A 57,671-nucleotide genomic window follows, 5' to 3' on the forward strand; every position below is an offset into this window, starting at 1 on the left:
AACATTCACCGCAAGAGAGAATTTCATAAAACTGTCGTTTTTCTTATTCCGCCCAAAGAATCGGCATGGGCGCGCAATATTGATGCGCGACCAGCCCCCTTGGGGTATTAAAATGATCGCCACCCATTTTGTGCTTTGCAGCGACGGGTGGTTTCCGGATCGTTTATCCCCCGAAAACGGCGGAAATGGGGCTTCGTTCCAGAATCACCACAGAATCGCGCCAGAATCACCTCAGAGTCTGACGCAGTCCACGATCGCCACTGGACCTTGCCCCGGGCGCGCGGCACTCTCGTCTGTGACTCCGCCAGTGCGAGTGGCCCGCGATGCGTTTGCTGATCTCCTTTGCCGCCCTGTTCCTGTCCGTGGTGCTGTTGCAACTTGGGCTTGGCGGGGTCGTCCCGCTGGATGCGCTGTCCGGTGTCGAGCTGGGCTTTAGCGCGGGCGAAATCGGGCTGTTAGGCTCGGCGCATTTCATTGGCTTTTTCATCGGCTGTTGGTGGGCACCCCGCCTGATGGGACAGGTCGGCCATTCGCGCGCTTTCGCGGCCCTGACGGCGGCAGGCACAATCGGCATTCTGGCGCATATGCTGGTGATCCATCCGCTGGCATGGGCAGTGTTGCGCATGGCCTCGGGGCTGGCGGTGGCGGGCTGCTACACAATAATCGAGGCATGGTTGCAGGCGAAACTGACCAACGAGACGCGGGGCCGCGCGATGGGCGTCTACCGTGTGGTCGATATTGTCGGCAGTCTGGGCGCGCAATTGCTGATCGGGGTGCTGACGCCCGCCTCCTATGTGTCTTACAACCTGCTGGCGCTGCTGTGCTGCGCGGCCCTGTTCCCGCTGGTGCTGACACGGGCCGAAGCCCCGCCAGTGGCCGGTGCGCCGCGCCTGCGCCCGGGCTTTGCATGGAACCGCTCGCCCCTTGCTGCTGCCGGTGTGGTGGTATCGGGGATCACGGGGGCGGCGTTTCGCATGGTGGGGCCGCTTTATGCGCTGTCAGTGGGGCTGAAGGCCGAAGTCATCGCGCTGTTTCTGGCGGCCTATGTGCTGGGGGGCGCACTGGTGCAGATACCAGTGGGCTGGCTGGCCGATAAATATGACCGGCGCATTGTGCTGATCTGGTTATCGGTGGCCTCGGTTCTGGCCTGCGCCGCGACAGTGGCCAGTGCCGATCGCGGTGTGGTTGCGGTGTTTGTGGCCGCCGGTTTCTTCGGGATGACCACCTTTCCGATCTATTCCATATCAGCCGCACATGCCCATGATTTCACCGACCCGTCCGAGGCGGTAGAGCTGTCAGCCGCGCTGATGTTCCTTTATGCGGTGGGCGCGATTGCCAGCCCGCTGATCGCGTCTGTGCTGATCGACAAGCAGGGACCGGCGGCGATGTTCGTCTTCATCTCTGTGGCGCATATCGTGCTGGTGGTGTTCGGGCTGTTCCGCATGCGCATGCGCGCAGCCCCACAAGACCGCACGCGCTATGAATATGTGCCGCGCACGTCCTTCTTGATCGGGCGGTTGCTGCGGCGCGGGCGCAAGCGGGATTAGCGTATGTGTTGACGCGCAGGCGGGCAGATGTCCTGATCTGGCATGTGTCACCCGAGAGAAGATACATAATGAGGGTTATGGGGGCTTTTCAGACATACCCTGCGCGGAATCAAGGGCTGCAGGCCCGCCGCGCCTCAAAGGGCCGCACCCACGGCACGGCGAGTTGGCTTGGCTATGCGCATAGCCTTGATCTTACGCGGATTTGGCCAGCATAAAGCGCAATAGCACAGGGCGGGGATCGCAGCACCGCGGCCCGACGCTGCGCGGCTTAGCACCCAGAACTGCCATGTCCGCAAAGTCCCGCTAAGCTACCGCTCAACCTTGCACGAACGAAGCGCGACGCGGTGAATCATTCACAATTCTGAAGTACACAACTCCCCCCCCCCGGCGACATAATCGTGGCAGGCACTCTGCCCCAAACCAAAACCCCGCCGGCACAAGCATGTGCGGCGGGGGATGGCGGCATAGGTTAGGCGAAATCGCGTGGTCTTAGTTGGTTCGGCTTGCGTTCAGGAAACCCAGAACGTCGATCCGGTCCTGTTCATTGCGCAGCCCGCGAAAGGCCATCTGGTTGCCGGGAATATAGGTGTCGGGGTTTTCCAGCCATGCCAGCAGGGCCTCGACCGTCCAGACGCCGCCATGTTCGGACAGGGCGCGCGAGTAGCGCCAGCCTTCGGCCACGCCAATCTCGCGCCCGATGATGTTCAGCAGATAGGGGCCGCCGCGATTTTGCTCGGCGTCATGGACATGGCAGGCGCGGCATTGACGCCAGACATTTTCACCATTGGCGATATCCGCACTGGCGAGAAGTGCCAGCGCGTCATCATCCATCGCCGCATCTTCGGCCACATCCTGTGGCGCGTCTTCAGTGGCTTCTGCCTCTGCAACTTCTGGCGCAGTGGTATCTTCAACAGCCTCTTCAGCGGCCATATCCTGTGTCGCGTCCTCAGTGGCCTCTGTCTGTGCAACCTCTGACGCGGCTGCATGCTCTGTGGCCTCTACCTCGGCAACCTCTGGCGCGGCGGCATCTTCAATAACCTCTTCGGTCGCCACGTCCTGCGGGGCTTCCTCAGTGGCCTCTGCCTCTGCTACCTCTGGCGCGGCTGCATCCTCAACCGCCTCTTCGGCTACGACCTGTGTCGGTATCTCTTCAGCAGGGGCAGCGGCGGCAAGTTGGCGCTGCATCGCCGCTTCCGAGGCGAGATCGCGCGGAACGCTGTAGACCGATGGTACACTGGCAGTGCGGATTTCCTCAACAGGGGGCTGGGTGCGGGCGCGTTCCATTGCCGCAACAGCGCGGCTGCGCGCGCCGAAAGCATCGACCAGCACAATCAAAAACAGAAGGATGGTGCCGCCCGTAACCAGCAGCCGCAGACCCCGATCAGCGGGCGTCATGTTCCGAGTTTTTTTCAACCGATCCTCCATGCCGAATTCTCCAAGTGTGATTTCTTACAGACGTTAGGTGGAAGCATATAGGTCCACACAGAAATTTCCATACGCTGATTGTCACCATGCGTACAAGTGATCAGCAAAGGGCATAAGGCATTTTGCCTCAGGTGTCGGGGGCTGGAAAAATGCCTGTTACCCGTCGGAAAACCGGCGCGCCTGTGCCAGCAATGCGGCCAGAACAGGGGTGTGCGGCTCTCTCCACGGGGCGATCAGGCCGACTTGTTTGGCCCCGCCTTCGCCCTGCAAGGGCACCGCGCACATATCCGGTGTGGCGGCAAACAGCGTGGCCGTGTGCGCGTTCACCACACTGACCCATGGCCCCGCTTGCACATGCGCCACCAGCGCCACGACCGAGTTGGACTCCAGCTGCGGCGCGACCGGCACGTCCGCGCGGGAGAGTTCGTTATTGATGATCCGGCGGTTCTGCATGTCTTGCGTCAGCAGGCACAGCGGCAGCGCGGCCAGCTCCGCCCAGTCCAGAGTGGTGCGGCTGGCAAGCGGATGGTCGGCGCGCATCAGCAACAGATAGCGTTCCCGATACAGCGGCTCAGTCACCACACGGCCCAAGGGTTCATTGTCGAGATAGGACACACCTGCATCAAGTTGCAGATTGTCGATTTCCTGCAAGATTTCGATCGAAGAGCGCGAGAGAATCTCGATTTTCACATTCGGGTGGCGGCGCAGATAGGGGCCGGTCAGTTGCGCGATCATGGGCAAGGCCGTGGGCACAACACCAAGGCGCAGATTGCCCGACAGGCCGTGGCGGGCGGCGCGCATCTCTTCGCGGAGCGTGCGCGCATCGCCCACGATGCGGCGCGCCCAGTCCAGCACGCGCGCCCCTTCGGGCGTCAGCCCTTCAAAGCGCGACCCCCGCCAGACAAGTTGCACGCCCAACTCCCCCTCCAACTGCTTGATGGCCGCAGATAGCGAGGGTTGCGTGACGCCGCAGCGTTCGGCCGCGCGGCCAAAATGGCGCTCGGTGGCAAGGGCTATGAACATTTCCAGACGGTCCAGCATGATGATGCGTATCTGACCCAAGTGTGGCCACGGGCGCAAGGCCGCATTCTTCTGCCCCGCCCCTTGTTGCGCCGCCCCAATCGCCTTACATGCAGCGCCATGATCCAGATTTTCCCGTTTATAAAACGCAAACCCTCCGTCGCTGTGATCCGCTTGCAGGGCATGATCGCCAGTGGCAGCAATCCGGGGCGGCTGAATGATGCCAGCCTTGCCCCGCTGATCGAAATGGCCTTCCGGCGCGGTAGGCCCAAAGCGGTGGCGCTGGTGATCAATTCACCCGGCGGCAGCCCTGTACAAAGCGCGCTGATTGCCGCGCGTATCCGGCGGCTGGCGGAAGAGCTGAAAATTCCGGTGCATGCCTTTGTCGAGGATTTGGCCGCTTCGGGCGGCTATTGGCTGGCAACGGCAGCGGATGATATTCATGTCGATGGCAATTCGATTGTCGGCTCGATAGGGGTAATCTCGGCGGGGTTTGGTCTGCATGAATTGCTGAACCGCTACGGTGTGGAGCGGCGCGTCTATACCTCGGGCAAGTCGAAATCGCAGCTGGACCCGTTCAGCCCCGAGAACCCCGAAGATGTGGCGCGGCTGCGCAGCCTTCAGGATCAGGTGCATCAGAATTTCATCGCGCAGGTGAAGGCGCGGCGCGGTGCGAAGCTGGTCGCGGATGAAAGCCTGTTCACGGGAGAGTTCTGGGTGGGCACGCGCGCGGTAGAACTGGGGCTTGCAGACGGGTTGGGCCACTTGGTGCCGATGATGCAGGCCCGCTATGGCGAGAAAGTGCGCTTTCGCACCTATGGCATGCGCCGCCCCTTCCTGTCGCGCTTCGGGTTGTCGCTTTTATCCGATACACTAGCACTGACTGAGGAACGCGCAATGTATGCGCGCTACGGAGTGTAAATTGTGATTATCAAGATCGTTGCCGCATTTCTGGTCTTCATGGTGGTGATGGGCGCGATCCAGAAATTTCTGAACCCAAATCATAAGACACCTTTGGACAAATTAAGGTCCGTCAAATTGCCCAAACCCCGCAAATGCAGCCGCTGTGGCAAATTCCAGCTGCGCGGCGATGCGTGCGATTGCAAGGAAAAGTAATATATGTTGATCGATCTTCTGCTGGTGGCAGGGGGGCTTGTTCTGCTTCTTGTCGCAGGCGATTTTCTGGTGCGCGGTGCTGTCAATCTGTCGCTGCGGCTTGGCATTCCGGCCTTTCTGGTGGGCATGACGGTGGTGGCCTTTGGCACCTCTGCGCCGGAATTGCTGGTCTCGGTGCAAGCCGTGCTGGCGGATGCGGGCGGGCTAGCACTGGGCAATGTCGTGGGCTCGAATATTGCCAATATCCTGCTGGTCATGGGCGCGCCTGCGCTGTTGGCCCCTGTGGTGATAGGGCGCGAAAGCAGGCGCGATTTCGGGATCATGATCGGGGCCACGCTGCTGTTCATCGCGCTGGCCTTTTCAGGCGTGATCGGGATGTGGCAGGCTTTGGTGCTGCTGGCGGCGTTTGCGGTATTCATGGGCGACAGTATTCTGCGCGGCCGCAAAGCGCGGGTCGAGGTGGAAGAGCTGGAAGGCGCAGACCCTGACCTGCAAGGCCCCAAGATTGCGGTCTATCTGGCGCTTGGGCTGATAGGCCTGCCGATTGGGGCGCAACTGCTGGTCACCGGCGCGGTCGATATAGCTGCGGCGCTGGGCGTCTCGGATGTGGTGATCGGATTGACGATTGTGGCCATCGGCACCTCTCTGCCAGAGTTGGCGACAACCCTGATGGCAGCATTGCGCCGCGAGGGGGGGGTGGCGCTAGGCAATATTCTGGGCTCGAACATCTTTAACCTGCTGCTTATCCTTGGGGTGGCGGGGCTTGTCGGGCCGATGACTGTTCCGGCAGAAATGCTGCGGCTGGATCTGTGGGTGATGCTGGGGGCAGCTTTGCTGCTGGCCCCTTTCATCTGGACAGGGCGGCCCATTGGGCGAATGTTCGGGGCTGTGTTGCTTTTGGCATATGGGGGCTATCTGTGGCTTCTGTTTCATAACGGAGTGTAAGTCATGGGCAAAGCTTTGGTCACCGGCGCGGCGCAGCGTCTGGGGCGCGCGATGGCGCTGTATCTGGCACAGCGCGGGTATGATGTGGCGATCCATTACGCAACATCTGCGCAAGCGGCCGAAGACCTGGCCCATGAGATTGAAGGGCTGGGGCGCAAGGCCGTGTGCCTGCGTGCCGATCTGCTGGATGAGGGGGCATTGGCCCCGCTTGTACCGGATGCCGCGCGCGCGCTTGGCGGGCCACTCAGCGTGCTGGTGAACAATGCCTCGATTTTCGAAGAAGACACCATCGCCACGGCCAGCCTCGAAAGCTGGGACAGGCATATGATGTCAAACCTGCGCGCGCCTTTTGTTCTGACACAGGCCTTCGCGGCGCAATGCCCCGCCCCCCTGCGCGACACAGCGGGCGAGCCTGTCGCACAGGGTCTGGTCGTCAATATGATTGACCAGAAGGTGCGCAAGCTGACACCGCAGCATATGACCTATTCGATTGCGAAAATGGGGCTATGGGCCTTTACGCGCATGGCCGCCCAAGAACTGGGGCCTGCGATCCGCGTTAATGCCATTGGCCCCGGTCCCACATTGCAAGCCGCAGACCAGCCCGCGCAAGACTACCTTAACAGCCGCAATGTCACTGTGCTGGGGCGCGGTGCCAACCCTGGCGACATCACCGCCGCGTTGGGATTCTTCCTTGATGCCCCTGCCGTTACAGGCCAGATTTTATGTGTGGATGGCGGCCAGCATCTGATCTGGCAAACCCCCGATGTCATTGGCCCTGATATATGATTGCGCGCATTCGCAGCGATGTTGTGCACTGTTCACAGAGATGTCACAAGAATGAGATAAAAACCTCATGCTTTTCATGGGGTTGCAGAAAGTGAAAATAATATCATTTAATATCAATTGGTTATATAATCGCCTATTTTTTAGGCAGAAGCGGAACAGGCCAGTGAATCAAGGGAAATATGCGCTAATCCAGTTTCCGTCCACAAGGTTATCCACAGCTTCGGTGGACAGGATTCCGGTTGAAGCAGGTGTGAAAACATTGCAGAGCCAGACAGAATCACGCAAGACACTGTGACATGTCAGACAATTCCGAACATAGCGTTAACCCGGCCCCCAAAATACGGGGCCATGCCTGTATTCAGTCCTATCTGAACACGCTGGACAAATCCCCCGGCGTCTACCGGATGCTGAATGAAAAATCCGAAGTGCTCTATGTCGGCAAGGCGCGCAATCTGCGCGCACGCGTGTCGAATTATGCGCGCGCTTCGGGCCATTCGGCGCGGATTGCGCGCATGATCTCTGAGACATGCGAAATGATGTTCCTGACCACGCGCACGGAAACCGAAGCGCTGCTGCTGGAGCAAAACCTGATCAAGCAGTTGAAGCCGCGCTACAATGTGCTGCTGCGCGACGACAAAAGCTTTCCCTATATCCTGCTGCCAAAGGACCACGCCTTTCCGCAACTGCGCAAGCATCGCGGGCGGCGCGCGGTGAAGGGCAGCTATTTCGGCCCCTTTGCATCCGCTGGCGCAGTGAACCGCACGCTGAACCAGTTGCAGCGGGTGTTTTTGTTGCGCAACTGCACGGATTCGGTGTTCAACAGCCGCACACGGCCCTGCCTGCTGTATCAGATCAAACGGTGCTCTGCGCCCTGTGTCGGTCTGGTGTCCGAGCAGGACTATGCCGCATTGGTGGCCGATGCCGAACGCTTCCTGTCAGGCAAAAGCACCAAAATTCAGGGGCAACTGGCGGAAGAGATGGCAAAAGCCTCCGACGCGATGGAGTTCGAGCGCGCGGCCGCCCTGCGCGACCGTATCCGCGCGCTGACCAATGTGCAGCAATCCCAAGGGATCAACCCCAAATCCGTGGCCGAGGCAGATGTGATTGCCGTGCATCTGGAAAAGGGGCAGGCCTGTGTGCAGGTGTTTTTCATCCGCGCCAATCAAAGCTGGGGCAACCGCGATTTCTACCCCGCCACAGGTGCGGGCGCCGAAGAACCAGAGATTCTAGAGGCGTTTCTGGGCCAGTTTTATGACAGCAAAGAGCCGCCGCGCATGGTGCTGCTATCGCATGAAATCGAAAACACCGACCTGATGAGCGCGCTTCTGGCCGAGCGTGCGGGGCGCAAGGTTGAAATTGCTGTACCTCAGCGCGGGGAAAAGGCCGAACTGGTCGAGAATGCCTTGCGCAACGCCCGCGAAAGCCTTGCGCGCCGCATGGCCCAGAATGCCGCCCAAGGCCGGATGCTGGAAGGGCTGGCTGAAGCTTTCGGGCTGGACACCCCGCCCGCGCGGATCGAAGTCTATGACAACAGCCATATTCAGGGCACCGATGCGGTAGGCGCGATGATCGTCGCAGGCGCGGACGGGTTTTTAAAAAGCCAGTATCGCAAATACAACATTCGCGGCGACGGGATCACGCCCGGCGATGATTTCGGCATGATGAAAGAAGTTCTGACCCGCCGCTTTGAACGCCTGCTGAAAGAAGACCCCGACCGGATGGGCGAGACATGGCCCGACCTGTTGTTAATCGACGGGGGCGCAGGCCAGGTCAGTGCCGTGGCAGGGATCATGGCCGATCTGGGGGTTGATGACATTCCGGTGGTGGGTGTGGCCAAGGGCATTGACCGCGACGCGGGCAAGGAAGAATTCTACCGCCCCGGTGGCCGCCCCTTCGCGCTGCGCCACAATGATCCGGTGCTGTATTTCGTCCAGCGCCTGCGCGACGAGGCGCACCGCTTTGCCATTGGCACGCATCGGGCAAAGCGGGCGAAATCGGTCAGCGCCTCGCCGCTCGACGGGATTGCAGGCGTGGGGCCGGGGCGCAAGCGCGCGCTGCTGGCGCATTTCGGATCGGCCAAGGCGGTGGCGCGGGCGGGCCTGTCGGATTTGCAGGCCGTCGATGGAATATCCGAAGCCTTGGCGCAAGTCATCCATGACCACCTGAACGAGCGGTGAGCGGATGCAGCGTATCGTCATCCTGACCGGCGCGGGCCTGTCTGCCGAAAGCGGGCTTGGCACCTTCCGCGACAAGGGCGGGTTGTGGACGAAATATGATCTGGAAGATGTCGCCACCCCGCAAGGCTTTGCCCGCAACCCCACGCTGGTACATGAATTCTACAACGCGCGGCGTGCAAATTGTCTGGGCGCACAGCCCAACCCCGGGCATGACGCGCTTGCACGTCTACAGCGTGCCGCCCCCGACCGCGTCACACTGGTGACACAGAATGTCGATGACCTGCTGGAACGCGCGGGCGCGCCCTCGGTCATCCATATGCACGGTGAACTGACCCGCGCGCTCTGTGCGGCCTGCACCCATCGCTGGGACGCCCCCTACCAAATGGCCCCGACAGACCCCTGCCCCGCCTGCGCAGCACCCGCCACGCGCCCTGATATCGTGTGGTTCGGGGAAATGCCCTATTACATGGAACAGATCGACGCGGCCTTGCAGCGGGCCGATCTGTTCGTGGCCATCGGCACATCCGGCAATGTCTACCCGGCGGCGGGGTTTGTGCAGGAAGCTGCCTTCGCAGGGGCACGGACGCTGGAGTTGAATCTGGAGCCTTCGGCCACTGTGTCCCTGTTCGACGACGCCCGGTTCGGGTTGGCGAGCACGGTGGTGCCGGAATGGGTGGCGGAAGTGTTGGGGGGCGGGTGATTTCATCCGTTGGGGGACATTGTAGAGTTGACCCAAGCCGCGCAGCGTCGGGCCGTGGTGCGGCGACCCTCATCCTCTGCTACAGCACTTTATGCTGGCAAAATCCGCGAAAGATCGAGGCTTTGCGCGTAGCCAAGCCAAATCGCCGTGCCGGGGTACGGCCAGGCGATGCGCGGCGGGCCTGCGGCCCTCGATTCCGCGCGACCGGCTTAAAAGTCCCGCCAAACCGCCACATTTACCCCCCGTCCGGTGCAACCAACCCACGCCCTTATCCCCTTGCCGCCGCGCGCAACCCATTGCACAGTCGCACATATGGGGTTTCGATTCATTCATACAGCCGATCTGCATCTCGACAGCCCGCTGCGCAGCCTTGCGCTGCGTGACCCTGATCTGGCGGAACTGATCGCCGATGCCTCTCGGGCGACCTTTCGCAATATTGTTGACCTGTGCATCAGCGCGCGGGTGGATGCGCTGCTGATTGCGGGCGATCTGTATGATGGCAGCCAGACCAGCATGAAGACCGCGCGTTTTCTGGCGGCGGAACTGGCGCGGCTGGACCGTGCGGGCATTCGCGCTTTCATCATTCGGGGCAATCATGACGCCATGTCCCAGATCAGCCGCGAATTGACACCGCCGCCCAACGCCCATGTATTCGACGGGCGCGCAGGTGTGGAAACCCTGACACAAGGCACCATGCAGGTGGCCATTCACGGCTTGAGCTTCCGCGACCCCCATGCCCCCGACAGCCTGCTGCCAAAATACCGCCCGCCTGTGGCGGATGCTGTCAATATCGGGCTGATGCATACCTCGCTCAACGGCACATCCGGCCATGACCCCTATGCGCCCTGCACGCTGGCCGATTTGCAGGCGCATGGGTTCGACTACTGGGCTTTGGGCCATATCCACAAACGCGCGGAATATCCCGGCCCTGCCCATGTCACCATGCCCGGCATCCCGCAGGGCCGCGACATTGGCGAGGCGGGCGCAGGCAGTGTGACGCTGGTGCATATCGAAGACAGTGGCCACATCACCACCGAGGCGCGCGTCGTGGCGCTCGCGGGCTTTGCGCAGGTCGAGGTGGATGTCACAGGGCTGGACGACTGGCGCGCGCTGCAAACTGCCATTGAGACAAGCTTGGAGGGCGCGCGCCTGCCCTGCCCGCATCTGGTCGCGCGGCTGCGGGTGGTGGGCGACAGCCCCCTAGCACCGCGCCTGCTGCGCGACCGCGATCTGGCGCAGGCAGAGGCACAAGAGCTTGCCAAAGCGCTGCAAGGTGTCTGGGTGGAAAAACTGGTGCTGGATTTGGGCGCGCCTGTGCCGGTGGCGGGGGCGCTGGGGGCGCTTGCGGCGCTGATCGACAGCGATATTCGCCCCAGTGCGGCCTATGCGCAGGCTGTGGACGCGCTGCGCCGCGATCTGGAATCCGCCCTGCCACCAGAGGCGCGCGATGCTGTCGCCACACTCGACCCCGCCGCGATGGATGCGGGCCTTGCAGAAGTGCTTGCGCGGTTGCGGGGTCAGGGCTGATGCGGATCGACAGGTTAGGACTGGTGCGCTACGGGCATTTCACCGATGCCTCGGTCACCTTTGCGCGCCCCAATGCGGGAAAGCCTGACCTGCATGTGGTCTATGGCCCCAATGAAGCGGGCAAATCCACACTGTTTTCGGCATGGCTGGACCTGCTGTTCGGCATCCCTGCGCGCACGGCCTATAATTTCTTGCATGACAACCGCGCCCTGCGGGTGGAAGGGGATATTTCCTCAGCCAGCGGCGCGCTGTCCTTGGTGCGGATCAAGGGCAACACCAACACGCTGCTGGACCGCATGACCGATGCGCCCCTGCCAGAGGCCACTCTCGGGGCAGCACTTGGCGGGCTGGACCGTGATGCCTATACCACCATGTTCTCGCTCGATGACGAGACGCTGGAGACAGGCGGCGAAAGCATTCTTGCCAGCAAGGGCAGTCTGGGCGAATTGCTGTTTGCCGCCAGTGGGGGGCTGACAGAGTTGAGCGAGGCATTGCGCGCCCTGCACGATGACGGGGCCGCATGGTTCAAGCCTGCGGGGCGCAAATACCAGCTGGCCGCGCTTAAAACGCGGCTGAATGAGTTGACAGCGCAGCGCAAGGCCGTGGATTTGCAGGTCAGCGCGTGGCGCAAACTGACGCAGGTGCACACACAGGCCGAAGGCGCATATCATGACGCGGCCCAGCGGCGCGAAACCACGCAGACCAAGCTGGACCAGTTGCGCCGCGATCTGGATGCGCTGCCGATGTTGCAGCGGCTGCGCAAGCTGCAAGCGCGGCTGGCGGAATTGCCCCAGCCCCAAGCCCTGCCCGCCGAATGGCGCCACGCCCTGCCCGACTGGATGCGGCAAGAAGCAGAACTCGCCGCCCTGTTGCCCGAGATCACGCAGGCCCAGACAGACACCGCGCACGCATTGGCACAGTTGCAAGATGACCCTGCCGCGCTGGCAATCTTGCCACGGCTGGAGGGGCTGGAGGGGCAGTTCGGCGCAATCTCGCGCCAGCAGGCGGATTTGCCCAAACGGCGCGATGAGCTGGCAGATATTCAGGCCCAGATGGCACGCCTGACAGGCAGGCTGGCGCGGGCGGATCTGACACCTGCCGCAGCGACCCTTGCGCCACATATCAGCCAGCGCCTGTCGGACCTGATTGAATCGCAGGCTGTGCTGCGCAATGCGCAACAGGCGGCACAGGCAGAGTTGGACAAGGCGCAGCTCGCCTTGCAAGGCGCGCGCGACGGCGCGGCGCTGGATGAAAACGCGCTGGCGCGGCTGGCGCCTTTGGTCGAGGAGTTGCGCCGCGCCGATCTGTTGCGGCTAAGCTCCGAGGCTGTGGCGAATGCACAGACCGCCGCCGCCGCACAGGCGCAAGCCTTTGCCGCGCTGGCACCGTGGCAGGGGGATGCAGCACAGCTTGCCGCGCTGGACCTGCCCTGCCCCGACAGTCTGCGCGCGCAAGAGGCCGCCTTGGCCCAAGCCCAGCGCGACGCGAGAGAAGCTTTGGCCGAATGCACGCGCCTACAGGGCGTGGTTGCGCGGCTGCGCGCCGAGATTGGCGCTGCTTCGGCAGTGACCGCGCAAGATGCCAGCGCCCAGCGCGCGGCGCGCGATGCCGCATGGGCCGCGCATCTGGCCACGCTGGACCGCAACACGGCGGCGACATTCGAGGACGCGATGCGCGCCGATGATGCGATCACCGCCGCGCGGCTGGAACAGGCGCGGGTTGCCGAGCGGCTGGTGGTGCTGCAACAGGAACAGGCCGCTTTGGCGCTGGCGGAACAGCAGCAGGCTGCGGCAGACCAGCAGGTAGCGCGCATGCAAGCCGGGGTTCGCGCGCTTTGGGCCGCGCTTGAGGGGCAGGATGCAGAGCGCAGCCTTGCCGACCTGATCGACTGGCTTGCGCGGCGCGACACGGCACTGGCTGCGGCGGCAAAGTCAGAGGCCGCGCACGCGGCCCAAAGCGCGATGGCCACGCGGCTCTCGGGGGCGGCGGACTCGCTTCACGCCGCATTGAAGGCTTTGGGCCGCGCGCTGGACACGCAAGATTACGCGACCCTACTGGCCGAAGGCGAAGCGGTCCTAGCAGCGGCGGAACGGTTGCGCCACACCGCGCGGCTGCGCCGCGAGTTTGAAGGGCGACAAAGCGCAGTGGAGGCGGCGCAAGCGGCAGTTGCGGATTGGCAGGCGGAATGGGACAGGCTGTGCGCCGCGTCATGGATCGGCACACCGGCCCCCACACCGGCAGAGATGCGCGCGCTTCTGGCGGTGGTCGCGGACCTTGCAGCACTTGCCCCGCAGGCCGAGGCATTGGCGCGCAGGATTGCGCGCATCAGTGAAGATATCACCAGCTTTCACACCGACCTGACCCAGATTGCCGCGCAACTGGATGAGGCGACTTCACCGGATGTGCAGACCCTCTGGCCCCGTCTGCGCGCGCGCTTGAAACAGGCGCAGGACATACAGGCCACCCGCGCGCGGCTGAATGCCGAGGCCACGCGCACGGCATCGCGGCTGGAAGGGCTTTTCGCGCGGCAGGCGCGGCTGCGCGCTGCCATTGCACCGCTACAGGCGCATTTCGGCACCGACTCGCTTGCAGAAATTGACCAGACCCTTGCCGCCATCACCCGCGCGGCAGAGGTCAGCGAAGAAATCACCGGCCTGCGCCATGATCTGGCCGCGCATCTGCGCGTCACAGACCCTGCGCCCGAGATTGCGCGATTGGAGGCACTTGACCCCGATGTTGCCCATGCCGAGGCTGAAACACTGGCCGCCACACTCGCCGCACAGGACGAGGCGTTGCGTAAAACCTATGCCGAACTGGCAGAGGCGGAGAGGGTCTTGGACAGCACCGGCCATGACGGCGCAGCCGCGCGGCTGGAGGCAGAGCGCCAGACTGTGCTGTTGCAAATCACGGATGAAGCCGCGCAATTCATGGCGCGGCAGGCGGGCGTGATTGCGGTGGAACAGGCGCTACGGCTTTACCGTGACACGCACCGATCCGCCATGATGGGGCGCGCGGCGGATGCATTCGCCATGCTGACAGCGGGCCGCTATACCGGGCTTTCGACCCAGCCTGACGGGCGCAACGAGATATTGATCGCGCAGCAGGCGGGAGGGGCGACCAAGCCTGTGGACACTCTGTCCAAGGGCACGCGGTTTCAGTTGTATCTGGCGCTGCGTGCGGCGGGCTATCTGGAACTGGCAGAATCGCGCCCCTGCGTGCCCTTCATTGCCGATGACATTATGGAAACCTTCGACGATACCCGCGCCGAGGCTGCATTTCGCATGCTGGCGCAGATGGCGCAGCATGGGCAGGTGATCTACCTGACCCATCATGCGCATTTATGCGAGATTGCGCAAAAAGCCTGCGCAGATGTGCAGCTGCATGATCTGCGCGCGCTATAGCAACAGGGCGGGCGATTGCCCCATATCCAGCCCCGGAAAGACTGTGCCCGCCACATCCGATGCGCGCAGACCGAACAGATCGCGCATGGCCCAAGCGCAATAGGCGCGGATGTCGCGCAGCGGCATCAGGTCACGGCCTGCGTACAAGTCCGCCTCTGCCAGACCGGGCCAGCCGCCGATCATGCGCCCGCCGCGCATAGCCCCGCCCGCCAGCACCATCGCCCCCCCTGTCCCGTGATCTGTCCCGCGAGAGCCATTCTCGCGCATGGTGCGGCCAAATTCGGTCATGGCCAGAACCGTCGTCTGGCCCCAGACCGGCCCCAAACCCGCGCGCAAGGTCAAAATGGCCGATTGCAGCCGCGCAAGGGCGGGCAGGATCGCGCGGGGTTGTGCATGATGCGTGTCCCAGCCCGAAAGCGAGAAGCTGGCGATGCGTGTCTCGCCCAGCATTTGCTGCGCGACATAGGCGGCCAGAGCATCGGCATCGCGTGCCTGTGGGTTCATGCTGTCCATGTCGCCCGCCAGCGGAGTGCCTGTCATCTCCAGCGCGGTGCGGCCTGCCTTGGCAAATAGCGGGTCGGCATCGAACAGATGCGCCAGCAGCAGGCGGCTTTGCGGGCTAAGGTCAAGGTCGGTGCCCGGTTCCCATTGGGTCATGGGTGCCGCCCCTTCAAGGATCAGCATACGTTGGCGCCCGACCGCAAAGGCGGTGCGGGCATTGGCTGCAGGAAAAAGCGTCAGCAAGCGGTTCAGCCAGCCATCGCGCGCAAGTGCGGGCGGCAACTGGCCTGCGGTGCCTGCTTCCAGATGGTCCTGCCCGTCAAAATGGCTGCGCCGGTCGCGGTAAGGGGTCGAGGTGGCAGGGACAAAGGCCAACTCGCCCGCGTGCCACAGCGGCATCAGCCCGTCCAGCGCGGGGTGCAGCATGAAGAAATCATCCAGCGCCAGACCGGGTGCATCGGCACTTTCCCCGAATACCGCGGGGCGCAGCGCGGCCAGATGCGGGTCGCCCACAGGGCGCAGCACATCCAGCCCATCCATCGCGCCACGCAGGATGATGACAACAAGGCGATTCTCGCCCGGCGCAGCGGCAAGCGCGATGGGCGTGACCAGCGGGCTAGCCGCGACCGAACAGCCCAGCGCGAAGCTGCGCGAAAGAAAGGCACGACGGTGTAGCCTGTGTTGCATATGCGCCCCTTACCTGCGGTTGAATTCTGGCGCGGACAGGATCAGCCCGATACCTTGCGCGCGCGTCTCGGCCCCGCTGGCGGCGCGGCGCAGCGTGTCGCTGGCGGCATCGGCCATGGCAATCTCGACAAAGTCGCGGGGGTCTGGGGCCTGTGGCAGGCGTTGGGCCAGCTCCATCGCCCAGTCGATCCGCGCGGCCAACCCTTGGGGGGTAACCCAATAGGCGGCATCCTCGCCATAGCCTGCGGGGCTTGGCACCTGTTCAAACGGCTCTCCCATCGCCTCTAGCGGGTGGGCAAGGAAAAAGCGGGTCTGGCGCGAGGTCAGGTCGGTCACCATGGCGCGGGGCAGGTCCAGCGCGCGAAGGGCAGCGGCCATCACCTCGAACGGGGCGCGGGTTTTGGACAGGGGGGCACCCCATGCGGCGGGGTGTTCCAGCATCGCGCGGTACAGCGCCATCAATGCGCCACCGCTATGCAGGTAACTGGCCGCCATATGCGCGACAAGCTGCGGATCAGGGGTGTCGGCTACAAAATGTCGTGCAAGCTTCAACGCCAGATGATCCGCCGTTTCAGGACGCAGCGCCAGATCGTCCAGCACGTCATGGATGTGGCCCAGCGTCATGGGTCTGCCGCCATAGCGCTTGCCGAAGATTTCCAGAATGCCCGGCTCTGCGATGCGCGGCTCGAAATGAAACCCCTCTTCCAGCGACACAGCAAGCCCTGTCAGAAGGCGGGCAAACTGGGTGACATCGGCTTGCGTATAGCTGCCCGCGCGGCCCAATGTGTGCAATTCCAGCACTTCGCGGGCCATATTCTCGTTCAGGCCACGGCCCCGCCTGCGGCCCACGCGGCTGAATGGCCCCACAGATACCGTCTGATCCAGATAGACCAGCATAACAGGGTGCAGGATGGCCGCGCGCAGCAAGGCTTGAAATGTGCCGGTCATATTGGGGCGGATCGCGTCTTCGATCATGGCCGCGCGGCCCGCGCGCAACACCCCGCCCCGCGTCTGCGCGGCAAAGTGATTGGACCAGAACCGCACCAGACGTTCGGCAAACCCTGCGGGCGCATAGGCAAGACGCGCCATCATGGCTCGCAATTCGGCAAAGCTGTCGTCACGATCGGCGCGGTTGATCTCTTGCAAGCGCGCCCTCAGGGCCGGGTCTTCACCGTCGCGCAATGCGCGCTGCGCATCGCGCCGTTCCAGCGCACGCGCGCGCCGTGTGTCCCAAGGGGTGATGGCCGCGTCTTGCAGCACCGCTTCGCGCGGCACACTGTCCCAAAGTGCAGCGGCATCCAATCCGGCGGGCGTGTTGGGGCCAAGTCCGGCCCCGAACCGGATGGACGCTAATGTATGTGTTGAAATCATCGCATCTGGCCTGAAATATATGGCGCGATGCTGACATGTCAGGCAGGGCGGTGCAATTCACAATCCCGCTGCGGGGCGGGCAATCTGGCCCGCCGCTGTGCTGGCAATCCGGCAGACCAGATGGGGCAGAGCGATCCCTGCCCCCCAGACGCCGCGTTACGCGGCCAGACCCTTTGACCCCATATCAAGGAATTTCTGACGCCGGTGCTGGCGCAGCGCATCTGGGGCCTTTCCGTCCAGTTCCTTCAGCATTGCACGAATAGCGGCCCCCACGGCCTTGATCATGGCCGCGCGGTCGCGCTGTGCCCCGCCCAAGGGTTCGGGAATGATCCGGTCGATGATATCGAGCTTTTTGAGGTCTTGCGCCGTCAGGCGCAGCGCCTCTGCGGCTTCGCGCATCTTCTCGGCATCCTTCCACAGGATCGAGGCGCAGCCTTCGGGCGAGATGACGGAATACACCGAATGCTCCAGCATGGCGATGCGGTTGGCAGTGGCAAAGGCCACGGCCCCGCCAGACCCCCCCTCGCCAATAATGACCGAGACCAGCGGCACGCCAAGGCTTAGGCATTTCTGGGTGCAGCGTGCAATCGCCTCGGCCTGACCGCGTTCTTCGGCACCTTTGCCCGGATAGGCACCCGGTGTGTCAACCAGCGTGACAACCGGCAGGCGGAAACGATCGGCCAGATCCATCAGCCGGATGGCCTTGCGATACCCCTCGGGGCGGGCCATGCCGAAATTGCGGCGCAGGCGCGATTGGGTGTCATGGCCCTTTTCCTGCCCGATCACGACCACAGCGCGGTCTTTCAGCCGCCCCAAGCCGCCGATCACGGCCTCATCCTCGGCAAAGCCGCGATCCCCGGCCAGAGGGGTGAATTCATCAAACAGCGCCTCGATATAGTCGCGGCAATGGGGCCGGTCGGGGTGGCGCGCGACCTGACATTTGCGCCACGGCGTGAGGTTGCGATACAGGTCGACCAGCATTTTCTGGCCCTTCACATCAAGGGCGGCCGCTTCGCGTTCGACATCCATATCAGGGTTGGCCACGCTCATGGCGCGCAATTCGGCGGCCTTGCCTTCGATTTCGGCCAAGGGTTTTTCAAATTCCAGATAATTCATCGGGGCCTCCGGCACGGTTTCGCGCGGTTATGCGGCAGCGCGCGGAGATTTGCAATCTGGAAGGCGCAGACTCGACTCGGGGGGCGCAGCGGGTTATTTGGAACATAAAGTGAACATATGGGAAAAATATGCCCCGCCGCATCCTGTCGCTCTGGTTGCCCCGTTTCGCGTCCAGCCTGTCGCTGCGCCGCAGGCCAGCGGCAGGCGGATTTGCGCTTGTGGCAAAAGAACGCGGCGCAGACCGGCTGGTATGTCTGAACAGAGACGCCGAGGCGCGCGGATTGCGGCGCGGCATGGGGCTGGCAGATGCCCGAGCGCTGGTGCCTGATTTGCTGACACGCCCCGCCGACCCGATGGGCGAGGCGCAGGCCATGGACGCCCTGCGCCGCTGGGCCACGCGCTATTGCCCTTGGGTCGCGGTCGAGGGGGCGGACGGGTTGGTGCTGGACATCACAGGGGCCGCGCATCTGATCGGGGGCGAGGCGGCACTTTTGGATGATCTGACCGACCGCCTTGCGCGCATGGGCTTTGCAACCCGCGCCGCCATTGCCGACACGCGCGGCGCGGCTTGGGCCGTGGGGCGCTATGGGCAGGGGGGGATTGTGCCGCAAGGGGGCGTGTCGCACCGGCTGATGCCCCTGCCGCTGGCCGCGTTGCGGCTGGATGCCCCCACGCTGGAAGGGTTGGAGCGGCTGGGCCTGCGCATTATCCGCGACCTGACGCAAATCCCGCGCGCGGGGCTGGTGCGCCGCTTTGGCACAGCCCCCCTGCTGCGGCTGGACCAAGCACTTGGCGCTGTGCCCGAACCTGTGGCCCCCGCACAGGAACAGCCGGTTTTTGCCGTGCGCCTGTCCCTGCCCGAACCGATTGGTTTGATGGGCGATATTCAGGCCGGGTTAGAACGGCTGCTAGAGCGGTTATGCAGCCATCTGCGCAGCGCCGAAAAGGGCGCACGGCGGTTGTTGCTGGAACTGTCGCGCGTCGATGGGCAGGCCATCCGGCTGGAAATCGGGCTTGCACGCGCCATGCGCGAACCTGCGCCCATGGCGCAGCTATACGCCCGCGCGCTGGAAGGGATGGATGCCGGTTTCGGAATTGAACGGATGCGGCTGAGTGCCGTCGCCGTGGAAGCGCTGCCCGCCCAGCAGATCACCACCACAGGTGCGAAGGCGCAGGATGATCTGGACGATCTGCTGACACGCCTGTGCAACCGCGTGGGGTTTGACCATGTGTTGCGCTATCTGCCTGCCGACAGCAATATCCCCGAAAAAGCCTTCAGCATCGCGCCTGCGGCCTATAGCGCGCCCGCGCGCGACTGGCACAGCACCGCCCCCCCGCGCCCGCTGGTGATCTTTCCGCCCGAACCGATTGCAGGCACAGGGCGCGCGGTGCCGCGCCGGTTCAAATGGCGGGGGCTGTGGTGGGGGGTGGTCGCGGCCTCTGGCCCCGAACGGATCAGCCCCGAATGGTGGCTGGATGATCCTGCATGGCGCACAGGCTTGCGCGATTACTGGCGGGTGCAGACAGACCGGGGCGCGCGGCTATGGCTGTATCATACCCCACAACGCGACGGCTGGTGTGTTCAGGGCGAATTCGCCTGATCCTGCTGGCCAAATTGCAACGCATACAGCCGCGCATAGACCCCGCCAAGGGCCAGAAGTTCCACATGGGTGCCCTGTTCAACCACGCATCCGCGATCCATGACGATAATCTGATCGGCATTGCGCACTGTGGACAGACGGTGCGCGATCACCAAAGTCGTGCGCCCTGCCGCCAGCTTGTTCAGCGCCTCTTGCACGAAGGCTTCGGATTTCGCGTCCAGCGCGCTTGTCGCCTCGTCCAGCAGCAGGATCGGCGCATCGCGCAACAGCGCGCGCGCAATCGCCACGCGCTGGCGCTGCCCCCCCGACAGGCTAGAGCCGCGCGGGCCGGCCAATGTGTCCAGCCCCTCTGGCAAAAGTGGCAGGAAATCATCGACATGGGCGGCACTTAGCGCGGCGTTCAAGGCGGCCTCGCTCACCCCCTCAACCCCCATCACGATATTGTCGCGGATCGTCTCGTCAAACAGGGCCGTATCCTGACTGACCACCGCAAACAGCGCACGCAGGGGGGCCAGATCCATACGCCGCACATCCTGCCCACCGATCAGCACCTCGCCTTCATTCACATCCACCAGCCGCGTCAGCAACGAGAAAACAGTCGTTTTGCCAGCCCCCGATGGCCCCACAATCGCTGTGGTCTTGCCCGCAGGTGCAATGAAAGACAGGTCTTTCAGGACCAGATCGGTGTCATAGGCGAAATTGACCCCGCGCAACTCCACACTGGCATCGGCGCGGTCTGGCACAGGCAGATGCGGGGGCGGCGGGTTGGTGACCTTGGGTTGGATTTGCAACAGCGCATGCGTCCGTTCCAGCGAGGCAAGAATATTCTGCCATTCCGCTGTCAGGGCTGTAAAGCGGCGCAAAGGGTCGAACAACAGGCCCAGAGCGGTGAAAAAGGACATGAATTGCCCCACTGTGCGCGTGCCTTCGATGATCTGCATACCACCATAGATCAGCACCAGACCAAAGCCTATCGCCGCGCCAAAATCCATGACAGTGGGCACCGCCGCCTGCCCTATGGCCGCGCGGGTGGCCTTGCGCACGAAGCCGCGCATAATCTCGCGGAAGCGGCCCACCTCGCGCGCCTCAGAGCCGGTCAGCTGCAAGGTGGCAATGCCGTGAAACGCCTCGTCCAGACGGTTAGAGCTGTTGGCGGCGGCAAGACGCGCCTCGGTGCTGCGCCGCCGGATCAGACGCTGGATCGCAAGCAGGGGCAAGCCCAGCAAGGGCAGGCCCAACAGCGCAATCAATGTCCATTGCCAATCCGTCCAAAGTGCGACCCCGAACAGAACAATCACCCCTGCCCCGTCGCGGCCAAAGCCGGTGATCAGCGTTTTGAACACACGGCGCAGTGCCTCGGAATCGCCGCGCACACGCTCGATCAGGATGCCGGGCGCGTTGCGCTTGAAAAAGCCTTGGTCCAGCCGCGTCAGATGCGCCAGCAGCATGGTTTGCAACTCGGCAGTGGCCAGTTCTGACTGCCATGTCATCACGGCCTTATGCGCCAATCTGGCCAGACCCCGGCCAAAGAACACACATGCCATTGCCAGCGCCACAAGATACACGCGCCCGCGATCACCCGCGATAAAGACATCATCGAACATGGGCTGCACAAGATAGCTGAACGCCCCCAGTGTCAGCGCTTCCAGCACCATGAACAGCACGGCAAGCCCGATGAAATGCAGCCTGTGCCGGATGAAACTCTCCCAAAGCCAGCGCGCCACAATCCCGTCAGCATGCGCGCGCTGCTGGCGTTTGGTCTGGGGTCGGTCTGACACGGTGTGGCTATCCTGCTTTGCCCATCTTTGCAGGGCATAGCGGCTTTGGCGCGGGGGGAAAAGCCCCGCTGTTTACCAGCCGAACTGGATCAGCACACCCGATTGGCCGCCGGTCTGGTGAATATCGGCCTGCGTGCCGCGCCCGAACTGAAAGATCATCTGGCTGTTATGGCCCCCCTCCTGCACCAGATTGGCGCTATGGCCGCGGCCCCGCTGGTAGAGTTCCGCGTGGTTGTTGGCCCCGCCTTGCTGCACCTGCGCAGAGTGGCGCGCGCCATTTTGCTGCACCATGGCAGAGTTGCCCCGCCCTGTTGCCACGCGCAATGCACCACTGCGATGGGCACAATACACCGACAAGGGCAAGCGCGCCTCTTGCATGCGGGGCAGGTCACGCGCCATGCAGGCCAGATGCCCAAACGAGGGCGATTTGGCCAGCGCATCCGTTGCAGGAACGGCCATGAGACAGGCAAGCGCGGCCATATGGGCCACGCGCGGCGACAAGTGTTTCAAGATTTTGGAAAACATGGCAATTGTCCTTTCAGTTCAAACAGGGGGCGCGGCTTTCAAATTTTGGCAGAGCGGCAGGTTTTGCTTTGGCCATTGGCAGTGACAGTCAGTTCGGCGTGAAACTCACGGGCCTTGCCGCGAAACTGCGCCTCGCTCAACGTGGTCTTTTCGCCTGCCTTCAGGTCAAATTCCCCGCCCTGTCGGATGGTCGCGCGGCCACCGGCGCTGCGCTGGTCAATCTCCAACGTATAGGTGCCGCTTGTGGCCTTTGGCGCGCGGGCGGTGGCGGTGATGGTGACGATCTGCTGGCGCTCTGACACCTCCAGCGCGCAGACCAGCGCCTCGGGGGCTTTTTCGGCCTGAGAGGTTGCCAGAGAAGCTGTGCAGGCAGCACCCGTGATGACCAGTGCGGCAATGGTATAGGGGATCGCAGACATGGAAATTCTCCTTCTGAAAGGCGGGGGGCGCACAGGCCCCCTGCGCGCGGGGTACGGGTCAGTCCTGAATGATCAGCACCACATTGCCTGTGCCGTGCTGGGTTGCGGTGGCCGTGTTGCCGCGCCCTGTCTGGATAATTCCAACTGCGTTGCGATGCCCGCCCTGATGGACCGTCGCATCATTGCGGCAGCCGATCTGGGACACGCCAACAATGTTGCGCCGCCCGCCTTGCGCAGTGTCGGCCACGTTGTTGCAGCCGACCTGCCCCACAACAACACGGTTGCGCGCGCCGTCTTGGGTGTTCAGCGACAGGTTGCTGCGGCCGTTTTGGGTAATGCTTACGCGCTGGCGCACGCCGCTTTGCGAGGTCGCGATCTGGTTCGCGCGGCCCCATTGATCGACACTGACACGGTTCGATCCTGCATCGGCAGGCAGGGCAATCAGGGCAATGGCAACAGCAAGCGCGGAACTGCTCAGTCTGGTGGAAAATGCAAATGTCATATGGGGAACTCCTGTCTTGTGTGTGGCTTGGTGCAGGGGGTGGCCCTGCCAAGGCGGCAAAAAGCGGGTCATCCGCTGGACAAACCCTGCCGCACGGGCCGCAGGCCACACAATAACGCGCGCCTGTCATTCGATAGCAGGCCGTGTGCTATGCGATAACGCAACAAGACGCGCGCCTTCGGAGCGCGCGTCTTGTGTTTGATAATATGGGAATAAATCCGATCCGCCCCAAGTCAGTCGGGCATGCGGGATACTGGCTTATGGCCCGCGAGAGGCGTTGATGCCTTCGCGCGTTTCGGCGGTGGCAAGTTGGGAATGCAGGCGTTCAAACTCGTTGCGGGCCTGCTGTCGCTGGCCAGAGTTCAGATAGGCATAGGCCCGCAGAATCGCAAGATCGCGGCGCAACCCGCCTGTCAGGGTTTCAAGCGCGTTGAACTGCCCGATGGCCTGCCGGAAATCGCCAGAGCGGAAGGCACGCACCCCGCGCTGATCCAGCACGATGGTTTCTAGTTCACGGTGCTGGGTGTCTGACAAGCGCACTTGCGCGGCGGTCTGCGCGGCCTGTTCGGTCATGTTCATCGACAGATAGGACAGCGCCAGCCCGAAATGGGCATCGCGGCGCACATTGGGGCCAAGTGCGTCGCCCGCCCGCGCGGCGGCCTGAAATCCGACCAGCGCCTCGGTCGGGCGATCATGGCTATAGGCACACCAAGAGCGTTCATACAGCACCTCGAGCGAACGCGGCGCAGTCGAGGCGGCAAGACAGCTTGCGAATTGTTCCTGCTCCTTGAAGCGGCGCACTTGGGCAAGCCGGGTGTCGCCGCGCAAAGGCAACGCGCCCTGACTGACCGCAGGTTGTGCGGCAACGGGTGCGGCTGGAACGGCGGGTGCGGCAGCGGCCAGATTTCGCGGCTGTGGGGCTGCGGCGGCTTGCGCCACAGGGGCAGGCGCAGGCGCAGGGGCGGATGCGCCCAGGAGGCGCGCTTCCAACTGGTCAAGCTGTGGTTTCGCGCCCGGATTGAACTGCCGCGCCACGCCAAACAACTCGCGCAATTCGGCACTGGTGGCGATAGCGCTGGATTTCTCCAGCGTGGGTTGCATCTGCGTATAGCCCTGGCACGATTGCAGCGTGTTGCGATAGGTTGCAAGCGCTGCGCTTTTCTGGTCTGCCAGAACATACATCTCTGCCAGCAGCCATGCGTTGTTGATCCGCTCGCAACTCAGCAGGCTGGGCGTGCGGCGGACAATGTCGATGGCCCCGCCCGCGTTGCGCGCGCGCACGGCTGTTTCAAAATCATCTTGCGCCGCGTTGGTTTCCAGCACGCGCAGCATGTCGGCGGGCGGTGTCCAGCCTACCCCGCGCTGGCGTCCCTGTTCGATCAACTGGCGGGCTGCGGCATAGTCGCGCCGTTCGATCTGGCGCCAGATCGCGCCCTCATCGACATTGGCCAATGCGGGCGGCGGGGCCATCACATCATTCAGGTCGGACGGGGGCTGCCAGTCTGGAAAAGCGATGCGCAGCCGGCGCAATTCCGCCTGCGTCGAGGCGCTATCATTTTGTTGCATATAATAGCGCAGAGCGCGCAAATCATCGAAACTGGCGGTTTGGGCCAGCACAGGGCCAGCCCCCAGCACCATAAGCAGCGCAGTCAGCGGCAAGGTTCGGGCAAAAGGGACGTATCGTGTCATAGCGGTACACATTCCGGCATCGTCTCGGTCGCGGCAAACATTGTGAAAAGTTGCAAAGTGGCGGGATAATAGGGTTGATCCGCCGAAAACGGCGGGATCAGCGCGCCCAGACCTTGTCCGGCAGAACAGACAACCAAGCCTGCAAGCGCCTGATATCCGGGGTCGGCGCTGGTTTCGAGCACCACCCCCGACAGCGGCTCTACCACTGTTGGGGCCTCTCGTCCCGGCTGCAGGCTGCGCTCATAGACCGAGGCCATGCGCCGCACGGCCATATGCTGCTGCAAGCGCGACCAGATCAGGAACAATGGCACGCGCATGGCCTCATACCCGGCATTCTGGGACAGTGCCTCTGACACAGTGACGCCGCGCTCGGAGATGTCCACCCAATCCGGAACCAGCCCGTCGCGGGCAATTTCTTCCAACAGCACCTCGCCATGCTGCGCGCAGGCAGCCAGCGCGCTGACGCCCGTGGCTGCGGCCACATCGCGCATGGCCAACGGCATGTAATAGGACGGGTTCACCGACATATGGGTGTCATGCCGGAACCCGAATGCGGCAGGCAGAAACACCAGCTTGTCCGAGGCACCGGGCATTGGAACAATACAGCTGGAGGCAAGCGCTTGCGCAATCTCGGCCGCGCGGGTCAGGTAGCTGCGGTCGTTGAAACGTGCCGCTGCGCGCACCAAGGCCCATGCATAAAACAAATCCCCATCCGAGGCATTGTTGCGGTCCGGCACGGCATTGGCCTGTCCGGGCAACCACCGCCATGCCAGCAAGGCATCAGGGCGCAGGGCAAGCTGTTGTTCGGTCCAGCGATACATCAGGCGAAAGGCGGCCTCATCCTCGAACATGGTGGCGGCAAGCATGCCATAGCCCTGCCCCTCAGAGTGGCTGGCTTCCTGCTGCAAAGTATCGACTACACGGCCATCAGACCTGAGATATGCCGCCATCCAACTGTCCCAGACAGGGCGGGCCTGTTGCGCGATCCGGGCCTGCCCAAGCGCAGGGGCGTGCCCCGCTGCAAGCGCGGCCCCGAAGGTTGCGCCAGATGCCAGAAAACGGCGTCGGTTCATATCTTGTGCTCCCTCGTCGAGATGACCAGCCGCAAAGCGACAACAGCAGAAATGATTGCCAGACCAAGCATCAGAATTGTGTAGAAAATAGGGCGGGCAGAGACGATATTGCCCATTGCGGCGCGAAAATTCTCGCGCGACCATGGTTCAAGCAGGGCGGGTCTGCGGTCAGGGGCAAGCCAGCTTTCCCAGTTTCCGTCGCGGGTCAGGACAGTGACCTGTCCGCGCGGCCCCCCGCCATTGACGCGCGCGCGCGCCACAGCATGCGCAATGGCATGCATGTCACTGTCTGGCCCGCGCAGCATCCAGATTTCATCGGGGCGGGTTGCGTCAAGCTGGAACAAGACCGCCTGCCCGCGCTGTTCGGCCAGCCAGCGGTTCAACTGGTCACCGCTGCTTGGAAACACCCGCTCGAACATCCATCTGCCGCGCTCCATAACGGCATCCCAGCCCGCGCTGAACGCCAACGACATGCTGCGCTGCTCGACCCGGCGCTGAAGGAAAGGGTCATCCAGCCGGTCCATGCCGGGCTGGGGCACCAGCGCATCTGTTGGGGGCGGCAGCAAAACCGCATCTTCCAGCAAGCGGCGGTCTGCGGCGTAATGCCCTGTCGGGATCGAGCCGAGATCGTCCAGCGAAATCAGATGCAATATCGAGGGGCGGATCGCGGCGCGCGTACGCGCCAGCGCGGCCTTGAGGGTAAGAATATCCATCTGCGAATAGGCGCGCCCGCTCATGTCATTCAGGCGCAGGCTGTCGGGGGAGAGCGCGGCAAAGGCAAGGTCCATATCAGGGATAGACATAGACGGGCTATAGGGCACATGCAGGGTCGAGCTGTCAGAGATGTGCAACACGGGCGCATCATTCGCAGCGCAAGGCAGGGTGGGCGGATCGCCCGGAACAAACAGCTCGAACCCCAGAACATTTGTTCCCGGATGCATCAGCCGTGCTTCGAAATCTATGGGAAAGCGCGTAATCGGCGCCCCGCCTTCGCCGCGCAAGGGCAACAGGCGTACCGTTGTCCCGTTGATCTGCAACAGCAGCATAGACCCTGCGGGCAGATTGGTTGCATAGGCGTAATCAAGATATATCCGCGCCTTGGCCGCAGTCAGAACCAGCCAGTCATCAGGCAGGCGGAATGCGTGATTGCGCAGGGCATAGCGTTGCGAGAAGTTTTCGCTTTCAACGCCGAAACTGGAAAATGGAACATCCATTTCAGGCAAAATCAGCGGCGGGCGCTTGTCGTGGTCCTGTACCGAGACGGCGTTGATGCCTGACAACAGTTGCTGCGGGTCGGTGGCCTGCGCCACTTCCAGCACCATGACCACAGCGCCATCCCCTGCGATTACAAACCTGACACGGCTTTCTGCCGCCGGAAGTATGGTTATGCGCGCATGCTCGCGCGTGTCCGCTTGCGTGGTCCAGTAGCTGGTGAAATCGAAAACCAATGGCATGCCAGCCAGTGCCTGATTGAACGTCCCAACCAGAAAATCACGCCAGATCGCAGCCTCGCTGCCCAGCGCGTCTAGCCCGCGGATTGAAACTGCCCGACCGCCAGATGACTGGGCCGCAAGCGCCATCATGAACCCGTCAAGCCCCGTCAGCCTGCCACTGTCAGAGGTGTTGCGGATCACAAGGCCACTGCGTGACAGATCGATATCGGTCCACAGATCATAAGACGCCTCTGGCCCGCAAAATATCCGGTGTTGCTGGCGCAACTCGATCTGCACTTGGTTGCGGCCTGTGCGCAAGACACCCGCAGGAACAAGAAAATCATCTATGCCGACCTGCTCGATATGGGTCAGATTACGGGTGCCCAATTCCTGCCCGTTCACGCTGACGCGCATGCGCGAGCGTTCGGGCAGGTTGTTTATTCCTGCGATGGTTGCGATCTGCACCACCTCTTCGGTGTCATTCGCAAGGGCGTAGACATCGAAATTCACCCATTCCCGCTCGCCGGTGATGCGCGCGGTCCCGTTTTGGACGGGATAATGCAGATCGGTCAAGCGCAGGGCAGATACCCAGCTTTCATCGGGGCGGCGCAGCACGTCTTCATCTGCGCCCGCATGGCGGCGTGCGGGGTCCGCTCTGACGCTGATATCGGGCATGCCCTGCCCCTGCGACAGTCCAAGCCCCTCGATCTGCGGCATGACGATCAGCCCCCCGTCGTCGCTTTGTGCCAGCAGCGGAGACACACCCAACCCATAGGCAAGCAAAAGCGCCGGAACCACCCGCGCAACATGGCGGATGGCGGGTATCACACGGGGGTGCTGTGCGGGGGCGGTCATGGTTGCTGCTCCAGCCCGCGCGCAAGGGTTTGCATATGCCTGTACCCGACACTGCCGCCCGGCATGACAGCCTGCCCCCTGACGCCGGTTTCAGGGTCAAAGCCGGGATTCGTGATTTCAGGGTCAAATGCCTCGCCAAAAGCCAGCATATGCGCCGGTTGCGCCGCCTCGATCTCGCCCAGTCGGGCGCGTTCCATCGCAGCACGCCGCCGCGCCGGTTCTGCAACAAGTGCGCTCATCGTGTGATATACGGAAGAAAATGCCAGAGTGACGATATAACCCATCCCTTTCAGCAAGGGCATCGGCTTGTTTTTGCTGGCGCGTATTGCCTCCCACACGGCACTGTCACCGAAAATCAGATGGGCAATCGTTTCGCGCACAAACATGGGCTGCTCGGGGTCATAGCGCACGCCCAGAACAAGGCCAGAATTGGTGCGCTCTACATTCTTGACCTGCACCCGAATCGCATTCTCCAGATGTGGGGATTTCGGAAATTCCGGCGTGAAATACATGACATAGCCCGGCTTGATTGCCGCCATTTCGCCCAGATCGGTATCTGGCCCCGCAACAAGCCTGATCCCGGCCCCGCTGGTCGAGGAATCGACCACTGTGGCTGCGGCAAAGCTGAATTTTCCATCGCGGCCAAAGGCCGCCACCGCAGGGGCGTGCATCTCAACCCTTGGCACGCCGCGACGCTGCTGGCGCTCGGCAATGGCGCGCAACGATGCGGACAGGATCACGAAATTGAAAATCGCCCAGCCCCCGACAATCGACAGGATGTTGTGATCCCCCGGAAACAGAACCCAGCGCACAGCCGCCGCCAAAACGCCAAGCCCCGCAATCATCCACAGCACCAGCAAAGGCTTGAACAAGGGCGAGATGAAATCTTCTTCCAGCACTTCATCCTTGGCGGTCACGTTGAATTTGGCACCGCGTGGCTTGAACAGGGTCTTGACCACCACGCCGGACAGATAAGGGGCCTGCGCAGTCTCGTAGATTTCAGACAAAAGCGGCCATCTGACACGCGCATAAAGCGCGTTCTGCACCATGAAACTGATCGCCATATAGGCGCCCATATAGACCAGCACTTCCTGAATGGTGGCGACAAAGATTTGCAGACCAAAGAACAGATAGGCCAACGGGGCCAGGATGAAGGTCATCCGCACCAGCGGAAACAGCCAGAACGTCATCGAGTTCAGATAGCATAGCCGCTGCGTCAGGCTCATGCCTTTGCGGCGCAAGGGGTTTTTCAGCATCAATAGCTGCATCATCCCTGCCGCCCAGCGCCCGCGCTGCTGGATGAAACTGACAAAGGTTTCAGGCTGCAAACCCGCAATCATGGCGTGATCGACATACAGGCTTTTCCAGCCGCGTGAATGGATTTCCAGCGCGGTTTCGGCATCTTCCGTGATTGTGTCGCCTGCGAATCCGCCCACATCATCCAACGCCGCGCGCCGAAGCACAGATGCAGAGCCACAAAAGAACGCGCCGCCCCAGCGGTCCAGCCCGCGATGGCCCAGATGGTAGAACATCTCATTCTCTGGCGGGCAGTCAGAGCGCAGGCCGATATTGCGTTCAACCGGATCGGGGTTAAGGAAGAAATGCGGTGTCTGCACCAGAAACAATTTCGGGTCTTCGACAAAATACCCGACAGTGCGCGCCAGAAAATCGCGGCTGGGCACATGGTCTGCATCAAACACCACGACCAGATCGCCATTCAGACGCTCCAGCGCCGCCGACATGTTGCCGGCCTTGGCGTGTTCATTCTTGGGGCGGGTGGAATAGACAATGCCCAACTCGGCGCAGAGTTCCTGCAAATCGGCGCGCCGCTGGCGCGCGATGCGCGCAATCTCGGGGTCTTCGTGGTTGCAGCGCTGGTCGGTGCCGCCATCATCGCACAACACAACAGTGCGTTTCTGGGCCGGGTAATGCATGTTCTTGGCCGCAGACAAGGTGACGGCCAGCATCTCGGTCGGTTCGTTATAGCTGGGAACCAGAATATCGACTGTCGGCAGATTGGCCGCTGCAACCTTGGGGGGAAGCGCGCGGTTGATCGGATCGGCAGTAATGAAAGAGCTGATGAAAAACACAAAAATCGCATAGGTTTCAACAATGAACAGCGCCACTGCGATACCGAATGAGATGGGCATATCCATGGGCGGCAGGGTTTCTGTGACCCGCCAGAACCAATAACGCATGACCACTGCACTGGCGATGGCCAGCAACAAAAACCGCGCGACGATCTTGCTGGATGTGAAGGGCTTCAGCGCGGCCACCGCCAGCACAGCAAACACCCCCAAAGCCCCCTGAACCGCGGTCGAGGTGGGAACACTGGCAAGGATCGCAAGCGGCACCACCAGCGCAACCCACATCAGCACCAATGCAATCTCGGTCAGCCTAAGCTTACGATTCGCAATTAACAAACTCATGCGGAACCCACCATTTTATAGCCCCGCCCGTGGCATACCAAGGCCGAACGCTGTCGGCCCAAGCGGTGCCAAGGCTTGCTCGACCGAGCCAGAGACGCAGTTGCGCATCATCATATCCAATGCCGAAGCCCCGCGCGGCAGGGCACGCCCGCCCGTATGCGCACGCCTGATGGCCAGCACACAGGTAACGTCGCCCCCCGGGCGTGCGACTGTATAGGTCATATCGCCATAGGTGTCGGAACGCGCGGTCAGCGCGCTGTCGGTAATGTTGGAAAACGGCACAGGTGCGCCGCCAAATTGCGCCAGCACCTCTTGCAAAACCAGACGCGTGTTATTTGCGCTGCGGCCCGATTGCGCGCGCAGCAAAATGGTGTTTTCCCCTGACAGCGCGGTTGCGTTTGGCAAGGTGACGCGCTGCTCGGTTGCGCTGCCCAAGTCGCGCTCCATGACGACAAGCGCATTGGGCACGTTGATATAGGCGCGCGCGGCAGGCACGACGCGATACTCGTTCAGCGCCTCTGCCAGTTCTGTCGGGCTGGCGCTGCCCCCCGGAGATGCCATCTGACAGGCGGACAAAACCAGCATCGCCAGCACCGCCGCACAGGACGGCGCCAATTTGCGCGCAATTCCCAGAGGGAAGCATGCCAGCATAGGAAAATGGAACGATGTCTTAAATTCTTTCATGACCTGCCCAAAGAGCTGCGAACCATGTTAAATCGTGCATGCGGGGAAATCGCGCATGTTGCACCCATGGTCGGCGATGGTCGGTTGACCAGCCCGATTTTTGCCTCTGCCTATGTTCTGCGCCCACTCTTTTCGGCGGGTCGCAGTGTTTTGTTACTTAAAAGCCAATTTTTACACTAAGGAGATTACATAACTCCTTAAGATTTTACAATCTTCTTTAGTTAGCGCCCTGTCTGGGCCTGCGACGGCTTCCAGCTGCACAACCCAACCGCGATCTTTGTGAGATAGTTCACGCCTCAGCGCTGTGCCGGGAAAGTCAAATACCCAGATATATGGGCACACCCTGCCCCAGCCACCAGATACCTGTGAAGGTGCTGTGGCAAAGCTCTGTTGCGCATCGGCAACAAAGCTTTGCCGGATGTCCAAAGCTTAGCGGCGCGCGCGCTGTTTGCCCAACTCGCTGTCCAGAATGTTGCGCATTTTGTCCACGGCCCCTGTGACGGCAGACTGAATGTTGTCTGCGGTATTGGTGGCCGTTACGGGCTGTCGCCCTTCAAGACGCGCTTCAACCATGCAGCGCTTGTCGTCGGGGCCGCTTTTATCGGCATTCTGGTCTTGCAGATGCACCTCAATCCGCGTGATCGCAGAGGACACCGCCCCCAATTTGGACTCCAGCACCCCTTCGACAAAGCGCACGACATCTTCGCGTCCTGCAATCGTATTATCTGTATTGACCTGAATCTGCATTGAAACTGTCCTTTCCTGTTGTCTCGTACAAGACTTAGGCATTCAGCGTCAGGGCTGCAATCAGTAGCCGGTCAGTTGCGCAGAAATTCGTGAATGACACAGCGCGGCGCGTCCTGCCGCAGTGGCAATTTGGCATTCAGCCGCCACTGGCTGGCGTCGAAATCCGGAAAGAACGTGTCGGCATCGGGCACGTCCAGATCGACCTCGGTGATCAGCAGCCGGTCAGCAACGGGCAGAAAGGAGCGGTAAATACCTGCGCCGCCAATGGCGTAATGGCGCAGATAGCCGGCTGCGCGCGCCCCCTCTACTGCGCGGTCCAAAGGCAGGAACAAGGCGTCGGCCCCTGCATCCGCAGGGCGCGAGGTGACGACAATGTTCAACCGCCGTGGCAAGGGCCGCTTGGGCAGGCTGTCCCATGTGTTGCGCCCCATAATCACCGCGCCCCCCAAGGTTTCGCGCTGGAACGCGGCCAGATCCTCTGGGGCGTGCCATGGAATGGAGTTGTCTTTGCCTATGGCCGAATGGCGCGCGCGCGCAACGATCAGGGTCATCATGGCGCTACACCGCGACCGGGGCTTTTATGGCGGGGTCGGGGTCATACCCCTCGATGCGGAAATCCTCATAGCGGAAATCGAAAATGCTTTCGACATCGCGCAGGATCTGCATCTGCGGCAGCGGCTTGGGGCTGCGGGCAAGCTGGGTGCGCACCTGCTCCATATGGTTGGAATAGATATGTGCATCGCCCATCGTATGCACGAATGTGCCCGGCACCAGCCCTGTCACCTTGGCCAGCATCATCTGCAACAGCGCGTAAGAGGCAATGTTGAACGGCACCCCAAGGAACATATCGGCAGAGCGCTGATAGAGTTGTAGATGCAGCTTGCCGCCCAAAACGCGCACCTGCCACAACGTATGGCAGGGCGGCAGCGCCATATTGGGCACGTCGGGCGGGTTCCACGCAGACACGATCATCCGGCGGCTGTCGGGGCTGTCGGTGATCTGGCGCACCAGTTCTGAAATCTGGTCAACCCCGCCAAAGTCGCGCCATTGGCGGCCATAAACTGGGCCAAGATCGCCCGCCTCATCAGCCCATTCATTCCAGATCGAGACGCCGTTTTCTTGCAGATACCGGATATTGGTATCGCCTGACAGGAACCACAGCAATTCATGGATAATGGATTTCAGATGCACCCGTTTGGTGGTGACCAGCGGGAAGCCATCTGCCAGATCATAGCGCATCTGCAAGCCGAACACGGACAGGGTGCCGGTGCCGGTGCGGTCATCCGACGGCACGCCGTGATCCAGAATATGTTGCAACCCGTCCAGATACTGTTTCATTGCCCGCCATACCTACCAGATGATGTGGGCGCAGCATATGCCGGATGGGGTTGATTCTAAAACCCCCATTGCACCGCGCCTGTGGCCTGTTATCTTTCCCATAACATAAGGAGAAGTTGCATGCGCTATCTGCACACAATGGTACGGGTCAAGGATCTGGAGGCGTCAATCGCGTTCTACAAGCTTTTGGGCCTGACCGAAACGCGCCGATATGACAATGAGGGGGGCCGGTTCACACTGGTTTTCATGGCCCCGCCAGAGCAGCCGGAATGCCCGGTCGAGCTGACGTATAACTGGGATGGCGATGACGGCCTGCCATCCGACAGCCGCCATTTCGGGCATCTGGCCTATGCGGTAGAAGATATTTACGCCAAATGCGCGCAATTGCAGGCAGCGGGCGTTACCATCAACCGCCCCCCGCGCGATGGGCGCATGGCTTTTGTCCGCTCGCCCGATAATATCTCGATCGAGTTGTTGCAGGCAGGCGACCCCCTGCCCCCGCAAGAACCCTGGTCCAGCATGGACAGCACAGGGCATTGGTAACGGCCACGCGCCGCGCTGGCCAACCGCAAGGACCAAGGCGCGCGAAAGCTATTTGACACAGCGCGTCCATTCGGGCGCGCTGTGAGTCTCTACAGCGCTTGGGATTTGATTTGTTCCTATCCCGCAACAAAACACCCAGCGCGCGCCTTTGTCCCGATTCCATAACCAAAACCCAAGGAACTTAGGCAATTTTACGTCAATTTTTTGACGTTTTTAATGAACTGGGGATCGAATCCGTTTACCATAATTCCATCGGATCAGCTTTGCGCGGCAGTTCAGACTCTGGCTTGTCGCCCGAGATATGCGCAGCTTTGTGGGATGAAAGGACGGCGTGCAGCTTATGAAACTCGTCTTTCGACATGATAGCCAGCGCCGCGACGACCCGAAAGACTTGCATCGGATTGATGAGAGTGTCAAAGCCGCCTTTATGGGGCCACGCAACATCACATTGCCAACACGTGTCAACGCACCTGCCGTGATCTGGCTGGTGGGGCTGACCTGCCTTGCCGAAGTGGTTCTGACGCTGGCGGAAGCTGGCGGGTTGGGCGGGCTTGGATTGCGGCGCTGGCTGGTGCTGCATGGCGCATTCTGGAACGGCCTTCTGGGCGGATGGGAGGCGCTATATCCGTTGCAGCGCGAGTTGATGTTCGTAACCTACGCCCTGCTGCATGGCGGGTTGCTGCACCTGATCGGCAATATGGTCGCGGTTCTGGCGCTGGGTGGCATTGTTGTTGCGCGGATCGGGCAGAAGGGCTTTTTGCTGCTATATCTGGTCACCGCCATCGGCGGGGCCGTCGGGTTTGCGCTGCTGTCCAACAGCGAAGCACCCATGGTTGGTGCGTCCGGGGCTGTGTTTGGCCTGATCGGGGCATGGAAATTCTGGGAATGGCAAATGCGCCAGCACCTGGGAAGCCCCATGCGGCCCCTGTGGCAATTCCTGTTAGGGCTGGTGGTGCTGAATGCTGTCTTGTGGCTGGCGCTGTCGGGGCTTCTGGCATGGGAAGCGCATCTGGGGGGGTTCGTCGCGGGGGTGGTATTTGCCGCGATTGTGACCCCGAACATGCGCTACCGCATATAGCAGGGGCTATGCCCCTTCCAGCGCGGCGATGATGGCCCCGAAATCTTCCGCTTTCAGCGATGCGCCCCCAACCAGCGCGCCATCAACATTGGCAATGGCGAAAATCTCGGCGGCATTGCCGGGCTTGACCGACCCGCCATAGAGCAAAGACATTGCCGCATCCGGCAGTTTGGCGCGCAAGGCATCATGCACTTCGGCAATCTGGTCCAGAGTGGGCGTGCGGCCCGTTCCAATGGCCCAGACAGGTTCATAGGCAATAACAGTATTCGCCGAATTCGCCCCATCCGGCAGTGAGTGCGCCAGTTGTGACAGCACGATTTCCAGCGTCTGGCCCGCGTCGCGTTCGGCCTCTGTCTCGCCCACGCAGATGATGGCAACCAGTCCAGCGGCATGGGCGGCGGCGGCTTTGGCCGCCACTTGCGCAGAAGTCTCGGCATGGTCCGCGCGGCGTTCGGAATGGCCCAGAATAACCTGCCGCGCCCCTGCATCGGCCAGCATATGCGCGGAAATATCGCCCGTATGCGCACCCGCAACTTGCGCGTGGCAGTCCTGCCCGCCCACCATCACGGCACTGCCTGAAACCGCTTCGGCCATTGCAGAGATAAGCGTTGCAGGCGGACACAGCAAAATGCCGCATTTCGGGTCCGGGAAAGCCGCGGCCAAGGCGCGCGCCTGTTCCAGATCGGCGCTCAGGCCGTTCATTTTCCAGTTTCCGGCGGCAAGTTTGCAAGCATGCGACATGGTGAAATCTCCTTTCACTCAGAGATACGCCGCCTGCGCGCGCGATGCAATCAGCCGCTGGCCTTGGCTTGGCCCATGCGGGCGGTCAATGTCTCGACATCGTCAAACTTGATCGACTCGCCGCAACCACAGGCTTCGGTCACATTGGGGTTGCGGAATTTGAAGGCACTTTCAATCAGGCCAATCTCGTAATCAATCTCGGTGCCGAACAGGAACATCTGCGCCATGGGTGCAATGATGACGCATGCGCCCTCTTGCTCGACCAGCTCCTCATGCTCCTGCACATCCTGCGCGGTTTCCATGGTATATTCCATGCCCGCGCAGCCGCCTTTCTTGACACCCACGCGCAGCCCCTTGGCCCCCTCACGCTCCATCAGGCGGCGGATCTGGCGCACGGCAGCGGGCGTCAGCGTCACAGGGGATTTTCCGGGTATTCCAAACATTGTCTTATCCTTGTCCGTCGGTCTTTGGCAGCATGCGGGCAGGATTGCCCACGACTGTCATGCCCGCAGGCACGTTGCGCGTGACCACTGCGCCCGCGCCAATGATCGCGCCATCACCAATGGTCACGCCGGGCAGAATGATCGCCCCGCCCCCGATCCAGACATCAGCCCCGATGGCAATGGGACGGCCCCATTCTTCGGCCACCGCACGGCGGGCAGCGTCACGCGGGTGATCTGCCGTCAATATCTGCACATTCGGCCCGATCTGCGTGCGCGCCCCGATCCGCACTTCGCACACATCAAGGATCACGCAGTTGAAATTGACAAAGCACTCTGGCCCGAAATGGATATGCTGGCCGTAATCCACATGAAACGGCGCGCGAATCGTGGCCCCGTTCCATGTGCCCAGAAGCGCTGGCATCAGATCAGCGCGCGCGCCATCCCCGTCAATCGTCTGGTTATAGGCGCGCATCAGGCTTTGCGCCTTGCGTCTGAGTGCGACCAGTTCCGCCGCGCCCGGATCATAGGGCGCGCCAGCCAGCATCTTGTCGCGTTCAGACACGCCGCCATCCATTACATGAAACCCAGTTCCAGCCGCGCTTCGTCGGACATCATGTCCATGCCCCATTGCGGGTCAAAGGTCATTTCCACATCGACCGACTGCACACCGGGCACCGCACTCATGGCATCCGACACCCAGCCCGGCATCTCGCCCGCGACAGGGCAGCCGGGCGCGGTCAGCGTCATGATCACACCCACCTTGCCTTCATCCGCCACCGTGATCGTATAGATCAACCCCAGATCAAAGATATTGACCGGAATTTCAGGGTCATAGACGGTCTTGCACGCCTCTACCAACGGCTCGTAAAGCGGGTGATCCGTGCTCGAGGGCTTGATCAGCAGATCGCCTTCATTCTGTTGTGTGCTCATGCGCAGCCTTTCCGCATAATTGGGCGCAGACCAGTGCCGCGCTATACCTGACCAGTTATATAAGAAAAGAACTGCGCGCGTCCAGTGCTGTCACCTCTTTACAAGACGTAGCGGCTCAGATCGGCAGAGCGGGACAGATCGCCCAGATTCTTTTCGACATAGGCGGCATCCACCACAACCTGCTCGCCGCTGCGGTCCGGCGCGTGAAAGGACAATTCCTCGAACACCCGCTCCATCACTGTATACAGCCTGCGCGCGCCGATATTCTCGACCGACTGGTTCACATCGGCGGCGATCTTGGCCAATGCCGCGATCCCTTCATCCGAGAAGCTGACATCCAGCCCCTCGGTGCCCATCAGCGCGGTATATTGCCGTGTCAGCGCATTGTCCGTCTCGGTCAGGATGCGCACGAAATCGCCCTCGGTCAGGGCACGCAACTCCACCCGGATCGGCAAACGGCCCTGCAATTCGGGCAACAGGTCAGACGGTTTGGCAATATGGAACGCACCAGAGGCTATGAACAGAATATGATCGGTCTTGACCGGCCCATGCTTGGTGCTGACGGTCGTGCCCTCAATCAGCGGCAGCAAATCGCGCTGCACCCCTTCGCGGCTGACATCGCCACCCCGCACGTCAGAGCGGGCGCAAACCTTGTCGATCTCGTCCAGAAACACGATGCCGTTCTGCTCCACCGCCTCTAGTGCTGCGGCCTTGACGGCCTCATCATCCAGCAGCTTGTCAGCCTCTTCGGCCACCAGCAATTCATGGCTTTCAGAGACAGTGATTTTCTTGCGCGTCTTGCGCCCGCCCATCGCCTTGCCGAACAATTCGCCCAAGTTCATCATCTGCCCGCCTTGCTGGCCCGGCATGTCGAACATGGCCCCCATGGGGTTGGAATTATCCGCAATCTCGATCTCGATCTCGGTATCGTCCAATTCGCCCGCCAGCAATTTGCGCCGGAACATCTCGCGCGTGCCCTCGCGCGCGCCCTCGCCTGCGATCGCATCAATCACGCGGTTCTCGGCAGCGGCTTGTGCGCGGGCCTTCACATCCTCGCGCATCTGCGCGCGGGTCATAACGATAGAACTGTCCACCAGATCGCGGATGATCTGTTCCACATCGCGGCCCACATAGCCCACTTCTGTGAATTTCGTGGCTTCCACCTTCAGAAACGGCGCACGCGCCAGCTTCGCCAGACGCCGGCTGATCTCGGTCTTGCCCACCCCTGTGGGGCCAATCATCAGAATGTTCTTTGGATACACCTCTTCCTGCAAATCGGCAGGCAGTTGCTTGCGCCGCCAGCGGTTGCGCAAGGCCACCGCGACCGCGCGCTTGGCGTCCTTCTGGCCGATGATGAAACGGTCAAGCTCGCTTACAATCTCGCGCGGGGTCAGGTCGGTCATGGGGCATCCTTTTCGTGGTTGTCGCAGAGATATAGGCTTGGCGGGCGGAATTGAAGGGGTTGCATTTTGTGGAGACGAAGTGTATATACACTACAAGCTTCTTCGAGAGGAAACCAAAAGGCTGAATGAAAATGTCATAGTGTACTTTTCAAGAGCGTCAGATGACACGACTGTTCACGTGGGACGAAACAAAACGGCTCAAGACGCTTGAAAAACACGGCCTCGACTTCCTCGATGTCATATCGATTTTTGCGGCAGATCACCTGATCATCCCCGCACGCAGCGACGCCGAAGACCGCTTCGCCGCAATCGCGGACTGGAACGGAATCATGGTGGCCGTATTTTTCACCATCCGCGGGGACACCACCCGCATCATCACAGCCCGGAGGGCGCGGAGACATGAGCGAAACCTCTATCAAACGCTATACACTCGACGAGATCAGGAAAATGGAATCCCGCACTGATTGGGACGCGTTGCGGCGCGCTGAAGCGCTTGGGCTGGAGCCTGAACGGGACGATGACGAGTTCGAACTCGACTGGACGCGCGCCGAACTGGTCACGCCCGAACCCAAGAAAGCGATCTCGCTGCGCGTCGATCCCGATGTTCTGGAATTCTTCAAATCCCAAGGCGCGGGCTATCAGACGCGCATGAACGCCGTCTTGCGCGCATGGATGGATGCGCAACTCAAGCGCTGATCTTTTCCACTGTCAGCTTGCCATTGGTATAAACGCAGATATCCGCCGCAATCGCCATCGCGCGTCGCGCCACATCCTCGGCGCTCATCTCGGTCGCCATCAGCCCGCGCGCGGCGGCCAGCGCGAAATTCCCGCCAGACCCGATGGCGGCGACATCATGTTCCGGCTCCAGCACATCGCCCGCGCCGGTGATCACGAACATGTCGCGCCCGTCACTGACAATCAGCATCGCTTCCAGCTTTTGCAGGTATTTATCCGTGCGCCAGTCCTTCGCCAATTCGACGCTTGCGCGCGCCAACTGGCCCGGTGTCGCTTCCAGCTTCGCCTCCAGCCGCTCCAACAGGGTAAACGCATCGGCGGTCGAGCCTGCAAAGCCCGCCACCACATCATACCCGCCGGGCGAGAGGCGGCGCACCTTGCGGGCAGAGCCTTTTATGACCGTCTGGCCAAGGCTGACCTGACCATCCCCTGCCACCACAACTTCACCACCACGCCGCACTGCCACGATGGTCGTGCCATGCCACCCGGGAAATTCGCTCATCGCGCCCTCATTTTCTTGCTGAAAATACTCCCGCCGGAGGCGCAGCTTTCCGCATGCACCCCCGCAGGGATATCGGGCGCGGCATCAGCCGCGCCCTGTCAGGCTTACACTGCGCTGTCGATCCAGCTTTGCAGGGCCGATTTGGGGGCCGCACCTGTCTTGTTGGACACAACCTGCCCGTCCTTGAACAGGAACAGCGCCGGAATACCGCGAATACCCATCGAGGCTGCGGTGTTCGGGTTCTCGTCCACATTCACCTTGGCGATCTTGACGCGGCCATCATATTCGGCGGCCAGTTCTTCCAATGCGGGGCCGATCTGCTTGCACGGGCCGCACCATTCGGCCCAGAAATCCACGACAACCGGAATGTCGGACTGGCGTACTTCGGCATCAAAGGTGGAATCGGTGACAGCTACTGTGGGCATTGGCCCCTCCAATCTGGGTTTATGTTCCCGCTCTAACTATGCCTCGCGCGCGCCGGATTCAAGCATTGCCCGCGCAAGTGCCGCATCGACCAGCGCGGCGGGCAGGTCCATCAGCGCGCCATCGGCGGTCCATAGCAGCGCCACGCGGATCTCGCGGCCTGAAAACACTTGGGAAAGGGCTTGTCGATACGCGCCCATTTGCCGCAACAGCCCCTCTGGCACCGCATCCGCGCAAGCTGGCACAAGGCGGTTGGACTTGTAATCCACCGCCAGAATATGATCCTCGGCCACGACCAGCCGATCAATCACCCCGAATAGGGGCTGGCCGCCAAGTTCGGCGGTGATTTCAACCTCGGCCAAGGTTCCGGGCGCAAACAGGGCCGCATTGGCGGGGGTCTCCAGCACATGCACAGCTTCCGCCACAAGGGCGGCCAGATCAGCGGGCGCGCCCTCTTCGGTGCTGGCCAGCAGATCGCGCGCGGCCTTATCCAACGTCTCGCGCGGCCAAAGCGGCAGATGTTCCAGCAGCAGATGCAGTTGCGCGCCGCGTGCCAGTGCCAGATCACTTGTCTCGCCCGCCTCGCCGGGCAGCGCCTTGGCCCCGCCAAGGTGTGAGGGGGTCAGCACGCGCGGGCCGGTTGCGGGGTGTTCCGCGCGGTCCCACAAAAGCTGCGGCAAAGCGGGGGTCTGAGCATCAGGCAAATCGCCCATCATGGTCGCGGCAAGCGGCCAGTTCAGATGCTGGTGGCGCAGCCCCGCGCCAGTCGGGAAGTCATGGGCCACGGCCCCCACATGGCCCAACCCTTCGGCAATGCGGTTATACCAGCAATCGGGTGATTTCGCAGTTCCCGCGCCCGCCACGATCAGCCAGCTTTCCGCCCGCGTCATCGCCACATAGAGAAGGCGCGCATCTTCTTGCGCGCGCAGATCACCGGCCCCGTCAATCGCCGCTTGCAGCGCGGGGGGCGTGTCATCCTTGGCCCCTCGCCAGCCCAGTGCCCCGCCCATGTCATAGATCTGGCGCCGCTCGACAGGTGTGTAATCGGCCGTATCGGGCAGGATGACGACAGGCGCTTCCAGTCCTTTCGCGCCATGCACCGTCATCACGCGCAACCGCCCGCCCGCGCCATCAAGTTCGCGCTTGATCTGCACATCGCCATGTTCCAGCCATGCCAGAAAGCCTGTCAGGCTGGGGGTTTCCAGCCGTTCATAGGCCAGCGCCTGCGCCAGAAAGGCATCGATCCCGTCTTCGGCCTCACTCCCCAGACGGGCAATCAGGCGGCGGCGGCCCTCATGGCGGGTCAGCATCCGCTCGATCAGGTCATAGGGGCGCAAAAAATCGGTGTGGCGGCGCATATCGTTCAGCACATCCAGCGTGGCGGCATCACCGCTTTCGCGCAGCCGCGCCCACAGATGCGCCCCCCCGCGCCCCTGCGCCAACCGGAACAGCGCATCTTCGGACCAGCCAAACAGCGGCGCGCGCAGGCAGGCGGCCAGCGACAGGTCATCTTCGGGGGTCGCCAGAAAGGCAAGAAGTGCGGTCAGGTCGCGCACGGCCATCTCGCCCCCCAGACGCAGCCGGTCTGCACCTGCTATCTCCAGCCCTTCGGATTTGCAGGCGGCGATAATCTCGTGAAACAGCGCGTTGCGGCGGCGCACAAGGATCAGCACATCCCCTTCCGAGATCGGGCGCGCCCCGTCCTTATGCGGCAAGGGCAGGCGCGCGTCGATCATCGCGCGCAATTCACCCGCAATCTTGCGGGCAAGCTGGCGGTGGTGGTGCTCTTCGGGCAGCACATCGACAGGGTCGAACCAATCGGGCTTTTCAGGCGTATCCGGCCGCTCGATCACGGGCCACAGGTCCACGCGCCCGGGCAGGCTGGTATTGAAGGCAATATGCTGGGGCGGCCCGCCAAGGCCCGCATCGCGCGGCGGGCGGAACGTGGCATCGACCGTGCGCAAAACCGCGTCCGAGGATCGGAAGGAATGCGCCAACAGCGCTTCATTCAGGCGCAGATCGACATGGGCCAGCTTGTCGCGGAACTGCGCCTGCATCTGGTCGAACACCGCCAGATCGGCCCCTTGGAAAGAATAGATCGACTGTTTCTTGTCGCCCACCACGAACAAGGTGCGGCTGGCATCGCGCGCGCCCATGCCTGCGGTGAATTCCTGCGCCAGTTGTTCGACCACATGCCACTGACCGGGCGAGGTGTCCTGCGCCTCGTCCACCAGAATATGATCTACCCCGCCGTCAAGCTTGAACAGCACCCATTGCGCCACCGATGGGTCTGTCAGCAACTGGCCTGCGCGGGCAATCAGATCATCGAAATCCAGCCATGCGCGCGCCGCTTTGGCCTGTGCATAGGCAGGCAGGAAAACCCGCGCAAAACGATGCAGCGCGATAGCGCGCGTATAGGCCGCCAGCCCAAGGCGGCGGGTGCGCGCGCCCTCAACCCGTGCCATTAGGTGGTTCAGCGGGTCGATCAGCGCGCCCAATGCGATGCGCGTGGCCTTGGTGGGGAAGCTGTCGATCTTGGCCTGAAAGGCCTTGGCCCCGCTTTTGAACAGGAACACCCCTTCCAGCGCTTGCAGCGTGGCCAGATCGGGCGTGCCAAAGGTGATCTGGCGCAGTTGCGCGGCGGCTTTGGTGTCATTCGTGCTGCCCATATCGAGCAAAGGCAGAATATCATCCATCAACGCGGCTTCGCTGCCCAAAAACACCTCGCCCAGCAGATGCGCGCTGTCATAAGCGGGCGGCAGGTCCAGCGATTGGCGCAAGGCGGCCTCTGGCACATCGCCATCAAACCCGCGCGCATTGCTGCACAGCTCGCGCAGCAGATCATCCAGTTCCGCGCCCGTGAACACCGCCGCCAGTTCCGCCAAGGCCGCGCGCCCCGATCCTTCGGCCAGCATGTCCAATATCTCGGCACGCAGCGCATGGGCGGACCGGTCGTCCATTTCCGTGAACGCAGGCGACAGGCCCGCTTCCAGCGGAAAGCGGCGCAGCAGCGCGGCACAAAAGGAATGGATCGTCTGGATTTTCAGCCCGCCGGGGGCTTCGATCGCGCGGGCGAACAGGCGGCGGGCATCGGCCAGACTGTCGCCCGCAGCCTCGTCTATGCGGCCAAGGGCTGCGCGCAACTCCTCCTCTGGCAGCATGGCCCATTTGCCCAGCAGCCCGAACAGGCGGTTTTGCATCTCGGATGCGGCGGCTTTGGTATAGGTCAGGCATAAAATCCGCTGCGGCTCTACCCCGCGCAGCAGCAAGCGCGCGACACGGTCGGTCAGAACCTTGGTTTTGCCCGACCCTGCATTGGCCGAAAGCCATGTCGAGTCCACAGGGCTGGACGCGCGGTTTTGCGCAAGGGTTGCTTCATCAAACTGCATCTTTATCCCCCACCGGCACAACCACAGGCGCGTCCTGCATCACCCATTCGCCAAAGCGCGACAGATGGTCATAATCCGACACGTCGCGTTCATGCAGCAGCATCCGCCGCGCGGGAAAGCCCTTGTCAGGCGAGAGATAGGCGCGGATCAGTTTTTCAAACTGCGCACGTGTCTGTTCAATCATCTGGGGTGTGATCTCGGTCATTTCAGGTTTGGGGCTGGACCCAAGGCCCAGATAGGTGATCTGCGCCACCTCGCGCAGGCCCAATGCCTGAAACGCGCCTGCATCGGCCATCATCGCTTGCAGCAGAAGTTGCTTGTCGAAATGTTCCTGCATCTTCTTTGTGGGGGCCTGCCCTGTCTTGTAGTCGATAATGTGAATGCGCCCATCGGGCCATTCATCGATCCGGTCGGGCTTGGCGGTCAGGGTGAAGGCGGGGTCATTCAGCGCCAGCGCGCCGCCTTCTTCCAGCATCAGTACGCGGCCCGGTTGGGCCAGATGAAATTGCAAAAACGCATCTGCCGCGCGCGTCATGCGCGCCTGCCAAAAAAGGCGCGCAGCAGGCCAAGGGACTTCGCGCGCCAACACCTGTTCTGCCATGCGCATCAGCTGCGCAAACGGGTCGGATTCCAGTTCGGCGCGGGTGAAATCCTCCAGCACCTTATGCAGCACTGTCCCACGCAACAGCGCATCGGGCGAGGGGTGCAGCGGGTTCAGCTTGCGCAAGCCAAGCACATATTTCGCGTATGTCTCGTACGGGTCGCGGATCAGCCGGTTGATGGCCGTGACCGGCAACTGGCGCGGGCGGGCGCTGACAGGGGGCGCAGGCGCGGGGCGCGGGGCGCGCCGCATATCGGGCGGGATGGTGCGGAAATCGGTGTCAAAAGCCTGCGCCATGTCCAGCCATGCCTGACCGCGTGCGCGCATGCCTTTCAGCGCCGCTTTCCCCTCATCCGGCAGCCCGTCCAGCAGGTTGGTCAAGCGGTTCAGCCAGCGCGAAGGCACGGTTTGCGCCTCGGAATTGCGCACGGCGCGGCTTAGGATGACTTCGCGCACGGCGATGGCCTGTTGGAAATCATGCGCCGCAAGGCCGATCTGGCGTTCGGGCAGCAGCAAGCCCGCATCGGCACGCATGCGCCGGTTCAGCCACGGGTCTGGGTCGGGCGCTTTGGGCCAGACCCCTTCGTTCAGCCCCGCCAGAATGACCAGATCAGCCCCTTGAACGCGCGCCTCCAGCGTGCCCCAGATCATGATGCCGGGATGGGCGGTGACGGGTTCGCGCACCTCGAAGCCTTGCAGATAGCTGGTGATGAAGGCGTCGTAATCGGCGGGGTTCAGCGCGCCGCCATGGCTGGCCTCGCGCGCCAGATCATGCATGGCGCGGTGCGCCTGCTCGCCCGCCGCTGCGCGCCACAATTCGCCCGTACCCCCCTGCGGGCCACCGGCCAGCGCCTCGGCCAGTGCCAGATGGGCGGTGACATGGTCGGACAAGGGCTTGGCGGCGGGGTCAGGCATGGGGGGCAGCGTGGTAATCAGCCACTCGGCCCAATCGGGACATTTGGCATAGGCCCCGAAGCCGCGCAGGAAATCGGCATCAGGAAAGGCCACATTCTTGCGCCGGATACGCAATTCCAGATCGCGCGTATGCAGCAAATGCGCGCCCCGTTCGCCCGCGCTATGGGTCAGCGGGTGCTTGAGCAGGGTCAGCAGCGCCTGCCCGTCCAGCTTGTTGCGCATCAGCGCAGCAACATGGCGCAGGAACCGGCCCGGCGCTGACATGGCCAGCGGGCGGCCTGCGCTGTCATCTGGCGTGATGCGCCAGTAATCCAGCGCCGCACTGACCTGCCGTGTCAGGTCGCGGTCAGGGGTAATGAGGGCCGCGCGCTGGCCAGCTTGTGCCGCATGGCGCAGGCGAAGGGCGATGGCTTGCGCTTCCATCCGTGGCGAGGGCGCCTCGATCAGGGTCATGCCTGCGCAGCCTTCGGCGATACCCTGAAGCTGTGGCCCGTCCTGCATCCATTGATCGGTGACAGGTGCGGGGCGCAGCGCCAGCGACACAAGGCGATTGCGCGCGGGTGCTGGCGCGGGCGTGTCATGCCATGCGCGCACCTGAGCAGGCGGCAGGTTCAGCGCGTCGCACAAGGCAAGGAAACGGTATTGCGGGTGATCCTCAGGCGCGGCCCCGCTGGACAGTTCGGCCCAAGTGGCCGCCGACATGTCGAAATCGAACCCCGGCAGCACAACCGCGCCTTGCGGCAGTTGCGCCACGGCTTGCATCAAAAGCGCGGTTGTCCCGCGCGACCCTGTCGAGCCTGCGATGATAACAGGGTCTGCGGGCGGGTGGGCCTGCCAGCGCGCAATCAGCGCCTCTGCCTGCGCGCGGATGCGCCCTTCGGCATCGGGGGCGTCCGATTGCACCACCTGTTCGGCCAAGGTGATAAAGGACAGACTGCGCGCCCAATGGCCGGAATGGCGGCTGACATCCAGATCGCGCAGCGCTTGTGCCGGCACACCTTCGGCCTGCATTTCGGCAAATAGCCGCGCCAGACTGTCGGCCAGATCATAGATCGCGCTGCGCGGGGCCAGATCGGGGGCGCTGCGCAGCAATTTGTCGATCAGTTGCGCCAGCTCCAGCCGCCTGCGCAAGGGCGGCATGGGCGGCGGCAAAAGGCTTGCCCCTTCAAACAGCAAAGGCGCAGTAATCAGGCGGATGCGTGGCAAAAGCCCCGGCCCCTGGGCCACAAACGCATCGCGCACGCGGGTGCGCATGCGGGCGGAATTCACCAGCAGTGTAACGCGGGCGCGGGCCTCTGGTGGCAGGGGGGCCAGCCGCTGGTTCAGCCCTGCGGCAAGGGCTTGCGGAAAATCCACGCCAGAAGGCAGCGCGAACAGATGGGCAGGGCGAGGGTCGTCTTGGAACATGGCCACTCCTGTCAGGCGGGGCGGGTCGGTCAGGCGGGGCGGGTTGGCGCATCTGCCAGCATGCGCAGCACGTCCCCCCAGCGCGGGTCAGTCGCGCTGAAACGCAGGCTGCGGGTGTCCTCATCCGCTGCGGGTTCCAGCGTCACATGCAGCCCCGAGGCGGGGCAGAACGCGCCAAGGCGTTCGGGCCATTCGACAAGGCAGATCGCATCCTCGAACGCCTGATCAAGCCCCAGTTCCAGCGCATCATGCGGGTCTGCCAGCCGGTAGAGGTCTGCATGCCAAATCTCGACCCTGTCCAGATCATAGGTTTGCACCAATGTGAAACTGGGGGATGGCACATCTTCATAGCGGCCCAGCTCAGCAAGCCGCGCCTGTATCAGCGCGCGGGCAAACAGGCTTTTGCCTGCCCCCACAGGGCCGGACAGCAACACCACATCGCCTGCCCCAAGCCCAGCGCCCAGTCGCGCGGCAATGGCGGCGGTGTCTTCAGGCGCGTGGCTGGTCAGGCGAAGGGCATAATCACAGGTCATGGCAGGGTTCTGCCATGTCTGCGGCACCACTGCCAGACCTGAATGCGCAACAGCCCTAATCCTGAATCTCCAACCCGCTTGGCACGGCATCCGGCACGCCAAGCCGCCCTTGCAGCGCGCCTGTATCGTCCAATGCGGCCAAGAAGGCGATCAGCAAGTCAATCTCGTCATCTTGCAAGATCACCAGCGGGCGCTGTGTCATTGCGCGCGCGGCAGCAGCAGAGATTGCGGCGCGCTGATGCGCGTCTTGCGTAACCATGTAATCCCCCGCATCGCGCCCCAATTCCGGCAAAACCGCCTGTGGCTGGTAGGCGGCAAGCCCTGCGACAGGGTCCAGATGGTGACGCAGAAAGGCGCGTATGTCAGAAAACGCCCCTGCATGGCCCCATGGCCCTGTCTGCATCACATTGCGCAACATGGGCGTGCGAAAGGCATAGGCATCTGCTGGGTCCAGCGTCACCGCTGCGCGCCCGATATCGCGGGTATAGCCGTCATCATCCTGTTCCTTGCCCGGCCCGATCGGGGGCTGGCCCATGGCATGGAATTTCTGATCACTCAGCAGGGGGCCGGAATGGCAGGAGGCACAATTTGCACGGCCAAAGAACAGGCGCATCCCCTCGCCCGCCTGTGGTGACATGGCAGCCAACTCGCGCAGATACTGGTCGAAGGGGGTCTGATCGGCGCGAAACTCGAATTCGATGAAGGCGGCAAGCGCATTTGCAATCTCGTCCATTCTGACAGAGGCATCCGCCCCCCGCCATGTGGCGAATGCACGGCGGTAATCCGGCAGCGCATCGACCCGCGCGGCAAGCAGCGCCCATGCGCCATCATCCCCGTGAATACGCTCTGCCGCGATTGCATCGGCAATCGGGTTCTCGCCCGCCTGCCCTGCCATTTCTTCAGCCGAGAGCACCGGAAACAATGCCTGCACCGCCAGAAGTGAATCGAGCGTCATATAGTCCAGCGGGCCTTGCGGGGTCAGAACAGCGCCGGGGGTGTCTGGGTCCGCCTCTATCCGGCCATCATGGAACATGACACGGATATCGCGCGCGCCAAGGTTCCACAACGCAGGCGCGTTGCGCGGAATGCGCCTATGGGCGGCGTGCATGCCATCTGGCCTGCGGTCATGCCCCAAGCCTTGCGCGCCCGTGCCAAGCCCAAGCGAAACACCATCCCCCGCCGCATGGCGCGGATGGTGGCAGGTGGCGCAAGCCACATCCATGTTGCCCGACAGGACGGGGTCAAAAAACAGCAAATGGCCGATGCGGGCAAGCGCTGCGTCACCCGCGCGGAAACTGTCTTCTGACAGGGGCGCAGGCAAGCTGCCATCCAGCGGCGCATGGGGGATAGGCCGCGCGGTGGGGCGCGGGGCGCGTAAGGGCGCAAGATCGGGCGCGGCAACAGGCGGGGCGGCCGCCACTTGCCGTGGCGGGCGCGCATAAGGGGCAGGGCTGGGGGGCGGCGGGCGAACCTGCACAGGCGGGGTCAGAAACAACTCTTGCAGCATCTGGCTGGCTTGCGGGTCGCCTGCCTGTTCCAACCTGCGCAGGGCTGTGAAGGCGGTGAAGAAATCACCCTGCTGCATGGCGGCGAAACCCTGGTTCAAGGTCTGCGCCTGCGCACCGCCCAGTGAGAGCAGCAAAACAGCCCCAGCCACATATGCAGGGCCAAGGCCCTTTGCCCGCACCCAAAAGGCAGGGCTTTGCCACCTGTGCCAAATTTTCTTCATCTTATCAGAATCACTAATCTTGCAAATAACGTCATTTTACCGCGCGCAGGCGAATTGACAAAGCCATTCCACCGCCCCCGCAGTCCGCGCGCGGCCCTATTTGCGCGATCTGCCGCAGGGCGCGCCCCCTCGTCTTTGCGGGCGCGCTGGGGTATGACCCCGGACACCCCCATAAACCGGAGCTGCCCGATGCATATGCCCTTGCCCCTGACCCGCGATCTGGTGCTGATCGGTGGCGGGCATACCCATGCGCTGCTGCTGCACCGCTGGGCGATGCATGCTTTGCCGGGGGTGCGGCTGACCCTCATCAACCCCGACCCTGTCGCACCCTATACGGGCATGTTGCCGGGCTATATTGCAGGCCATTACACACGCGAGGACTTGGACATCGACCTTGTCCGCCTTGCGCGCCGCGCGGGCGCGCGGCTGATACTGGGCAAGGCCACAGGGCTGGACCGCGCGGCACGGCTGGTGCATGTCGCAGGCCGCCCGCCGGTTGCCTATGATCTGGCCGCGATTGACATTGGCATCACGTCAGATTTGCCGATGATCCCCGGATATGCCGATCATGCCGTGTCCGCCAAGCCGCTGGGCGGGTATGCGCAGCGCTGGGAAAACTGGTGCGCGCAGCTGGCGCGGGGCGAGGTTGCGCCAAGCATTGCTGTCATCGGCGGCGGTGTCGCGGGGGTGGAACTGGCGCTGGCAATGGCCTACCGGCTGCGGGGACAGGCGGCGCGGATCACGATTGTGCAATCGGGGGCGCTGTTGCCCAATATCGGCGCACAGGCGCGGGCGCGGCTGATCGGGCATCTGAAACGTGCCGCTGTTACCATTGTGGAACAGGCACAAGTGACCGAGGTCACGCAACAAGGCATCGCGCTGGCAGATGGCACGCAACTACCGGCCAGTCTGGTGCTGGGCGCGGCAGGCTCGCGCCCGCAAGGCTGGCTGCGCAACACAGGGCTGGACCTGACGCAAGGATTCATCACAGTCGATCCTTATCTGCGCTCAATCACAGACCCCGCGATCTTCGCTGTGGGCGATTGCGCGCATATGGCCCATGCGCCGCGCGCGAAAGCGGGGGTCTATGCCGTGCGCCAAGCGCCCTATCTGTTCGACAACTTGCGCGCGGCACTTGGGGTGGGGAATTTGCGCGCCTACCAGCCGCAGCGCGACTACCTGAAGCTTGTCTCGCTGGGTGGCAAGACCGCGCTGGCCGATAAATGGTCCTTGCCGCTGGAAGGAGGGTGGCTTTGGGGGCTGAAAGACCGGATTGACGCCAAATTCATGGGCCAGTTTCGCAACCCCCAGCCCATGCCCCCTGCGCTGCCGCCCGCTTATGCCAATGGGCTTGCCGAAGCTTTGGGCGATAAGCCCCTATGCGGCGGGTGCGGGGCCAAAATGGGTGCGCAAACCCTGCGCGCGGCCCTGCCAGACGTGACTCGCGCGGATATTGAGGCAGGCATTGGCGACGATGCCGCGATCCTGCGCATCGGCGATGCGCGGCAAGTGATTGCGACCGACCATCTGCGCGCGCTGAGTGATGACCCGTGGTTGATGGCGCGCATTGCGGCCACTCATGCGCTTGGTGACATCTGGGCGATGGGCGCGCGCCCGCAAGCCGCGCTGGCGCAGGTGACCTTGCCGCGCATGTCCCCCGATTTGCAGGCCCGCACCCTGCGCGAAGTGATGGCAGGCGCGCAATCGGTGCTGGAACCGGCGGGTGTGGCGCTGGTTGGCGGTCATAGCGCGATGGGGGCCGAGATGCAGTTGGGCTTTACTGTCACTGGCCTGCTGGACGGGCCAGCGCGCACCAAAGCAGGCGCGCAGCCCGGCGATATGTTGGTTCTGACCAAACCCTTGGGGACTGGGGTGATCATGGCGGCAGAGATGCAATGGGCCGCACCCGGCGCAGTGGTAGCGGGTGCGCTGCGGGCGATGGTGCAGGCGCAGGGGCACGCGGCGGAACTGCTGGCCCCCATGGCCCATGCAATGACCGATGTCACGGGCTTCGGGCTGGCAGGGCATCTGGCCGAGATGCTGGCGCAAGACGGGCTGTCAGCGCGGCTGGATTTGGCGGCACTGCCCCTACTGGACGGGGCAGAGGCGTTAGTTGTGGCGGGGCATTATTCCAGCATTGCCGCAGACAACCGCGCAGCACTTGGGGCCATGCTAGAAGCACCCGATACAGCCCGCGCAGCCCTGCTGGTGGACCCGCAGACCGCAGGCGGATTGCTGGCCGCTGTTGCGCCCGCACAGGCCGCGGGTATTTTGGACAGCCTGCAAGCGGCGGGCTATGGGGCGGCGATTATCGGCGAGATTACGGGCCGCGACGGGCCGCGTATTGTTGCGCGATAGCGGACAGATGGTTGCTATTTCGCGCTGAGTGAGAACAAGAGTGTCATTCAGGGGTCGGCTATGGGGGGCTTTGCAAACATAGCGAATATGGGTGCAAAGCCGCGCAGCGTCGGGCCGTGGTACGGCGATGCGGGCTTTGAGCTATAGCACTTTATGCTGGCCAAATCCGCGAAAGACCGGGGCTTTGCGCGTAGCCAAGCCAAATCGCCGTGCCGGGGGACGGCTCGGCGATGCGCGGCGGGCCTGCGGCCCTTGATTCCGCGCGGAGTATGTAAACAACACCTTCTAAGCTGTCCTTGAATATTGCCCGTCAGATGGCCGACACCTTCGGCACACCACCACCATCACGCTTGCAGATTCTCAACTTTTCATATGCTTAAATAGCCTGTCTGCGGCAATTTCCTGCGACATTTCCGATAAATCACCCAACCTGATGTTCAGCACAGCGCATTGCCCCTTGCGCATGCGCTGATAGCTGGGGTCATAATGCGCGGTAATCAGGCTTTCGGCCAATGTTGCAAAATCACAAGTCGCAACCAGCCCATGCCAAGCCTCGATCTGCGCGGCAGGCTGGTAGGGGCGCAAGCCTTCGATCACCGCAATCAGCTTTTCGGGCTGCGCCGCAAAATCGCTATAGGCGTGCAGCGAATAGGCCGCGCGCGCAGCAACGGGCGCGTCGATCTGCACGCGGGGTGCGGCTTGCATCGCGCGCCACAGGGCGGGTGGCAGGCGGATATCGCCAATGCGGTTCGATTCCGCCTCGATCAGCACAGGGCGCATGGGGTCCAGCGCGCAGATCGCCTGCGCCAGCCGCGTCTCGAACAGTTTTTGCGACGGTTGCGGCGCAAGCCCCCCGAACAATGACCCGCGATGCCCCGCCAGCCCTTCCAGATCGATCGCCTGCCCGCCGCGCGCGGCCACACGCGCAAGGATTTCGGTTTTCGCACTGCCGGTGCCGCCATCTATCAGCAGCACAGGGGCGGGAAACTGCCCGTCATATAAAAGCGTCTGAACAAGGCGGCGATAGGATTTATACCCCCCCTCCAACACCTCGACCCGCCAGCCGATCTGGCGCAGGATGGTGGCGAAAGACCCCGACCGCTGCCCGCCGCGCCAGCAATAGACCAGCGGTTGCCAATCGCCTTGCTTGTCGGCCAAAGCGCCCAGCAAATGGCGCGCGGCATTCTGCGCCACCAGCGCGGCCCCCAATTTGCGCGCGGTAAAGGGGCTGTCTTGTTTATAGATCGTGCCCACACGCGCGCGCTCAAGGTCATCCAGCACCGGCAGGTTTATCGCGCCCGGCAGGTGATCTTCGGCAAATTCGGCAGGGGCGCGCGCGTCGATCACGGTATCGAAGCCCGCTGTCAGATCTTGCAGTGATTTCAGAACAAAGCCCATGCGGCACCCCCTGCCGCAGCCATGGCTGCGGCAGGCCAAAAGGTCAATCCTGCGCGCGCAATGTCTGCGCAGGCCGCACCGCCAGCGGGCGCAGCGCAAAGACCAGACCGGCCAGCAGCGTGGCCAGAATGCCGCCCAACACGATAAGAACCGCAGAGACAGGTTCAAACTGGTAGCTGGATTGCATCACAAAGCGCATCACCGCCCAGGATGCCAGCGCCGCCGCCGCCAAAGCCACCAGCCCTGCCGCAGCCCCCATCAGCGCAGAGCGCAGCGCGAAAGACGCCAGTATGCCCGCGCGCGTGGCCCCCAGTGTTTTCATCACTGCTGCCTCATATACACGCGCCCGCTCGCCCGCCGCTGCCGCGCCGATCAGCACCACAAAGCCTGTCAGCAGCGTGGCAAGGGCGGCATAGCTGGTGGCGGTGGCCATGGTGGACAGCGCTTCTGTCACCCGCTCGGCGGCTTCGCGCACGCGGATGGCAGTAATATTGGGGAACATGTTGGACAGATCCCGCAGAATCGCGCCTTCAGCCGCTTCCAGCGCATAGACGGTGGAAATATGCGTATGCGGGGCAGATCGCAGGGGTTCGGGCGACATAAGCATGACAAAACCAATCCCGCCGGTCGAGAAATCAACTTCGCGGAAGCTGGCGATTGTCGCGGTTATGTCGCGGCCCAACACATTCGCGGTAACCGTATCGCCCAAAGATAGCCCCAGTTCCTGTGCTTCCTCGATGGCGAAACTGACCAGCGGCGGGCCGCTATAATCTTCGTCCCACCATTCGCCCCCGACAAGAGTTGTCCCTTCGGGGATGGTTGCGGAATAGGTAATGCCACGATCCCCGCGCAGCACCCAATGGCCCCAAGCAGGATGTTCGCGCGCGGGAATACCGTTGAGTTCTGTCACAACGCCGCGCAGCATGGGGGCTGTATCGACGCGGTCCACATTTTCATCCGCCGCCAGCCGTTCCAAAAACCCCTCTAGCTGGTGGTTCTGGATGTCGAGGAAGAAATAGCTGGGCGCGCGGTCTGGCAGGTCCAGCGCGATGGCGCGGCGCAGGTTGCTATCGATCTGGCCGACAGCGGCCAGCACTGTCAGGCCAAGGCCCAAAGACAGGATCACAGCAGTCGCCCCTTCGCGCGGGTTCGCAATCGCCCCCATTGCCATGCGCAGCGCCGTGCGCCCGCGCAGCGCGCGGGACCGCGCCAGTTTGCGGGCGATGAAACGCACAAGCAATGCGGCCAGCGACAAGACCGCCAAAGCGCCAATCACGCCGCCTGCGGTTGCATAGGCCAGATAGGGCACGGCTGCGAAACCCGCCGCCACCAGCACCAAGCCTACGACCAGCGCCAGAGTGACAAGCAGATAGGGCCAACGCGGCCAGCCTTTCGACGCTTCTGCCACGCCGCGAAAGATGGTGGCGGCGCGCACATGTTCGGTGCGTGCCAGCGGCCATAGGGTGAAGATAAGCGCGGTCAGCGCGCCATAAAGCGCCGCCTCGATCAAGGCGCGCGATTGCACGGTGATTTCCAGCTCGATCGGGATTTGATCGGCCACCAAAGGGGCCACGGCAAAAGGCACCACCGCGCCCAGCGCCAGCCCCAGCGCAAGGCCGATGACTGTGAGCACGCCAATTTGCATCAGATAGACTGCAAAGATCGTGCGGCTTTCTGCGCCAAGGGTCTTGAGCGTGGCAATCACATTGGTCTTGCCATCCAGATAGGTGCGCACAGCGGCAGACACCCCGACCCCGCCCACAGCAAGCCCCGCCAGCCCGACCAGCACTAGGAAGGAAGACACGCGCTCGATCACATTGCGGATCTGGGGGGCTGCGTTGCGGCTGTCGCGCCAGCGCACGCCTGCGCCGTCAAACTGCGCCTGCACAAGTCCGCGCGCCTGATCCAGCGATTGGCCCGGCAAAAGCAGGCGGTAATTCACTTCATACAGCGTGCCCGGTCCCAGCAATTCGGCATTTTCAAGCGCATCGCTGCGCACCAGCGTGCGCGGGCCAAAGCCGAAATTCGCGCCCAGCCCATCGGGTTCGCGGGTGATATGGGCGCGCAAGCTGAATTCCTGCACGCCAAGCCGGAACGTGTCGCCCATCTGTAGCCCCAGCCGTTCGGCAAGGATGCGCTCCATCACAGCGCCGGGCAGCCCGTCTTCTTCGGCCAGCGCCTCATCCAGCGGGATGGGCGGGTCCAGCCCCACACTGCCCACCAGCGGATAGGCCCCGTCGACACCCTTGACCTGCGTGACCGAGCGTTCGGCACTATCGCCCTGCCCTGCCACGGCCATGGACCGGAAATCGACCACCTCGGACACCTGAGCGGCGAAACTGTCGATCCAGTCGCGTTCCTCAGGCGTGGCGAAGCGGTAGGTCATGCGCAATTCGGCATCGCCCCCCAGCAGCGTGGCCCCTTCGCGCGCCAGCCCGTCATCAATCGCGCCGCGCACGGACCCCACCGCCGCAATTGCGCCGACGCCAAGTGCCAAGCAGGCCAGAAACACCCAGAACCCGCGCAAACCGCCGCGCAATTCGCGGCGTGCAATCTTCCATGCGACCGATATCATTCAGCGGCCTCTTGGTTGCGTGTCTCAACCCCCGAGATACGACCATCGGCCAGCGAGATTACCCTGTCGCACCGCGCCGCCAATTCGGGCGCATGCGTCACCAGCACCAGCGTTGCACCGTGGCGGTCGCGCAGGCCGAACAGCAAATCCATAATCGCCTGCCCGTTGGGGCCGTCCAGATTGCCTGTGGGTTCATCCGCCAGCAAGATGTCAGGGCGCGGGGCGGCGGCGCGGGCAAGGGCCACGCGCTGCTGCTCGCCGCCCGACATTTGCGCGGGGTAATGGTCCAGCCGGTGGCCAAGGCCGACCGCGCGCAATTCTTCCTCGGCGCGGTCAAACGCATCGCGCCTGCCTGCCAGTTCCAGCGGTGTTGCGACATTTTCCAGCGCGGTCATTGTCGGAATCAGGTGGAAAGACTGAAAGACCACCCCCATATGTTCCCTGCGAAACCGTGCCAGCGCATCTTCCCCAAGGGCAGTCAGGTCATGGCCAAGCGCCGATACGGCCCCGGATGTGGCGCGTTCCAGCCCGCCCATAAGCATGAGGAGTGACGATTTGCCCGACCCTGACGGCCCGATCAACCCCACGGTTTCACCGCGCGTGACATCCAATGTGATTGACCGCAATATGTTCACTGGCCCCGCATTTCCCTGCAAGGTCAACTCCACATCCCTGAACGAGAGTACCATGTCCTTCATCCAGACTTTCCTTTTAAAAAACCATTCCCCTGAATATGGGGTCGCGTCTGCATTCGGCAACTGCTGCGCTGCGGCAATCTTGTCTTTCACGCTGGTGGCGGGCAGTTCCGTCGCGCTTGCAGCCGAAACACCCATTCGGCTGGTCGCCTTGGGCGACAGCCTGACCCAAGGCTACGGCCTGCCCCAAGACGAAGGCTTTGTCCCCCAGCTGCAAGCATGGCTGGATGCGCAAGGCGTCAAGGTCGAGGTTATCAATGCAGGCGTATCAGGCGACACCACCGCAGGCGGGCTGGCGCGGATGGACTGGACATTGGACGAGCAGGTAGATGCCATGCTGGTCACTTTGGGCGGAAATGACCTGTTGCGCGGCCTGAACCCCGCCACCAGTAAAGAAAACCTCAGCGGCATTTTGGCGCGGCTGGAGCGGGAGGGCATTCCCGCCATGCTGGCCGGTCTGCCTGCGCCGGGCAATTACGGGCCGGAATTTCAACTGGCATTCGAGCGCATGTATATCGACCTTGCGGGTCAGTATGATGTGCCGCTCTACCCCAATTTCATGCAGCCCATGACAGATAAGGCCGATGCAGGGGCCAGCTTTGCCGATCTCATGCAGGACGACCACATCCACCCCAATGCCGAAGGTGTGGCGCTGATTGTCGAAGGCATTGGCCCCGAGGTGCTGGAGTTTTTGCGCGCGCTGGAAGAGCAGCCGTCCTAAGCTGCGGCCTTGCCCGCAGTTGTGGTCCGTGGCGCTTCTTGCTATGGCCCTTCGTTGAAACAACCATAAGTCACGGTTGCTGCGACCACTCACGTCACAGCGGCGCTATCAGGCGGATGCACAATGGCAAGACAAAATTACATTTTCACCTCTGAGTCGGTGTCCGAGGGGCACCCCGACAAGGTTTGTGACCGTATTTCGGATGCAGTGCTGGATGCGCTCTTGGCCGAAGAGGAAACCGCGCGCGTCGCTTGCGAAACCTTCGCCACCTCGTCGCTGGTGGTGATCGGGGGCGAAGTGGGCCTGACAGACCCCGAGCGGTTGAAAGACTACATGGGCCGCATCCCGCAGATCGCGCGCGATTGTATCCGCGATATCGGCTATGAACAGGACAAGTTCCATTGGAACACCTGCCATGTGCTGAACTTTCTGCATGAACAATCCGCGCATATCTGGCAGGGCGTGTCGCAAGATGGTGCGGGCGATCAGGGGATCATGTTCGGCTATGCTGTGGATGAGACGCCGGAACTGATGCCAGCGCCGATTCAGTATTCCCACCAGATCTTGAAGCGGCTGGCAGAGGCGCGCAAATCGGGTGCGGAACCCACCCTGCGCCCCGATGCCAAAACCCAGCTTTCGCTGCGCTATGAAGATGGCAAGCCGGTGGAAGTCACGCAGCTTGTGCTCTCCACCCAGCACGCCAACGCAGACCAGACACCCGACGATATTCGCGCGATCGTGGAACCCTATATCCGCGAGGTTCTGCCCGCCGAATGGTTGACCGAGAAAACCGAATGGTGGGTCAACCCGACAGGCACTTTCGTGATTGGCGGGCCGGATGGCGATGCCGGTCTGACGGGCCGCAAGATCATTGTGGACACCTATGGCGGCTCTGCCCCGCATGGGGGCGGTGCGTTCTCGGGCAAAGACCCGACAAAGGTGGACCGCTCTGCCGCTTATGCCGCGCGCTATCTGGCCAAGAATGTTGTGGCAGCAGGCATGGCAAAACGCTGCACCTTGCAGATTTCCTACGCGATTGGGGTGGCAAAGCCGCTATCGATCTATGTCGATACACATGGCACAGGGCTGGTGGATGATGAAGCGATTGAACGCGCAGTGGCAAAGGCCATGGACCTGACGCCGCGCGGCATCCGGGAACA

General features: G+C 62.6%; 47 protein-coding genes (1 of these 47 running past the window's edge). 16 read left to right on the forward strand and 31 right to left on the reverse strand.

The window, feature by feature from the left end; all coding sequences use genetic code 11:
• Positions 1–323: 323 nt before the first annotated feature.
• Positions 324–1,547: an MFS transporter gene (locus tag BG455_RS02210; protein ID WP_071468337.1), complete on the forward strand. Its 1,224-nt coding sequence runs from the start codon at positions 324–326 to the stop codon at positions 1,545–1,547.
• A gap of 489 nt (positions 1,548–2,036) precedes the next feature.
• Here BG455_RS02210 and BG455_RS02215 read toward each other — a convergent pair whose 3' ends face one another.
• Both BG455_RS02215 and BG455_RS02220 read right to left on the reverse strand, forming a co-directional pair.
• Positions 2,037–2,942, reverse strand: coding sequence for a c-type cytochrome (locus tag BG455_RS02215; RefSeq protein WP_071468338.1), 906 nt, complete (start codon positions 2,940–2,942; stop codon positions 2,037–2,039).
• A gap of 186 nt (positions 2,943–3,128) precedes the next feature.
• Positions 3,129–4,013 (reverse strand): LysR family transcriptional regulator, encoded by an 885-nt coding sequence (locus BG455_RS02220; protein WP_071468474.1) that lies wholly within the window; start codon positions 4,011–4,013, stop codon positions 3,129–3,131.
• Between the two features lie 99 nt (positions 4,014–4,112).
• Here BG455_RS02220 and BG455_RS02225 point away from each other — a divergent pair, with 99 nt between their 5' ends.
• The 7 genes from BG455_RS02225 (at position 4,113) to BG455_RS02265 (ending at position 14,644) form a co-directional block, all read left to right on the forward strand.
• Positions 4,113–4,913 (forward strand): S49 family peptidase, encoded by an 801-nt coding sequence (locus BG455_RS02225; RefSeq protein WP_071468475.1) that lies wholly within the window; start codon positions 4,113–4,115, stop codon positions 4,911–4,913.
• Positions 4,914–5,111: 198 nt separating this feature from the next.
• Positions 5,112–6,053, forward strand: a complete 942-nt coding sequence (locus BG455_RS02235) for a calcium/sodium antiporter (protein WP_071468340.1) — start codon at positions 5,112–5,114, stop codon at positions 6,051–6,053.
• A gap of 3 nt (positions 6,054–6,056) precedes the next feature.
• Positions 6,057–6,839, forward strand: a complete 783-nt coding sequence (locus tag BG455_RS02240) for an SDR family oxidoreductase (RefSeq protein WP_071468341.1) — start codon at positions 6,057–6,059, stop codon at positions 6,837–6,839.
• 296 nt (positions 6,840–7,135) lie between these two features.
• Positions 7,136–9,016, forward strand: coding sequence for an excinuclease ABC subunit UvrC (gene uvrC, locus BG455_RS02250; protein WP_071468343.1), 1,881 nt, complete (start codon positions 7,136–7,138; stop codon positions 9,014–9,016).
• A 4-nt stretch (positions 9,017–9,020) separates the two neighbouring features.
• Positions 9,021–9,716 carry an NAD-dependent deacylase gene (locus BG455_RS02255; protein WP_071468344.1) on the forward strand — a complete coding sequence of 232 codons (696 nt, stop codon included), beginning with the start codon at positions 9,021–9,023 and terminating at the stop codon, positions 9,714–9,716.
• Between the two features lie 312 nt (positions 9,717–10,028).
• A complete protein-coding gene (locus BG455_RS02260) occupies positions 10,029–11,243 on the forward strand; it encodes a metallophosphoesterase family protein (RefSeq protein WP_071468345.1) in 1,215 nt (404 codons plus the stop codon).
• Positions 11,243–14,644 carry an ATP-binding protein gene (locus BG455_RS02265; RefSeq protein ID WP_071468346.1) on the forward strand — a complete coding sequence of 1,134 codons (3,402 nt, stop codon included), beginning with the start codon at positions 11,243–11,245 and terminating at the stop codon, positions 14,642–14,644. The genes BG455_RS02260 and BG455_RS02265 overlap by 1 nt, the downstream gene beginning before the upstream one ends.
• Here the strand turns inward: BG455_RS02265 and BG455_RS02270 are convergent.
• The 3 genes from BG455_RS02270 to BG455_RS02280 form a co-directional block, all read right to left on the reverse strand.
• Positions 14,639–15,832: a DUF1501 domain-containing protein gene (locus BG455_RS02270; RefSeq protein WP_071468347.1), complete on the reverse strand. Its 1,194-nt coding sequence runs from the start codon at positions 15,830–15,832 to the stop codon at positions 14,639–14,641. The genes BG455_RS02265 and BG455_RS02270 overlap by 6 nt on opposite strands.
• A 9-nt stretch (positions 15,833–15,841) precedes the next feature.
• The gene (locus BG455_RS02275; RefSeq protein ID WP_071468348.1) at positions 15,842–17,203 is read right to left on the reverse strand and encodes a DUF1800 domain-containing protein; all 1,362 of its coding nucleotides are present in this window, start codon (positions 17,201–17,203) and stop codon (positions 15,842–15,844) included.
• A gap of 156 nt (positions 17,204–17,359) precedes the next feature.
• Positions 17,360–18,319: an acetyl-CoA carboxylase carboxyltransferase subunit alpha gene (locus BG455_RS02280; RefSeq protein ID WP_071468349.1), complete on the reverse strand. Its 960-nt coding sequence runs from the start codon at positions 18,317–18,319 to the stop codon at positions 17,360–17,362.
• A 128-nt stretch (positions 18,320–18,447) separates the two neighbouring features.
• Between BG455_RS02280 and BG455_RS02285 the strand changes: the two genes are divergently transcribed.
• Positions 18,448–19,920, forward strand: a complete 1,473-nt coding sequence (locus tag BG455_RS02285) for a Y-family DNA polymerase (RefSeq protein WP_071468350.1) — start codon at positions 18,448–18,450, stop codon at positions 19,918–19,920.
• Here BG455_RS02285 and BG455_RS02290 read toward each other — a convergent pair.
• The 12 genes from BG455_RS02290 to BG455_RS02345 all read right to left on the reverse strand — a co-directional run bounded on the left by BG455_RS02290 (position 19,902) and on the right by BG455_RS02345 (position 33,392).
• Positions 19,902–21,698, reverse strand: a complete 1,797-nt coding sequence (locus BG455_RS02290; protein WP_245735447.1) for an ABC transporter ATP-binding protein — start codon at positions 21,696–21,698, stop codon at positions 19,902–19,904. The two genes, BG455_RS02285 and BG455_RS02290, sit on opposite strands and share 19 nt — an antisense overlap.
• A gap of 72 nt (positions 21,699–21,770) precedes the next feature.
• A complete protein-coding gene (locus tag BG455_RS02295) occupies positions 21,771–22,223 on the reverse strand; it encodes a hypothetical protein (protein ID WP_071468351.1) in 453 nt (150 codons plus the stop codon).
• Between the two features lie 38 nt (positions 22,224–22,261).
• A complete protein-coding gene (gene csgH / locus BG455_RS02300; RefSeq protein ID WP_071468352.1) occupies positions 22,262–22,642 on the reverse strand; it encodes a curli-like amyloid fiber formation chaperone CsgH in 381 nt (126 codons plus the stop codon).
• Between the two features lie 58 nt (positions 22,643–22,700).
• The gene (locus BG455_RS02305; protein ID WP_071468353.1) at positions 22,701–23,144 is read right to left on the reverse strand and encodes a hypothetical protein; all 444 of its coding nucleotides are present in this window, start codon (positions 23,142–23,144) and stop codon (positions 22,701–22,703) included.
• A gap of 258 nt (positions 23,145–23,402) precedes the next feature.
• Complete coding sequence (locus tag BG455_RS02310) at positions 23,403–24,833, reverse strand: hypothetical protein (protein WP_071468354.1); 1,431 nt, start codon at positions 24,831–24,833, stop codon at positions 23,403–23,405.
• The gene (locus tag BG455_RS02315; RefSeq protein ID WP_071468355.1) at positions 24,830–25,906 is read right to left on the reverse strand and encodes a family 8 glycosyl hydrolase; all 1,077 of its coding nucleotides are present in this window, start codon (positions 25,904–25,906) and stop codon (positions 24,830–24,832) included. The genes BG455_RS02310 and BG455_RS02315 overlap by 4 nt, the downstream gene beginning before the upstream one ends.
• A complete protein-coding gene (locus BG455_RS02320) occupies positions 25,903–28,194 on the reverse strand; it encodes a cellulose biosynthesis cyclic di-GMP-binding regulatory protein BcsB (RefSeq protein ID WP_071468356.1) in 2,292 nt (763 codons plus the stop codon). The genes BG455_RS02315 and BG455_RS02320 overlap by 4 nt, the downstream gene beginning before the upstream one ends.
• On the reverse strand, positions 28,191–30,623 hold the full coding sequence (gene bcsA / locus BG455_RS02325; RefSeq protein ID WP_071468357.1) for a UDP-forming cellulose synthase catalytic subunit: 2,433 nt from the start codon (positions 30,621–30,623) through the stop codon (positions 28,191–28,193). The genes BG455_RS02320 and bcsA overlap by 4 nt, the downstream gene beginning before the upstream one ends.
• 15 nt (positions 30,624–30,638) lie before the next feature.
• Entirely contained in the window at positions 30,639–31,307 is a 669-nt protein-coding gene (locus BG455_RS02330; protein ID WP_143079865.1) for a cellulose biosynthesis protein BcsN, read from the reverse strand.
• Positions 31,308–31,736: 429 nt separating this feature from the next.
• Positions 31,737–32,054 (reverse strand): HPF/RaiA family ribosome-associated protein, encoded by a 318-nt coding sequence (locus tag BG455_RS02335; protein ID WP_071468359.1) that lies wholly within the window; start codon positions 32,052–32,054, stop codon positions 31,737–31,739.
• Between the two features lie 71 nt (positions 32,055–32,125).
• Positions 32,126–32,608 (reverse strand): dihydrofolate reductase, encoded by a 483-nt coding sequence (locus tag BG455_RS02340; protein WP_071468360.1) that lies wholly within the window; start codon positions 32,606–32,608, stop codon positions 32,126–32,128.
• Positions 32,609–32,612: 4 nt separating this feature from the next.
• Positions 32,613–33,392 (reverse strand): thymidylate synthase, encoded by a 780-nt coding sequence (locus tag BG455_RS02345; protein ID WP_071468361.1) that lies wholly within the window; start codon positions 33,390–33,392, stop codon positions 32,613–32,615.
• Between the two features lie 120 nt (positions 33,393–33,512).
• Here BG455_RS02345 and BG455_RS02350 point away from each other — a divergent pair, with 120 nt between their 5' ends.
• Positions 33,513–33,935 carry a VOC family protein gene (locus tag BG455_RS02350; protein ID WP_071468362.1) on the forward strand — a complete coding sequence of 141 codons (423 nt, stop codon included), beginning with the start codon at positions 33,513–33,515 and terminating at the stop codon, positions 33,933–33,935.
• Positions 33,936–34,275: 340 nt separating this feature from the next.
• Positions 34,276–35,013, forward strand: coding sequence for a rhomboid family intramembrane serine protease (locus BG455_RS02355; RefSeq protein WP_084386094.1), 738 nt, complete (start codon positions 34,276–34,278; stop codon positions 35,011–35,013).
• Positions 35,014–35,019: 6 nt separating this feature from the next.
• Here BG455_RS02355 and tpiA read toward each other — a convergent pair whose 3' ends face one another.
• From tpiA to hslU, 5 genes are all read right to left on the reverse strand, one after another.
• Positions 35,020–35,754 carry a triose-phosphate isomerase gene (tpiA, locus tag BG455_RS02360; protein WP_071468364.1) on the reverse strand — a complete coding sequence of 245 codons (735 nt, stop codon included), beginning with the start codon at positions 35,752–35,754 and terminating at the stop codon, positions 35,020–35,022.
• Positions 35,755–35,804: 50 nt separating this feature from the next.
• Entirely contained in the window at positions 35,805–36,197 is a 393-nt protein-coding gene (locus BG455_RS02365; RefSeq protein ID WP_071468365.1) for a HesB/IscA family protein, read from the reverse strand.
• A 4-nt stretch (positions 36,198–36,201) separates the two neighbouring features.
• Positions 36,202–36,741, reverse strand: a complete 540-nt coding sequence (locus BG455_RS02370; RefSeq protein ID WP_084386103.1) for a sugar O-acetyltransferase — start codon at positions 36,739–36,741, stop codon at positions 36,202–36,204.
• Between the two features lie 29 nt (positions 36,742–36,770).
• The gene (locus BG455_RS02375) at positions 36,771–37,127 is read right to left on the reverse strand and encodes an SUF system Fe-S cluster assembly protein (protein WP_071468367.1); all 357 of its coding nucleotides are present in this window, start codon (positions 37,125–37,127) and stop codon (positions 36,771–36,773) included.
• Between the two features lie 98 nt (positions 37,128–37,225).
• Entirely contained in the window at positions 37,226–38,530 is a 1,305-nt protein-coding gene (gene hslU / locus BG455_RS02380) for an ATP-dependent protease ATPase subunit HslU (protein WP_071468368.1), read from the reverse strand.
• 161 nt (positions 38,531–38,691) lie between these two features.
• Here hslU and BG455_RS02385 point away from each other — a divergent pair, with 161 nt between their 5' ends.
• Positions 38,692–38,994: a BrnT family toxin gene (locus tag BG455_RS02385; RefSeq protein ID WP_071468369.1), complete on the forward strand. Its 303-nt coding sequence runs from the start codon at positions 38,692–38,694 to the stop codon at positions 38,992–38,994.
• Positions 38,978–39,226, forward strand: a complete 249-nt coding sequence (locus tag BG455_RS02390) for a BrnA antitoxin family protein (protein ID WP_211307058.1) — start codon at positions 38,978–38,980, stop codon at positions 39,224–39,226. The genes BG455_RS02385 and BG455_RS02390 overlap by 17 nt, the downstream gene beginning before the upstream one ends.
• On the opposite strand, the gene hslV is transcribed toward BG455_RS02390, so the two are convergent.
• The 6 genes from hslV to BG455_RS02420 form a co-directional block, all read right to left on the reverse strand.
• A complete protein-coding gene (gene hslV, locus BG455_RS02395; protein ID WP_071468371.1) occupies positions 39,216–39,767 on the reverse strand; it encodes an ATP-dependent protease subunit HslV in 552 nt (183 codons plus the stop codon). The two genes, BG455_RS02390 and hslV, sit on opposite strands and share 11 nt — an antisense overlap.
• Before the next feature lie 104 nt (positions 39,768–39,871).
• On the reverse strand, positions 39,872–40,192 hold the full coding sequence (gene trxA / locus BG455_RS02400; protein ID WP_071468372.1) for a thioredoxin: 321 nt from the start codon (positions 40,190–40,192) through the stop codon (positions 39,872–39,874).
• Between the two features lie 36 nt (positions 40,193–40,228).
• On the reverse strand, positions 40,229–43,579 hold the full coding sequence (gene addA, locus BG455_RS02405; RefSeq protein ID WP_071468373.1) for a double-strand break repair helicase AddA: 3,351 nt from the start codon (positions 43,577–43,579) through the stop codon (positions 40,229–40,231).
• A complete protein-coding gene (locus BG455_RS02410) occupies positions 43,569–46,502 on the reverse strand; it encodes a PD-(D/E)XK nuclease family protein (RefSeq protein WP_071468374.1) in 2,934 nt (977 codons plus the stop codon). Before BG455_RS02410 ends, addA begins: the two co-directional genes overlap by 11 nt.
• Positions 46,503–46,531: 29 nt before the next feature.
• Positions 46,532–47,035 carry a tRNA (adenosine(37)-N6)-threonylcarbamoyltransferase complex ATPase subunit type 1 TsaE gene (gene tsaE / locus BG455_RS02415; RefSeq protein ID WP_071468375.1) on the reverse strand — a complete coding sequence of 168 codons (504 nt, stop codon included), beginning with the start codon at positions 47,033–47,035 and terminating at the stop codon, positions 46,532–46,534.
• A 55-nt stretch (positions 47,036–47,090) separates the two neighbouring features.
• Entirely contained in the window at positions 47,091–48,692 is a 1,602-nt protein-coding gene (locus BG455_RS02420; protein WP_245735448.1) for a cytochrome-c peroxidase, read from the reverse strand.
• A 261-nt stretch (positions 48,693–48,953) separates the two neighbouring features.
• Here BG455_RS02420 and selD point away from each other — a divergent pair, with 261 nt between their 5' ends.
• Positions 48,954–51,122 (forward strand): selenide, water dikinase SelD, encoded by a 2,169-nt coding sequence (selD, locus tag BG455_RS02425; RefSeq protein WP_071468376.1) that lies wholly within the window; start codon positions 48,954–48,956, stop codon positions 51,120–51,122.
• Positions 51,123–51,482: 360 nt separating this feature from the next.
• Here selD and mnmH read toward each other — a convergent pair whose 3' ends face one another.
• The 3 genes from mnmH to BG455_RS02440 are packed head-to-tail and all read right to left on the reverse strand — an operon-like array spanning position 51,483 to position 55,793.
• Positions 51,483–52,520 (reverse strand): tRNA 2-selenouridine(34) synthase MnmH, encoded by a 1,038-nt coding sequence (gene mnmH / locus BG455_RS02430; RefSeq protein WP_071468377.1) that lies wholly within the window; start codon positions 52,518–52,520, stop codon positions 51,483–51,485.
• 43 nt (positions 52,521–52,563) lie between these two features.
• Positions 52,564–55,095 (reverse strand): ABC transporter permease, encoded by a 2,532-nt coding sequence (locus tag BG455_RS02435; RefSeq protein WP_071468378.1) that lies wholly within the window; start codon positions 55,093–55,095, stop codon positions 52,564–52,566.
• Positions 55,092–55,793, reverse strand: a complete 702-nt coding sequence (locus BG455_RS02440) for an ABC transporter ATP-binding protein (RefSeq protein ID WP_071468379.1) — start codon at positions 55,791–55,793, stop codon at positions 55,092–55,094. Before BG455_RS02440 ends, BG455_RS02435 begins: the two co-directional genes overlap by 4 nt.
• Positions 55,794–55,872: 79 nt before the next feature.
• Between BG455_RS02440 and BG455_RS02445 the strand changes: the two genes are divergently transcribed.
• Together BG455_RS02445 and metK are read left to right on the forward strand one after the other, a co-directional pair.
• Complete coding sequence (locus tag BG455_RS02445) at positions 55,873–56,511, forward strand: arylesterase (RefSeq protein ID WP_245735449.1); 639 nt, start codon at positions 55,873–55,875, stop codon at positions 56,509–56,511.
• A 123-nt stretch (positions 56,512–56,634) separates the two neighbouring features.
• A protein-coding gene (gene metK / locus BG455_RS02450) for a methionine adenosyltransferase (protein WP_071468380.1) crosses the window boundary here: on the forward strand, positions 56,635–57,671 show its 5' portion. 130 nt of this gene lie beyond the right edge of the window; the window shows 1,037 of its 1,167 coding nt (coding positions 1–1,037); its start codon is at positions 56,635–56,637; its stop codon lies beyond the right edge, outside the window.

Origin of the sequence: Roseinatronobacter thiooxidans, from assembly GCF_001870675.1 — a bacterium.
GTDB lineage: Bacteria > Pseudomonadota > Alphaproteobacteria > Rhodobacterales > Rhodobacteraceae > Roseinatronobacter > Roseinatronobacter thiooxidans.

Coding starts and splice junctions, on each gene's coding strand:
- BG455_RS02210 (WP_071468337.1), top strand. CDS start 324: ATGCGTTTGCTGATCTCCTTTGCCGCCCTGTTCCTGTCCGTGGTGCTG.
- BG455_RS02215 (WP_071468338.1), bottom strand. CDS start 2,942: ATGACGCCCGCTGATCGGGGTCTGCGGCTGCTGGTTACGGGCGGCACC.
- BG455_RS02220 (WP_071468474.1), bottom strand. CDS start 4,013: ATGCTGGACCGTCTGGAAATGTTCATAGCCCTTGCCACCGAGCGCCAT.
- BG455_RS02225 (WP_071468475.1), top strand. CDS start 4,113: ATGATCCAGATTTTCCCGTTTATAAAACGCAAACCCTCCGTCGCTGTG.
- BG455_RS02235 (WP_071468340.1), top strand. CDS start 5,112: ATGTTGATCGATCTTCTGCTGGTGGCAGGGGGGCTTGTTCTGCTTCTT.
- BG455_RS02240 (WP_071468341.1), top strand. CDS start 6,057: ATGGGCAAAGCTTTGGTCACCGGCGCGGCGCAGCGTCTGGGGCGCGCG.
- uvrC (WP_071468343.1), top strand. CDS start 7,136: ATGTCAGACAATTCCGAACATAGCGTTAACCCGGCCCCCAAAATACGG.
- BG455_RS02255 (WP_071468344.1), top strand. CDS start 9,021: ATGCAGCGTATCGTCATCCTGACCGGCGCGGGCCTGTCTGCCGAAAGC.
- BG455_RS02260 (WP_071468345.1), top strand. CDS start 10,029: ATGGGGTTTCGATTCATTCATACAGCCGATCTGCATCTCGACAGCCCG.
- BG455_RS02265 (WP_071468346.1), top strand. CDS start 11,243: ATGCGGATCGACAGGTTAGGACTGGTGCGCTACGGGCATTTCACCGAT.
- BG455_RS02270 (WP_071468347.1), bottom strand. CDS start 15,832: ATGCAACACAGGCTACACCGTCGTGCCTTTCTTTCGCGCAGCTTCGCG.
- BG455_RS02275 (WP_071468348.1), bottom strand. CDS start 17,203: ATGATTTCAACACATACATTAGCGTCCATCCGGTTCGGGGCCGGACTT.
- BG455_RS02280 (WP_071468349.1), bottom strand. CDS start 18,319: ATGAATTATCTGGAATTTGAAAAACCCTTGGCCGAAATCGAAGGCAAG.
- BG455_RS02285 (WP_071468350.1), top strand. CDS start 18,448: ATGCCCCGCCGCATCCTGTCGCTCTGGTTGCCCCGTTTCGCGTCCAGC.
- BG455_RS02295 (WP_071468351.1), bottom strand. CDS start 22,223: ATGTTTTCCAAAATCTTGAAACACTTGTCGCCGCGCGTGGCCCATATG.
- csgH (WP_071468352.1), bottom strand. CDS start 22,642: ATGTCTGCGATCCCCTATACCATTGCCGCACTGGTCATCACGGGTGCT.
- BG455_RS02305 (WP_071468353.1), bottom strand. CDS start 23,144: ATGACATTTGCATTTTCCACCAGACTGAGCAGTTCCGCGCTTGCTGTT.
- BG455_RS02310 (WP_071468354.1), bottom strand. CDS start 24,833: ATGACACGATACGTCCCTTTTGCCCGAACCTTGCCGCTGACTGCGCTG.
- BG455_RS02315 (WP_071468355.1), bottom strand. CDS start 25,906: ATGAACCGACGCCGTTTTCTGGCATCTGGCGCAACCTTCGGGGCCGCG.
- BG455_RS02320 (WP_071468356.1), bottom strand. CDS start 28,194: ATGACCGCCCCCGCACAGCACCCCCGTGTGATACCCGCCATCCGCCAT.
- bcsA (WP_071468357.1), bottom strand. CDS start 30,623: ATGAGTTTGTTAATTGCGAATCGTAAGCTTAGGCTGACCGAGATTGCA.
- BG455_RS02330 (WP_143079865.1), bottom strand. CDS start 31,307: ATGAAAGAATTTAAGACATCGTTCCATTTTCCTATGCTGGCATGCTTC.
- BG455_RS02335 (WP_071468359.1), bottom strand. CDS start 32,054: ATGCAGATTCAGGTCAATACAGATAATACGATTGCAGGACGCGAAGAT.
- BG455_RS02340 (WP_071468360.1), bottom strand. CDS start 32,608: ATGATGACCCTGATCGTTGCGCGCGCGCGCCATTCGGCCATAGGCAAA.
- BG455_RS02345 (WP_071468361.1), bottom strand. CDS start 33,392: ATGAAACAGTATCTGGACGGGTTGCAACATATTCTGGATCACGGCGTG.
- BG455_RS02350 (WP_071468362.1), top strand. CDS start 33,513: ATGCGCTATCTGCACACAATGGTACGGGTCAAGGATCTGGAGGCGTCA.
- BG455_RS02355 (WP_084386094.1), top strand. CDS start 34,276: ATGAAACTCGTCTTTCGACATGATAGCCAGCGCCGCGACGACCCGAAA.
- tpiA (WP_071468364.1), bottom strand. CDS start 35,754: ATGTCGCATGCTTGCAAACTTGCCGCCGGAAACTGGAAAATGAACGGC.
- BG455_RS02365 (WP_071468365.1), bottom strand. CDS start 36,197: ATGTTTGGAATACCCGGAAAATCCCCTGTGACGCTGACGCCCGCTGCC.
- BG455_RS02370 (WP_084386103.1), bottom strand. CDS start 36,741: ATGCTGGCTGGCGCGCCCTATGATCCGGGCGCGGCGGAACTGGTCGCA.
- BG455_RS02375 (WP_071468367.1), bottom strand. CDS start 37,127: ATGAGCACACAACAGAATGAAGGCGATCTGCTGATCAAGCCCTCGAGC.
- hslU (WP_071468368.1), bottom strand. CDS start 38,530: ATGACCGACCTGACCCCGCGCGAGATTGTAAGCGAGCTTGACCGTTTC.
- BG455_RS02385 (WP_071468369.1), top strand. CDS start 38,692: ATGACACGACTGTTCACGTGGGACGAAACAAAACGGCTCAAGACGCTT.
- BG455_RS02390 (WP_211307058.1), top strand. CDS start 38,978: ATGGAATCCCGCACTGATTGGGACGCGTTGCGGCGCGCTGAAGCGCTT.
- hslV (WP_071468371.1), bottom strand. CDS start 39,767: ATGAGCGAATTTCCCGGGTGGCATGGCACGACCATCGTGGCAGTGCGG.
- trxA (WP_071468372.1), bottom strand. CDS start 40,192: ATGCCCACAGTAGCTGTCACCGATTCCACCTTTGATGCCGAAGTACGC.
- addA (WP_071468373.1), bottom strand. CDS start 43,579: ATGCAGTTTGATGAAGCAACCCTTGCGCAAAACCGCGCGTCCAGCCCT.
- BG455_RS02410 (WP_071468374.1), bottom strand. CDS start 46,502: ATGTTCCAAGACGACCCTCGCCCTGCCCATCTGTTCGCGCTGCCTTCT.
- tsaE (WP_071468375.1), bottom strand. CDS start 47,035: ATGACCTGTGATTATGCCCTTCGCCTGACCAGCCACGCGCCTGAAGAC.
- selD (WP_071468376.1), top strand. CDS start 48,954: ATGCATATGCCCTTGCCCCTGACCCGCGATCTGGTGCTGATCGGTGGC.
- mnmH (WP_071468377.1), bottom strand. CDS start 52,520: ATGGGCTTTGTTCTGAAATCACTGCAAGATCTGACAGCGGGCTTCGAT.
- BG455_RS02435 (WP_071468378.1), bottom strand. CDS start 55,095: ATGATATCGGTCGCATGGAAGATTGCACGCCGCGAATTGCGCGGCGGT.
- BG455_RS02440 (WP_071468379.1), bottom strand. CDS start 55,793: ATGAAGGACATGGTACTCTCGTTCAGGGATGTGGAGTTGACCTTGCAG.